General features: G+C 59.5%; 59 protein-coding genes and 1 pseudogene (1 of these 60 cut by a window edge). 28 read left to right on the top strand and 32 right to left on the bottom strand.

From position 1 onward, the window contains the following. The 3 genes in view from HYZ49_11920 to HYZ49_11910 are tightly spaced (at most 24 nt apart) and all read left to right on the top strand, a layout consistent with a single transcriptional unit that may run on beyond the window. Window positions 1-543 carry the 3' portion of a hypothetical protein gene (locus HYZ49_11920; protein ID MBI3242990.1) on the top strand. It extends 378 nt beyond the left edge of the window, so the window shows 543 of its 921 coding nt (coding positions 379-921); the start codon falls outside the window, past its left edge; its stop codon occupies window positions 541-543. Between the two features lie 9 nt (window positions 544-552). After that, the gene (locus HYZ49_11915) at window positions 553-3087 is read left to right on the top strand and encodes a GAF domain-containing protein (GenBank protein MBI3242989.1); all 2535 of its coding nucleotides are present in this window, start codon (window positions 553-555) and stop codon (window positions 3085-3087) included. Between the two features lie 24 nt (window positions 3088-3111). Beyond that, window positions 3112-3726: a hypothetical protein gene (locus HYZ49_11910; GenBank protein ID MBI3242988.1), complete on the top strand. Its 615-nt coding sequence runs from the start codon at window positions 3112-3114 to the stop codon at window positions 3724-3726. A 44-nt stretch (window positions 3727-3770) separates the two neighbouring features. On the opposite strand, the gene HYZ49_11905 is transcribed toward HYZ49_11910, so the two are convergent. Both HYZ49_11905 and HYZ49_11900 read right to left on the bottom strand, forming a co-directional pair. Further along, window positions 3771-4739, bottom strand: a complete 969-nt coding sequence (locus HYZ49_11905) for a D-cysteine desulfhydrase family protein (protein ID MBI3242987.1) — start codon at window positions 4737-4739, stop codon at window positions 3771-3773. Window positions 4740-4830: 91 nt separating this feature from the next. After that, window positions 4831-5895, bottom strand: a complete 1065-nt coding sequence (locus tag HYZ49_11900; protein ID MBI3242986.1) for a peptidoglycan bridge formation glycyltransferase FemA/FemB family protein — start codon at window positions 5893-5895, stop codon at window positions 4831-4833. 213 nt (window positions 5896-6108) lie between these two features. Between HYZ49_11900 and HYZ49_11895 the strand changes: the two genes are divergently transcribed. The 7 genes from HYZ49_11895 (at window position 6109) to HYZ49_11865 (ending at window position 13385) form a co-directional block, all read left to right on the top strand. Further along, window positions 6109-6648: a hypothetical protein gene (locus HYZ49_11895; protein ID MBI3242985.1), complete on the top strand. Its 540-nt coding sequence runs from the start codon at window positions 6109-6111 to the stop codon at window positions 6646-6648. Between the two features lie 42 nt (window positions 6649-6690). After that, window positions 6691-7200: an isoprenylcysteine carboxylmethyltransferase family protein gene (locus HYZ49_11890; GenBank protein MBI3242984.1), complete on the top strand. Its 510-nt coding sequence runs from the start codon at window positions 6691-6693 to the stop codon at window positions 7198-7200. A gap of 5 nt (window positions 7201-7205) precedes the next feature. After that, complete coding sequence (locus tag HYZ49_11885) at window positions 7206-7811, top strand: hypothetical protein (GenBank protein ID MBI3242983.1); 606 nt, start codon at window positions 7206-7208, stop codon at window positions 7809-7811. Between the two features lie 29 nt (window positions 7812-7840). Continuing rightward, window positions 7841-10012 carry a hypothetical protein gene (locus HYZ49_11880; GenBank protein MBI3242982.1) on the top strand — a complete coding sequence of 724 codons (2172 nt, stop codon included), beginning with the start codon at window positions 7841-7843 and terminating at the stop codon, window positions 10010-10012. Between the two features lie 12 nt (window positions 10013-10024). Then, the gene (era, locus tag HYZ49_11875; GenBank protein ID MBI3242981.1) at window positions 10025-11119 is read left to right on the top strand and encodes a GTPase Era; all 1095 of its coding nucleotides are present in this window, start codon (window positions 10025-10027) and stop codon (window positions 11117-11119) included. 108 nt (window positions 11120-11227) lie between these two features. Beyond that, window positions 11228-12631, top strand: coding sequence for an adenylosuccinate lyase (locus HYZ49_11870; protein MBI3242980.1), 1404 nt, complete (start codon window positions 11228-11230; stop codon window positions 12629-12631). Window positions 12632-12731: 100 nt separating this feature from the next. Further along, the gene (locus tag HYZ49_11865; GenBank protein ID MBI3242979.1) at window positions 12732-13385 is read left to right on the top strand and encodes a hypothetical protein; all 654 of its coding nucleotides are present in this window, start codon (window positions 12732-12734) and stop codon (window positions 13383-13385) included. A 53-nt stretch (window positions 13386-13438) separates the two neighbouring features. Here HYZ49_11865 and HYZ49_11860 read toward each other — a convergent pair whose 3' ends face one another. Continuing rightward, window positions 13439-13636 (bottom strand): hypothetical protein, encoded by a 198-nt coding sequence (locus HYZ49_11860; GenBank protein ID MBI3242978.1) that lies wholly within the window; start codon window positions 13634-13636, stop codon window positions 13439-13441. A gap of 76 nt (window positions 13637-13712) precedes the next feature. On the opposite strand from HYZ49_11860, the gene HYZ49_11855 reads away from it, so the two are divergent. Next, window positions 13713-15185, top strand: coding sequence for a formylglycine-generating enzyme family protein (locus HYZ49_11855; GenBank protein MBI3242977.1), 1473 nt, complete (start codon window positions 13713-13715; stop codon window positions 15183-15185). 408 nt (window positions 15186-15593) lie between these two features. Here HYZ49_11855 and HYZ49_11850 read toward each other — a convergent pair whose 3' ends face one another. The 7 genes from HYZ49_11850 to HYZ49_11820 all read right to left on the bottom strand — a co-directional run bounded on the left by HYZ49_11850 (window position 15594) and on the right by HYZ49_11820 (window position 23658). Beyond that, on the bottom strand, window positions 15594-16652 hold the full coding sequence (locus tag HYZ49_11850) for a DUF2817 domain-containing protein (GenBank protein MBI3242976.1): 1059 nt from the start codon (window positions 16650-16652) through the stop codon (window positions 15594-15596). A 76-nt stretch (window positions 16653-16728) separates the two neighbouring features. Next, complete coding sequence (locus HYZ49_11845) at window positions 16729-17709, bottom strand: ROK family protein (GenBank protein ID MBI3242975.1); 981 nt, start codon at window positions 17707-17709, stop codon at window positions 16729-16731. Between the two features lie 336 nt (window positions 17710-18045). After that, window positions 18046-19638 carry a von Willebrand factor type A domain-containing protein gene (locus tag HYZ49_11840; protein MBI3242974.1) on the bottom strand — a complete coding sequence of 531 codons (1593 nt, stop codon included), beginning with the start codon at window positions 19636-19638 and terminating at the stop codon, window positions 18046-18048. 211 nt (window positions 19639-19849) lie between these two features. Beyond that, entirely contained in the window at window positions 19850-20494 is a 645-nt protein-coding gene (locus HYZ49_11835) for a DUF4349 domain-containing protein (GenBank protein ID MBI3242973.1), read from the bottom strand. A 90-nt stretch (window positions 20495-20584) separates the two neighbouring features. Beyond that, window positions 20585-22705, bottom strand: a complete 2121-nt coding sequence (locus HYZ49_11830) for a phosphotransferase (GenBank protein ID MBI3242972.1) — start codon at window positions 22703-22705, stop codon at window positions 20585-20587. Then, on the bottom strand, window positions 22702-22878 hold the full coding sequence (locus tag HYZ49_11825) for a hypothetical protein (GenBank protein ID MBI3242971.1): 177 nt from the start codon (window positions 22876-22878) through the stop codon (window positions 22702-22704). Before HYZ49_11825 ends, HYZ49_11830 begins: the two co-directional genes overlap by 4 nt. Before the next feature lie 96 nt (window positions 22879-22974). Further along, the gene (locus HYZ49_11820; GenBank protein ID MBI3242970.1) at window positions 22975-23658 is read right to left on the bottom strand and encodes a hypothetical protein; all 684 of its coding nucleotides are present in this window, start codon (window positions 23656-23658) and stop codon (window positions 22975-22977) included. A 93-nt stretch (window positions 23659-23751) separates the two neighbouring features. On the opposite strand from HYZ49_11820, the gene HYZ49_11815 reads away from it, so the two are divergent. The 6 genes from HYZ49_11815 to HYZ49_11790 all read left to right on the top strand — a co-directional run bounded on the left by HYZ49_11815 (window position 23752) and on the right by HYZ49_11790 (window position 27824). Then, window positions 23752-24831: a winged helix-turn-helix domain-containing protein gene (locus tag HYZ49_11815; GenBank protein ID MBI3242969.1), complete on the top strand. Its 1080-nt coding sequence runs from the start codon at window positions 23752-23754 to the stop codon at window positions 24829-24831. A gap of 113 nt (window positions 24832-24944) precedes the next feature. Then, window positions 24945-25172, top strand: a complete 228-nt coding sequence (locus HYZ49_11810) for a hypothetical protein (protein ID MBI3242968.1) — start codon at window positions 24945-24947, stop codon at window positions 25170-25172. Window positions 25173-25223: 51 nt separating this feature from the next. After that, window positions 25224-25682, top strand: a complete 459-nt coding sequence (locus HYZ49_11805; GenBank protein ID MBI3242967.1) for a transposase family protein — start codon at window positions 25224-25226, stop codon at window positions 25680-25682. Between the two features lie 26 nt (window positions 25683-25708). Beyond that, window positions 25709-26437: an ISL3 family transposase gene (locus HYZ49_11800; GenBank protein ID MBI3242966.1), complete on the top strand. Its 729-nt coding sequence runs from the start codon at window positions 25709-25711 to the stop codon at window positions 26435-26437. 77 nt (window positions 26438-26514) lie between these two features. After that, window positions 26515-26904, top strand: a complete 390-nt coding sequence (locus HYZ49_11795) for a hypothetical protein (protein MBI3242965.1) — start codon at window positions 26515-26517, stop codon at window positions 26902-26904. Beyond that, a complete protein-coding gene (locus HYZ49_11790; GenBank protein MBI3242964.1) occupies window positions 26901-27824 on the top strand; it encodes a hypothetical protein in 924 nt (307 codons plus the stop codon). The genes HYZ49_11795 and HYZ49_11790 overlap by 4 nt, the downstream gene beginning before the upstream one ends. Before the next feature lie 104 nt (window positions 27825-27928). Here HYZ49_11790 and HYZ49_11785 read toward each other — a convergent pair whose 3' ends face one another. The 15 genes from HYZ49_11785 to HYZ49_11715 form a co-directional block, all read right to left on the bottom strand. Further along, window positions 27929-28501, bottom strand: a complete 573-nt coding sequence (locus tag HYZ49_11785) for a polyketide cyclase (protein MBI3242963.1) — start codon at window positions 28499-28501, stop codon at window positions 27929-27931. Window positions 28502-28696: 195 nt separating this feature from the next. After that, complete coding sequence (locus HYZ49_11780) at window positions 28697-29269, bottom strand: hypothetical protein (protein ID MBI3242962.1); 573 nt, start codon at window positions 29267-29269, stop codon at window positions 28697-28699. Between the two features lie 46 nt (window positions 29270-29315). Beyond that, a complete protein-coding gene (locus tag HYZ49_11775) occupies window positions 29316-29738 on the bottom strand; it encodes an ester cyclase (protein MBI3242961.1) in 423 nt (140 codons plus the stop codon). Window positions 29739-29926: 188 nt separating this feature from the next. Next, window positions 29927-30349: an ester cyclase gene (locus tag HYZ49_11770; GenBank protein MBI3242960.1), complete on the bottom strand. Its 423-nt coding sequence runs from the start codon at window positions 30347-30349 to the stop codon at window positions 29927-29929. Window positions 30350-30421: 72 nt separating this feature from the next. Next, entirely contained in the window at window positions 30422-30715 is a 294-nt protein-coding gene (locus tag HYZ49_11765) for an antibiotic biosynthesis monooxygenase (GenBank protein MBI3242959.1), read from the bottom strand. Between the two features lie 146 nt (window positions 30716-30861). Next, window positions 30862-31434: a sigma-70 family RNA polymerase sigma factor gene (locus HYZ49_11760; protein MBI3242958.1), complete on the bottom strand. Its 573-nt coding sequence runs from the start codon at window positions 31432-31434 to the stop codon at window positions 30862-30864. 6 nt (window positions 31435-31440) lie between these two features. Continuing rightward, on the bottom strand, window positions 31441-32190 hold the full coding sequence (locus HYZ49_11755; protein ID MBI3242957.1) for a hypothetical protein: 750 nt from the start codon (window positions 32188-32190) through the stop codon (window positions 31441-31443). Further along, window positions 32187-32579: a hypothetical protein gene (locus HYZ49_11750; GenBank protein ID MBI3242956.1), complete on the bottom strand. Its 393-nt coding sequence runs from the start codon at window positions 32577-32579 to the stop codon at window positions 32187-32189. Before HYZ49_11750 ends, HYZ49_11755 begins: the two co-directional genes overlap by 4 nt. A 19-nt stretch (window positions 32580-32598) precedes the next feature. Next, window positions 32599-33423: a GNAT family N-acetyltransferase gene (locus HYZ49_11745; GenBank protein MBI3242955.1), complete on the bottom strand. Its 825-nt coding sequence runs from the start codon at window positions 33421-33423 to the stop codon at window positions 32599-32601. Window positions 33424-33438: 15 nt separating this feature from the next. Continuing rightward, on the bottom strand, window positions 33439-34311 hold the full coding sequence (locus HYZ49_11740; GenBank protein MBI3242954.1) for a GNAT family N-acetyltransferase: 873 nt from the start codon (window positions 34309-34311) through the stop codon (window positions 33439-33441). Window positions 34312-34337: 26 nt separating this feature from the next. After that, complete coding sequence (locus HYZ49_11735; GenBank protein ID MBI3242953.1) at window positions 34338-35060, bottom strand: DedA family protein; 723 nt, start codon at window positions 35058-35060, stop codon at window positions 34338-34340. Between the two features lie 72 nt (window positions 35061-35132). After that, complete coding sequence (locus tag HYZ49_11730; GenBank protein MBI3242952.1) at window positions 35133-35744, bottom strand: hypothetical protein; 612 nt, start codon at window positions 35742-35744, stop codon at window positions 35133-35135. A 70-nt stretch (window positions 35745-35814) separates the two neighbouring features. Beyond that, window positions 35815-36306: a hypothetical protein gene (locus HYZ49_11725; protein ID MBI3242951.1), complete on the bottom strand. Its 492-nt coding sequence runs from the start codon at window positions 36304-36306 to the stop codon at window positions 35815-35817. Window positions 36307-36333: 27 nt separating this feature from the next. Next, the gene (locus HYZ49_11720; GenBank protein ID MBI3242950.1) at window positions 36334-36774 is read right to left on the bottom strand and encodes a nuclear transport factor 2 family protein; all 441 of its coding nucleotides are present in this window, start codon (window positions 36772-36774) and stop codon (window positions 36334-36336) included. A 270-nt stretch (window positions 36775-37044) separates the two neighbouring features. After that, window positions 37045-37461, bottom strand: coding sequence for an ester cyclase (locus HYZ49_11715; GenBank protein MBI3242949.1), 417 nt, complete (start codon window positions 37459-37461; stop codon window positions 37045-37047). Between the two features lie 233 nt (window positions 37462-37694). Between HYZ49_11715 and HYZ49_11710 the strand changes: the two genes are divergently transcribed. After that, on the top strand, window positions 37695-39758 hold the full coding sequence (locus HYZ49_11710; GenBank protein ID MBI3242948.1) for a glycosyltransferase family 39 protein: 2064 nt from the start codon (window positions 37695-37697) through the stop codon (window positions 39756-39758). Window positions 39759-39773: 15 nt separating this feature from the next. On the opposite strand, the gene HYZ49_11705 is transcribed toward HYZ49_11710, so the two are convergent. Continuing rightward, entirely contained in the window at window positions 39774-41207 is a 1434-nt protein-coding gene (locus HYZ49_11705) for a HAMP domain-containing protein (GenBank protein ID MBI3242947.1), read from the bottom strand. Further along, a complete protein-coding gene (locus HYZ49_11700) occupies window positions 41207-41896 on the bottom strand; it encodes a response regulator transcription factor (protein ID MBI3242946.1) in 690 nt (229 codons plus the stop codon). The genes HYZ49_11705 and HYZ49_11700 overlap by 1 nt, the downstream gene beginning before the upstream one ends. A gap of 88 nt (window positions 41897-41984) precedes the next feature. Here HYZ49_11700 and HYZ49_11695 point away from each other — a divergent pair, with 88 nt between their 5' ends. The 10 genes and pseudogenes from HYZ49_11695 (at window position 41985) to HYZ49_11650 (ending at window position 50334) form a co-directional block, all read left to right on the top strand. Further along, a complete protein-coding gene (locus tag HYZ49_11695; GenBank protein ID MBI3242945.1) occupies window positions 41985-42143 on the top strand; it encodes a hypothetical protein in 159 nt (52 codons plus the stop codon). Between the two features lie 226 nt (window positions 42144-42369). Beyond that, window positions 42370-43191: a YceI family protein gene (locus HYZ49_11690; GenBank protein MBI3242944.1), complete on the top strand. Its 822-nt coding sequence runs from the start codon at window positions 42370-42372 to the stop codon at window positions 43189-43191. Window positions 43192-43241: 50 nt separating this feature from the next. After that, entirely contained in the window at window positions 43242-43784 is a 543-nt protein-coding gene (locus HYZ49_11685; protein ID MBI3242943.1) for a helix-hairpin-helix domain-containing protein, read from the top strand. Then, complete coding sequence (locus HYZ49_11680) at window positions 43781-44224, top strand: hypothetical protein (protein ID MBI3242942.1); 444 nt, start codon at window positions 43781-43783, stop codon at window positions 44222-44224. Before HYZ49_11685 ends, HYZ49_11680 begins: the two co-directional genes overlap by 4 nt. A 262-nt stretch (window positions 44225-44486) precedes the next feature. Continuing rightward, window positions 44487-45383: an alpha/beta fold hydrolase gene (locus tag HYZ49_11675; protein MBI3242941.1), complete on the top strand. Its 897-nt coding sequence runs from the start codon at window positions 44487-44489 to the stop codon at window positions 45381-45383. A gap of 74 nt (window positions 45384-45457) precedes the next feature. Further along, window positions 45458-46120 (top strand): hypothetical protein, encoded by a 663-nt coding sequence (locus tag HYZ49_11670; protein MBI3242940.1) that lies wholly within the window; start codon window positions 45458-45460, stop codon window positions 46118-46120. 35 nt (window positions 46121-46155) lie between these two features. Then, a pseudogene (locus HYZ49_11665) lies at window positions 46156-46859 on the top strand (dienelactone hydrolase family protein). Window positions 46860-46889: 30 nt separating this feature from the next. Beyond that, entirely contained in the window at window positions 46890-48038 is a 1149-nt protein-coding gene (locus HYZ49_11660; GenBank protein MBI3242939.1) for a DUF3500 domain-containing protein, read from the top strand. Then, window positions 48038-48679 (top strand): ferric reductase-like transmembrane domain-containing protein, encoded by a 642-nt coding sequence (locus HYZ49_11655; protein ID MBI3242938.1) that lies wholly within the window; start codon window positions 48038-48040, stop codon window positions 48677-48679. Before HYZ49_11660 ends, HYZ49_11655 begins: the two co-directional genes overlap by 1 nt. Window positions 48680-48918: 239 nt before the next feature. Beyond that, window positions 48919-50334: an aminotransferase class V-fold PLP-dependent enzyme gene (locus tag HYZ49_11650; GenBank protein ID MBI3242937.1), complete on the top strand. Its 1416-nt coding sequence runs from the start codon at window positions 48919-48921 to the stop codon at window positions 50332-50334. A gap of 65 nt (window positions 50335-50399) precedes the next feature. Here HYZ49_11650 and HYZ49_11645 read toward each other — a convergent pair whose 3' ends face one another. From HYZ49_11645 to msrA, 5 genes are all read right to left on the bottom strand, one after another. Beyond that, window positions 50400-50798 (bottom strand): Zn-ribbon domain-containing OB-fold protein, encoded by a 399-nt coding sequence (locus HYZ49_11645; protein ID MBI3242936.1) that lies wholly within the window; start codon window positions 50796-50798, stop codon window positions 50400-50402. An 80-nt stretch (window positions 50799-50878) separates the two neighbouring features. Continuing rightward, on the bottom strand, window positions 50879-52075 hold the full coding sequence (locus HYZ49_11640; protein ID MBI3242935.1) for a hypothetical protein: 1197 nt from the start codon (window positions 52073-52075) through the stop codon (window positions 50879-50881). Further along, the gene (locus HYZ49_11635; protein ID MBI3242934.1) at window positions 52072-53298 is read right to left on the bottom strand and encodes a thiolase domain-containing protein; all 1227 of its coding nucleotides are present in this window, start codon (window positions 53296-53298) and stop codon (window positions 52072-52074) included. The genes HYZ49_11640 and HYZ49_11635 overlap by 4 nt, the downstream gene beginning before the upstream one ends. 65 nt (window positions 53299-53363) lie before the next feature. Beyond that, complete coding sequence (locus tag HYZ49_11630) at window positions 53364-54449, bottom strand: hydroxymethylglutaryl-CoA synthase (GenBank protein MBI3242933.1); 1086 nt, start codon at window positions 54447-54449, stop codon at window positions 53364-53366. Window positions 54450-54524: 75 nt separating this feature from the next. Beyond that, the gene (gene msrA, locus HYZ49_11625; protein ID MBI3242932.1) at window positions 54525-54986 is read right to left on the bottom strand and encodes a peptide-methionine (S)-S-oxide reductase MsrA; all 462 of its coding nucleotides are present in this window, start codon (window positions 54984-54986) and stop codon (window positions 54525-54527) included. Window positions 54987-55267 lie beyond the last annotated feature (281 nt).

Raw genomic sequence — 55267 nt, 5'->3', positions numbered from 1 at the left:
ATCATCGAGAGGCTGATGAGTGGCGCGAGCGCATTGAAACTGCATCACGCGCGACGGCAGGGCGGGGCGATCATCGGTCGGGCCGACTCGGTGGCCGGGAGCAGTTTCTTTGTGGCAGCCGAAAAAACCGAGATGGCCCAGTGGCGGGCCAAAGCCGTGGAAGCAGGCGCGATTGAGGCCGACCCGGCGGTTTACAACATTTTGCGCGTGGAGGCCGGTTTGCCTGAGATGGGCCACGAAATGGGCGAAGATTTTATCCCGCTCGAATCTGGGCTTTGGAATGACGTTAGTTTTACCAAAGGCTGTTACATTGGGCAGGAAATCATTGCCCGCATGGAGAGCCGGGGAAAACTGGCGAAGCGGCTCATCGGCCTCAAGGCGGCTTCCCCGTTGACTCCGGGTGGACTCGTTACCAGCGCCGTCGAGTCGCCGCGTTTCGGCTGGATAGGGTTGGGGTTTGCGAAGCCCTCAGACGAAATTGGATCGGAAATTGTAATTAACGGGGCGCGGGCGACTATTGCGGCTTTACCGTTTCAAGGATAAGATACAAGAGTGGCGAAAAGAATCCTGGTCGTAGACGACGATGTTCAAACACTACGATTAATTGGCTACATTTTACGCGGGCAGGGCTACGAAGTGCTGGAAGCACTCTCTGGCAACGATGCTTTGCGCGCTATTGCCACCAGCAAGCCCGACCTGTTGGTGCTGGACGTGATGATGGCCGACATGGACGGCTACGAAGTGAGCCGTCGCGTGCGGGCCGATCCCAAGACCGCCCAACTCCCCATCGTTCTACTCACGGCAAAATCACAAGCCGCCGACCGGGCCGAGGGCCTGCTGGCCGGGGCCGACGACTACATCACCAAGCCTATTGATCCGGTTGACCTGGCGGTGCGCATCAAGGCCGTCTTCCACCGGCCACGCACCGACCGGCTGGCGGGCGATCAACAGTCTGCCGATCAATTGTCTGAGATTGCGCACGGCACGGTGATGATGCTGGCCGCGTCGCTGGTGTGGATTCTGGCGGTGGACGACGACAGCCGGATGCTGAAATCGGCGGCTATTGCCGGGATGGCCGGCGAGGACGTGTCGCGTTTGTTTCTACGCACCATCCGGGGCAATGCCAACGACATTGCCTTCCCCCTGGCAAAACAACTCAACCCTCTCAGCGAAGTTGCCCTGACCGATCAATCGCTCATCGAACAAACCGCCAAAGCCATCTCGCGCATGGCCGGCGGCGACCTTCTGGCCAAAGGCCTGGAAGTGGCCGGCGCGCAAGTAGCCAGCCTTTTGCCGCTGACCTTGCGCGGCAAAACCATTGGCGTGATGCTGGTCGCCCGCCGGGGCGAAAACCGGTTGAGCGCCTCCGACTTGCGCCTGCTGACCCTGCTGGGCAGCCAGGCGGCGATGGCTATTGAAAACCAGCATCTCCTTCAGCAACTTGAAAAGCGGGAGCTGGAAGCCCGGCGCGACAAGCTCTTTCATCAGGCCCTGGTCAACACCATGGGCGACGGCTTGATGATGCTGGATAAGGCTTCGCACATCAACTTCGTCAATCGCCGGTTGTGCCGCATGTTGGCCTACGAAGAATCGGAGTTGATGGGCCGCCCCGTGACCGATTTGATCTATGAAACCGATCGCTCGGCCACCGACGCCTGGCTCACCAAAGGAACCAGCACCAGTTCGTTTGAGAAGCAGCTGATTCGCAAGAACGGCTCGCTGATGCCGGTGCTGGCCGTTCACGTGCCGGGCAACAAAACCGACATCGGCGACGTGCTGGTGGTGACCGACCTTTCGGAGCAAAAGGGCCGCGAGACGGAATTGATCCGGCGCACCCGGCAGTTGACCTCCGTCAACAACGCCGCCCGGATCATGGCCGGCTCGCTCGATTTCGATTCGATCCCGCAGACGATTCTCGAAGAGGCGGCGCGGGTGCTGGGGGCCAAGGCCGGCTCCATTTTGCTGGTGGACGAAAAATCGCCGGGGCTGATCTTCAAAGCCGTCGTCGGCCCCGGAGTGGAAAAACTGCTGGGGATGAAAGTGCCGGTCGGTTTTGGGGTGATCGGCTGGGTGGCGCAGAACGCCAAACCGGCGCTGGTGGACGATGTCAAAAAGGATTCGCGTTTCTATCGCGGTGTTGACCAGACGACGGGGCTGACGACGACCAACGTGGTGGCCGTGCCTTTGCTTATCAAGCGTCAGGTCATCGGCGTGCTGGAACTGGTCAACAAAGAAGAAGGCAAGTTCGACGAAGAAGATTTGAACGTGACCGAAACGCTGGCCCAGTGGGCGGCGGCGGCTATTGAGAATGCCCGGCTGGTGCGCGATCTGCTGGCCCGCACCGGCAACCTGGAGCAGGCTTACGCCGAACTCAAGGAAGCCGACCAACTCAAGGACGAGTTGATCCAGAACATTTCGCACGAACTGCGAACACCGCTCACCTTCATTCTGGGCTACGTCGAGCTTTTGCTGTCGCAGGAACTTGGCTCGCTGACCGAGACGCAAATCAAAGGGCTGGAAGTGGTGCGGCGCAAATGCACCGCCCTTACCAAAGTCGTCAACGACATTGTCACCCTGCAACGCCTGAAGATTGCCGATCTTGAGCGCCAGCCCATGCCGTTGAACGGGCTGATTGCCCAGACGGCTCAGGCAGTGCGCACCCTGGCCCAGCAGAGCGACCAAATGCTTGCGGTCGAGATGCCGGAGCACGAGGTCGTCGTCTCCATTGACGAAGAACGGATCGTGCAGGTGATAGACAACCTGCTCAACAACGCCGTCAAGTTCGGGCGGCCGACCGGCAAGATTGTGCTGAAGCTGACCGATCTCGACAGCCAGGCGCGGGTGGAAATACAAGACTCCGGCATCGGCATCCCTGAAGACAAACTCGACCGCATCTTCCAGCGCTTCTATCAGGTGGACAGCGGCACCACCCGCCGTTACGGCGGAGTGGGCCTGGGGCTGGCCTTGTGCCGTGAAATTGTGGAAGCGCACGGCGGCAAAATTTGGGCCGAGAGTGAACTGGGAGTCGGTAGCCGGTTCATCTTTGTGTTGCCCAAAGCCAGAATGGAAACGGCTGTCGCCAAGTAAGCCCGGTTTTTTGGAGGCTGAGGTATGGATTTCAAAGTCATCTCGGATTTTTTAGCGATGCTGGCCCAGGCGCTGCTGGTGGTTGCCTTGCCGATTTTGATTGCGGCGGCGGCCTTCTGGCTCAAGCAGAAGGGCGATGAGATTAAGAGCAAGCTGACGAAGGAGCAATTGGCGGCGCTGGAGAGCATTGGCTCCATTGCGGTTCGGGCCGCCGAGCAGGCCGGGATCACCAAACAGATCGCCGGCGGCGGGGCCAAGAAGGAATATGCCCTGCAGGTGGCGCAGAACTACCTGAACTCAGCCGGGCTTAAAGTGAACGTGTCGGCCATTGCCAACGTCATCGAGGCCGAGGTGCTCAAGCAGTTCAACAGCGCCGCGCCGCCGGACGACACGCCCCAGGCCCGCGCCGCCCTGATTGACAAAGCCGTTGAGAGCGCGGTGCTGGCCGCCGAGCAAAGTGGCCTCAAAGTCGCCGCCGCGAACGTGGGCGCTTCCATCGCCGAACAAAAGAAGCAGTACGCGCTTGGGCTGGCCAAGAAGTATCTGGACGATCACGGCCTGCGGGTGGATTTGAGCGTGGTGGACGGCCTGATCGAAGCTCAGATCATGCGGTTCAAGATTGAGGCCACGAAGAAGTAGGGCGAAGAATTAAACGTAGAGACGACCCGCCGGGTCGTCTTTTTTTATACAAGTTGATCAGCGTAAGCAAACAGCGCCGGCCCCCCGCCGGTGTGCCAGAACAGCACTCGTTCGTCTTTGCCGATCACGCTCTTGCGAATCAAATCCAGCATCCCGCCAAAGGCCTTGCCAGTGTAAACCGGGTCTACCAGAATCCCCTCCAGCTTCGCTAACAACCGAATCGTCTCTCGCTCGCGCTGGCCCATCATGGCATAACCGGCGCCGATGTAATCGGCGTTGGCGCTGATGTCGGCAGGAGTGAAAGAAAACGGCAACTCTAACAGAGACGCTGTCTCAGTCGCCAGCTTCGCCACGTTCGTCTTCAACACGTCCAGCGGCTCGTCCACGCTGAAGCCCAGCACTTCGGTCTGAGGCATCACTGCTTTTGCGCCAACCGTTAGCCCGGCGTGCGTGCCGCCGGAGGAGGAGGCGAAGCAGAAACGGGAGAAGCCGCTCTCGCCCCGAAGTTGATCCGCCAACTCCTGCACCGCCGCCGCGTAGCTGGCCGCGCCGATCTGGTTGGAGCCGCCGATGGGAATGAGATACGGATCGTTGCCAGTGGCCTTTTCTTTTTCGCAGGTGGCTTGCATCACCGCTTCGCGACTCTCGTTGTGTGACCAGACGATCTCCGCGCCGAGCAGTTGATCGAGCAGGATGTTGCCGGTGGCTTGGGCCGGCGGGTCGCCGCGCAAGACCAAAATGCACCGGAAGCCACAACGGGCCGCCGCCGCCGCCGTCTGGCGGCAGTGGTTGGATTGTGGCGCGCCGCCGGTGATGATCGTTCGAGCCTTGAGTTGTTGCGCTTCGGCCAGCAGGTATTCCAGCTTGCGGGTCTTATTGCCGCCCCCGGCCAAGCCGGTCTGGTCGTCGCGCTTGATCCAGATTTCCGCGCCGCCGAGGCGGGCCGAGAGGCGGGGCAGGGGTTCGAGCGGGGTGGGGAGGTGGGCGAAGGAGAGATGATGTGGAAGTTTCATGAGAGGGAGAGGGAGATTAGAGAATTGGAGATTGGAGGTTAGAGGTGGCTGAAGATTCCAACTTCCAACATCTAACTTCCAACATCCAACTTCAATCCCCGATGAACGCTTTCGTTTGCTGTTTGCCTCTGCGCCGCATTGCATTCAACAGGCGGAGCAGGGCGATAGTATACAGCCGATATAACAAAGGCGAGGGAGCGTAGTCGAGCGCGCCGGGGGTGCGAATCACGTCGCCGCTAAATCCTTCCTTGAACTTCCACACGCCGAACATCGAGTCCGACTCGTCGAAGACATCAGGCGCGCCCCAGAAGTCGTAGATCGCGCAACCTTGCGCTTTGGCCCATTGAATGGCCGCCCACTGCAAAAGATGGTTGGGCATCTTCTCGCGGTGCTGGCCGCTGGACATGCCGTACATGTAAAGCGCGCGCCGGGCGAAGTGGAAGGCGATGATGGCGGCGACGGCCTGCCCGTCCACTTCGGCGATGAAGGGCTGGGCATGGCCGGACTGAATGAAGCCGCCCCAGGCGTCGCGATAATAATTTTTGTGGCGAATGACGAAGCCGTCGCGCACCGAGGTTTCAGCGTAGAGGCGATAGAGCAGGTCAAGCGGCGCATCGTCTGGCGGCGGCGTTTTGACGGCGACGCCCTTGCGCTCGGCCAGGCGGATGTTGTAGCGCGTCTTCTGCTTGAACGAGGCGAGGATGTCGTCTTCGGGGCGGGTGAGGTCAAGCCAGACGGTGTTTTTGAATTGCACCTGGCTGGCAGATGGAAAGAAACGTGGCGGGTCTTGAGTCTTGAGTCTTGGGTCTTGAGTATTCAGTTTGATTTCCGGGTCAATCTTGATGAAGATGGCCCGCTCGCGCCGGGCGAGGGATTCCAGGTCGGCGAGGACGGCTGTTGCCAATTCAGTGTTCGACCAGTCGAGGCAGGGGCCTTTGGGAATGTAGAGGATCGAAAAGGGGCCGACGGTTCTCTTGAGGATTTGGGCGGCGGCCACTGGTTGATCGGCATTTTCCCAAAGCAGGCGGCGGGCGCTCCAGCCGTAACGCGATTTGAACTCGCCCCATTGCCACGCCTGGAGCAGGTGGGCATTGGGCAGGCTGGCGAGGGTAGAGTCCCAGGTTTGAGAGTCGGTGATAGGGTGAATGGGTGACAAGGGCAAGCGGCTCAAGCGCCCCAAGTATACGTCCGATCTGTGCTGGTGATAGGATGCGCCATAAAAGAGCTTTTCACCGCCCAGTTTGTGGATAAGATTGAGGCCCGGGTTGCGGCCTCCGGGCCGCGTGATTGAAACCTTCTTCCAAACGTGATATAAAACTAGGGTCGCGACGATCAGCGTTCTAATAGAAGCCCGTGAAGGGAGAGATTGATGAACAAACTCACACGAACAAACCTGGACAACCTATGGTCTGATGATAGGGAATTACAAAACAGAGCCTTTCTCCATATTCTCGAGGTGACGGACAAACCCGTTGACTGGGCCTACGACGTGTGGGACGAGATGATGGAAAACTTAAGCCACAAAGACAATCATCACAGAGCGATTGCGGCCCAGGTTCTTTGCAACCTGGCCAAGAGCGATCCAAAGAATAGGATGCTCAAGGATTTTGATGCTCTGCTGGCAGTTACGAAAGACGAGAGGTTTGTCACCGCCCGGCATTGCCTGCAATCGCTATGGAAAGTTGGCGTCGCAGGAAAGAAACAGCAGCAGAAGTTGGTGGATGGTCTGGCCGGTCGTTTCAAAGAGTGCATCACGGAAAAGAACTGCACCTTGATCCGCTACGATATCATTCAAAGCCTCAGGAATGTTTATAGCGCAGTAAAGGATGAGAAAATAAAGGAGAAAGCGTTGGAATTGATTGAGACTGAAGAGGATCTCAAGTACCGCAAGAAGTATGCAAGTCTCTAGAGAGCCAGATGAAGTTCTTGATCAGAGAGAGACGCGCCTAAGTTGACGACGCTACGCCATTTGCTGGCTATCCTGCTCCTGCCTTTTCTGGTTGTGGTCGTCGTGCCTTATTGGTTGCTCACCACTTTTGCCGCCGGCGGCATTGGTTGGGGCGATGGTTCGCTCATCGTGTGGTTGCCTCGCTCGGCCGGCGTCGTGTTGATCATCGTCGGCTTAGTGCTCTTCGGCTGGTGCGTCAGTCTATTCGCCAGAGTCGGCCAGGGGACGCTTGCGCCCTGGGACCCGACCCGCAACCTGGTGGCGGCAGGCCCGTATCGTTTTGTCCGCAACCCGATGATCAGCGGCGTCGCCCTGATGCTGACCGGCCAGGCACTACTCTGGGGTTCCGGGGCGATAGGGTTCTGGGCCTGCGTTTTTGTCTGTATCAATCACGTCTACTTTGTGCTATCGGAAGAGCCGGGGTTGGAAAGACGGTTTGGCGATCATTATCGCCTTTACAAGGCAAACGTCCCGCGCTGGATTCCCCGGCTGAGGGCGTGGTCGGGCAGGTAAGGCCTGTGCTTCCTCCTCACGAAACCTTTCCCTATCACTGCCTCTCGCTCGGCACGCTCACGTTTGTTGTCAGCGGTGAGGGCGCAGAGCATCTGGCCGGGTTGGCCGCGCGCTCGTTCTCGCCCGTCGTCGCCCGTTACGCTTACCCGCGCTTCGAGACGCGCGCGCCGTTCTTCCCCGTCATGGCCGCCGACGATCTTGGCAAACTCTATCAGGGTCTCGACGCCCTCGACTGGATGGCCGGGAGCGGCCTGCTCTATCCTCGATCCGACGCGATGGGAGTCTGGGTAGATGGATCGGAAGACCAACTGTTTTTGAAGGAACTTGATCTGGCCGTGCCGCCTCTAGCCTTTGCCGCCGCCTCTGCCGGGGAAGCCGACTTCCCCGGTTCACTCCTCTCAGCCGCCATCCAAATCGTTTCTCAGTCCGACCACGCCATCACTCCGGGCGGCGACTTCCCGTCCCGGCTCTCGGCCTGCCTCCCAACTTTTCAACTCCACGCCGATCTGATTGGCCTCATGGCCTTCGATCTCATCCCACACGTTTTGACACACCCACGCCCGATCTCTTTTGAAGACCTGGATGATTTTCTCTCTGGTATGGCGGGCTGAATTCAAAGACGAAAGTGAAGAATCCAGTGATGCGCGAATCCCCAATCAAAACCGTGCTTGTGCGAATCAGGGCTGTTCGCTTTCGCCACTGGGGAACGCTGGTGGAATTAGCCTTGATCGCTTTTGTCGCCTGGCTCATCGCCCGGCCCCTGTTGAACTTTGACCCCGCCCGCCGCCTGCCGGGGAATGAGTACCAGACTCACGTAGGCGTGATCGCGCCGTTTATTCAGGCGTTGAAAAACGGGACAGACTTTCCACTCTGGAATGCAACGGCGGGCACCGGGCGTTCCCTCATCGCCGACCCTTTTCTCTTTGTGTTCAATCCCTTTCTGTCATTGCCCATGTTGATCTGGGGCGTGATTAACGGGAGCAAAGTTGCGGTGGCCCTCAACTTTGGCGTGGCCGGCCTGGGGGCGTGGGTCATGGCGCGGCAACTCGGCTTTCAGGCGGTCACGCGCTTGTGGTGCGGCCTGCTGTACATGCTGTCGGGAGCAATTGTCTCGCATCTCCCGGTCGGCCAACTTCAGTTGTCGTTTGCGTTAGGCTGGTTGCCCTGGTCGGTTGCTTCGATTCTGTGGGTCGGCCAAAGCCGGAGTTACACCGCCCTCGTTTTAGCCGCTTTGGCTCAAGCCATGTTTTTCTTCGCCGGGAATTTGTATTACCAACTGTACGGCCTGGCGTCTATTCTGATCATTGTGGCGATCAACGCAGTTGAGTGGTCGGCAACGCCCAGCCTCAACGTGAGGGCGGGCTTGAGATACCTGGCGGCTGGTCTGTTGGCATTAGGGTTGATTGCCCTCCAGCTTTTCCCCCAGTTGGCCTCACGAGGCGCGATTCGCAACGACGGCGGATTTGGGTCCGATGTTGAAGTTGAAGGCTCGCAGAAACCGGCTGATGCGCTCCTCAACTACATCGTGTCCGATCACGACTTCTACGTCACGTCACTGTTAGGCAAAGCGCCGTACATTCAAGAGAGCTATCGCTACGTTGGCGTCAGCCCGTTCCTTTTCGCGCTGTTTCTGGCGCCGGCCTTTCGACGTGGCCGCCGCAAGCAGATCGTCGCCTTTGGGCTGTGCTTCTTGCTAATGCTGGCCTGGGCCGACCTGAACCATTCGTTTGTCAAAGAGATTTACCGCGCCCTGCCGTTGCTGTTTCAATTCCGCTGGCCGGGCCGGGCGCTCAGCGTCGGCGGCCTCTTCTTGATCTTCCTGGGCGCATTTGGCTTGGATGAGCTTTTAGCTTCACTGCGCTCATCTCAAACACTGCTGTCAATCTTCACCGCGCCGGGCCAGCAACAGTTTGTTATTCGCCTGGGGCCGCTGTTGAGTAGCCTGGTCGTGGTCGGGGCCGGCCTGGCCGTCAACGATGTGTATCAGGCTCACAAAGAGATGGTGTCCCTGAGTGCAGAGTCGTCGCCTGACGGAGAAGATGCCTTGAGGTGGCTGAGAGAAAATGATCCAGGCCCGTACGGAATTAGCACGGCGCTGGCGGTCACGGAGAACGGCTCGATTACCGGTTACGAACTCGGCTTGCGCCTTTTCAGCATTGTTGACGGCTGGCGTTCGGCGCGCGCCACTCAGCAGATCGGCCAGGAAGATGCCATTTCTTTGCCGCCCACCTATTGGGTCATTTTGAACACCGATCTGCCGGGTTTGCCAAACGCCGATCTGTTGCAGACGTTCGACTCAGTGAACGTCTGGCGCAATCGAGACAGTTTCCCTTACGCATTTTATTTGCCGGTTGACCGGGCCAGGGCGCAGACTCCAATAGCATTGGCGGACGTGACCGCCGCCCCCGTCGCCCGGCGCGACGGGCCTAACCGTCTCCTGGTGGAAATGGAGGGCGAGGAAGCCAGCCTGTTGGTCGTGTCAGAAGCGTGGTTTTCGGGGTGGCAAGTGTGGGTGGATGATCGGCGGGCAGACCTGACAACGGTTAGTACGGCTTTGAATGTGTACTTTGGTTTTGAGGATCCACCCCTCTACTTGACTTTCCCGGCCAGCCTGATGGCTGTGCAAGTTTCGCCGGGCCGCCACAAGGTCGTCTTTCAGTTCGAGTCGCCGGCGTTCAAGGTTGGCCTCGCCCTCAGCGCGGCGACGCTCCTCATTTCGGCTCTGCTAATCTGGGCCGATGTTCGCCGCGTCAGGGCATCCAAAGCTAAACCGTCGAATACGCCAACCATTCCTGACACTGGCTTGCCGTAGTACAATCACCTCGTGCCTGCCATCATCATCTATCGCGATAAAACCTACGAAGTTGAACCCGGCCTCACCGTCAAAGAGGCGCTGATCAAAATCGGCCTCGAGCCGCAGTTGTATATTGCCGTCCGTAATGGCAAGCTTGTCACCGATGAGCGACGCCTGCGGGAAAACGACAAACTCAAGCTGGTCGCCATCATCTCTGGCGGGTCAACCTTTCACTCCGGCTTTGTGGCGGTGGTGGGCCGCCCCAACGTGGGCAAGTCCACTTTGCTCAATGCCCTCCTCGGCCAAAAGGTCGCCATCGTCTCCCCGCGCCCGCAAACCACCCGTCGCAAACAACTTGGCATACTAACAACCGCTGAGGCGCAAATCATTTTTGTAGACACCCCCGGCATTCATCGCCCCAAACAAGCGTTGGACAAATACATGCAGTCGGTTGCCACAGGCGCCATCGCCGACGCTGATGTCATCCTGTGGCTGGCCGACGTTTCCGAGCCGCCGACGACTGAAGACAAACGCCTTGCCGAACTCATTGCCAGACACGCGCCCAAGACTCCCGTCGTCCTGGCGCTCAACAAAAGCGACCGCCTCAAACCGGCGCACGTCCTGTCAAACTCCGACGCTTTCCGCGCCCTGGCCCCAAACGCCGAGTGGATGCTGGTCTCGGCGACGCGCGGCGACAACCTGGAGAAGATCGCGCCTATGCTCGTCGCCCGCCTGCCCGAAGGCCCGCAGTATTACGGCGAAGACGAAGTCACCGACGCTCAACTGCGCGACCTGGCCGCCGAGTTGATCCGCGAAGCGGCGCTGGCTGAGTTGCGAGATGAAGTGCCGCACGGAATCGCCGTCGAGATCGAAGAGTTCAAGGAGCCGGAAGGCAAGGCCGCCCACGTGAGCGCGGTGATTTACGTGGAGCGCGAGAGCCACAAGGGCATCCTCATCGGCAAGAAGGGCGCGATGCTCAAAACCATTGGCGAGCAGGCCCGCAAAGAAATCGAGGCCCAGCTTGACGGCAAAGTGTTTCTGGCTCTGCACGTCAAAGTCCGCGAAGGCTGGCGGCAGGACGATCGCGCGGTGAAGCGGTTTGGCTATGATGATCGTGAGGAGTGATGGTTGATGATGACTTAACCACGAAGCCTCAAAGGCACGAAGTTTCACAAAGATTTCTTAGTGGCCCTTTGTGTCTCGCGAAGCGGTCTTCGTGGTGGACGTTTTACCATGACGACACCTTTCTATAACTCGCCCTATTCCTCTCGCTACGGCTCGCCCGAAATGCGCGCCCTGTGGTCGGACGAACGGCGGCGCAAACGCTGGCGGCTGATCTGGGCCGCGCTGGCCGAGGCCCAACAGCAAGCCGGACTGGTGACGGCGGAGCAGGTTGCCGACTTGCGCGCCCACGCCGGCGAGATCAACATTGCTCGCTCGCTCGAAATCGAAAAAGAGATCGGCCACGACGTGATGGCCGAAGTGCGCGCTTATGCCGAGCAGTGCCAAACCGGCGGCGGCATCATTCACTGGGGCGCGACCAGCGCCGACATCACCGACAACGCCGACGTGCTCGGCCAGCGCGAAGCCCTGGCGCTCGTGCAGGATCGCCTCGCTCAACTTTTGCTGGCCTTCGCGGCTCGCATTGAGCAGACTCGCGATCTGGCGTGCATGGCCTACACTCACCTTCAGCCCGCCGAGCCGACGACGTTTGGCTATCGCCTGGCCGTTTACGCGCAAGACCTGCTCACGCACCACCACGCGCTCACCAACCTGCGAAAGAAATTGCTGGGCAAAGGCCTCAAGGGCGCGGTCGGGACTCAGGCCTCGTATGATGAAATTCTGGATGGCACACCCTTCACGCCTGCCGAACTCGAGTCTCAGGTGATGCGGTCGCTTGGGTTAGAAGCATTTTCTATCGCCACCCAAACCTATCCACGCGGACAGGACTACACGATGCTGGCCGCCCTGGCCGGGTTGGCCGCCGCCCTGCACAAGTTCGCCTTTGATCTGCGGGTGATGCAGTCTGCCGGTTTTGGCGAGGCGGCTGAACCGTTTGGCGAAAAGCAGGTCGGGTCGAGCGCCATGCCCTTCAAACGCAATCCGGTCAACGCCGAAAAGATTTGCTCCCTCGCTCGCTACGTCGCCGCCCTGCCGCAAGTCGCCTGGAGCAATGCCGCCGGGTCGCTTCTCGAACGCACCCTCGACGACTCGGCCAACCGCCGCGCGATTTTGCCCGAAGCCTTCATTGCGATTGATGAGATGCTGATCACCGCGACCCGAATTGTGGAAGGGATGACGATTGACGAAGCCGCCTGCGCCCGCAACCTTGAGATGTACGGCCCCTTCGCCGCCACCGAGCGCGTGCTTATGGCGATAGTGAAAGCCGGGGCCGACCGCCAGCGCATGCACGAACGTTTGCGTGAGCACAGCCTGAAGGCGTGGGAAGCGATCAAAGCCGGCAAGCCCAACCCGCTGGCCAACCTTATCGCCACCGATCAGCAACTCCTCTTCTACCTTCAGCCCAACAAACTCAAGGCGTTGATGGACGCCCGCGGCTACGTGGGCACGGCCCCGGAGCGGGCGGCGGCGCTGGCGAAGACCCTCCGCGAACAGTACAGCGTCAATTCGAAATAGACACTTGTCGCCAAGTCATAGGCGAATGTACTGAATTGCCTTAAAACGCTTGCGTTAAGGCGGCAAAGTTTGCTATGGTGGTCAACGGAGGAAACCCATCATGACAAAACTTGCCCGCCTGATCATCATCACTCTCATCGTCTCGGCCTGTGCAACGGCCACCCCACAGCCAACGGCCACCCCACCCCCAACTCAAACTCCGGCCCCAACCCTCTCGCCCACAGATACCCCGACTCCCGTTCCGAGCGACACCCCGACGCCCGAACCCACCCACACCCCAGTTTCAACCGACACGCCCAAACCCACCGACACCCTGGCCCCGACAGCCACTCACACCAACACCTTCGTGCCGGTGACGCTGGCCCCGACGGCCACTTTCACCTCAGCCGCGCCAGACTTTCTCACCACCGTCAGCACAGTCAAACTCCAGGTAGAGGGTTTTGGCGGGATGATTGACGGCGCGTTGCGGAACGGCTTCATCAATTGCCAGGACGTGGTCAACCAATATTTGACGATTGCCGGCGCGCCCCAGTTTGAACCCGGCAACTTCGGCGGGCCGTATCAAACCTATCGCGCCGCCGTTGACCTGTTCACCAACAAGTCGCACGACATCTATCAGAACTGTGCTGATTTCCTGGCGAATCCGGGGGGCGGCTCGATTCCGTTTCAGCAGTGGGGCGCGGCCCGGCAGAGTGTGAATGAAGCAGTGGATTTGCTCAGGCAGGCGATTGTGGCCGCCGGCGGAACGCCGTAGAAGAACTTACCAAAGTTGTCTTGCCCGGCCTCTTTCTTCAGTCTATACTCACCTCAGCCCAGCAACTTCGGCAGAAGTTCCAGCAGGCGGGGCAGGGCGCTCGAGTTCATGAGCAGGGCGGTCACAAGGATCAGGGTAGCCGCCAGCCAGCGGGCGCGCACGTTGAGTTGAAGGGTCAGGCAACCGCGCTTGAGTTGCAATCGCAGGGACAGCGCGGGCAGGGTTCGTTTGGTTTGAAGTTTCTTTTTCATCGGTGCAATCTCCTTTGAGGTGATGTCCGATGAGCGCTCATCTGCGAACACAGTAGCACTTTTGAGAAGGTTGGTCATGGACAACTCTATCCTTGACAACACATCGCCGGAAGAGCATGAACGGCTTGTTGAACTTCAGGCAGAGCTTGAAGGCCTGGAGTTTGCTCCGCTTCTCAAGAAATTGATGAAGCAATTTGACCTGTCCTCCGTCAAACAAACCGCTGTTTCAGCAGAGATAGACGACTCAATCTTGAATAAGATTCTAAAAGGCGAGCACCACGAGTTCAAAGCAAAGAACGTTGATGCCTTACTGGACGATTTAGAAACGCTGGACAAGCTGACCAACCTGGCAGAAAAAGAGATTTGGCGGCGGGAGCTGCGGATCGCGGCTTTTCTCCACTATGATTTTTACAAGTCCGTTGAACCGCGCTTGAAAGAATTCGGAACCACGGCCCAGCAGGAGATCGCCTGGAAGATTTACCGGCGCCAGGCATACCCTGCGGCGGCCAAAACCTATGACGAAACAAAAGAGCAGTTGGGCCAGCCATTCCCGCTCGTCTTGCCGTTAGCCGATTTGTTGGCCGCCAAACTCAAGGGAAAAGACTGGATCAAAGTGCCCGAAGGGTTTGAATTACTTGACGTTGAGGAAGACAGCTACCTCATTTGGAATAATTTTCAGGGTGAAGGCTTCAACTTGCCACCGGATTACAAAGTCGAATGGGCAGGTTTTCGCAAATTCAGAGTGCGGCGCAAGCCGCCCGAACCCTCGCAACCCGACCGCCGCCCAGCCAAGCCCACCGCCCGCTTCATCGAGCCGGAGATGGTGCGTGTGCCAGCGGGCGAGTTCTGGATGGGAAGCGATGAGGGCGATAAAGAAGCTTATAGCGACGACGAAAAACCCCGCCACCGTGTTTACCTGCCCGAGTTTTGGATTGGGCGCTACTTGGTGACCAACGAAGAATACCGGCTGTTTTTGCTGGATGACCGGAGCCGCAAAGCGTCTTCGGCTTGGCAAGGGCGTGATTTTCCGATGGGGAAGGCGAATCATCCTGTGCAATATGTCTCGTGGAAAGATGCTCTGGCTTATTGCCAGTGGCTCTCCCGCCTCAGCGGCGGATCCTATACTTTGCCCAGCGAGGCGGAATGGGAGAAGGCGGCGCGGGGCAAGGACGGGCTGAAGTATCCATGGGGGGACGACTGGCAGGCGGATTTGTGCAACACCAGCGAAAGCAAAATCAATGACACCACGCCGGTTGGCAAGTATTCATCGCTTGGCGGCGACTCGCCTTATGGTTGCGCCGACATGGCTGGCAATGTTGCGGAATGGACACGTAGTTTGTTGGAAGGGGATAAGTCGGAGTTCAAGTATCCATACGACCCTCAAGACAAACAGCGTGAAAACTTGAATGCGGCTGATAAAGTTCGCCGCGTGGTGCGTGGTGGTTCCTTCATTGTCGATCGTTGGTTCGCCCGCTGTGCGTCCCGCACCTGGAATTACTGGAGCGGCCTCCACGGTTTTCGGGTAGTGGCTGTCCCGTTCCGACTCTGAACTCTGGATACTCTGATCTCTGTAACTCTGGACTCTGAGGGGATGGGGTCTGGGGAAGGGGAAACCCCTTCCCCAGCGGTTTGAAATTTTAGGCGTTTCGAGCTGGGGGTGAAGTTTATGGCGGGGGTGTCTCTCTAATCCGCCCACAACCTTTGATCCAAAGATGGGCCTGGTTCTGCTGGGTGCTTCCCGGCAGAACCAAAGCTAATTTTAAACAGGCGGGCAGGGGGCGGATTAGAAGGCCCAACCCGCTCTGGGGCGAAGTTTATGGCGGGGGTGTCTCTCTAATCCGCCCACAACCTTTGATTCAAAGAGGGGCCTGGCTCTGCCGGGATGCTTCCCGGCAGAACCAAAGTTAATTTTAGATAGACGGGCAGGGGGCAGATTAGAAGGCCCAACCCACTGTCATCATCTCCCACTCAGAAAGTTGATCACCGCCAAAATCCCTTCCCGCAACTTCCCCGCCTGCGCCTCATCCAACGCCTCTCGCACTGGCAGTTCAACCGTCAGTGAGCGCATCAGGTGATCCACCGCCCAGGTGGAAGCGTCGCCCGTCACCTTGTAGCCGCCCAGCCAGCGGTTGCTGTAATTGTAGCCGGCCGCTTCGGCCAGAACCTGCCCTACTTCACGCGAAGCCGCGTCGCCAAGCTCGACGCTGTTGGTTAAATGCGTGCCGGGCATCACCAGCCCGTTCGGCGGAAAGGCAGAGTGAAAGTAAATGAGGGTCACGTTGCCGTACTCGGCTTGTAGCGCCAGCAACCAGTCGCGCAACGCCCGCGTCTCCGGCTCCGAGAAAGGTTCGGGGCCGCCGCCGACTGGCAGAAAAAAGTCCGTCGCAATTTCAACGCCCGGCTTCCAGTCGTAAGTCTCCCAGTTTCGGTTCAGGTCAATGCCGTTGGCGTTGAGGCGCTTGCCCCGCGAAGCTCCGTCCGGGTTGAGCGAGTCGATCACAAACAACCCCAGCCCCGGCGGCAAACCCATCGCCCCACTTTCCACATCGGCTAACAACTGCTCGACGACCGGCGCAGAGTTCATCTCGTCGCCGTGAATGCCGTTGACCAGCACCAGCGCCTGCTCCGGCGCTTCCGAGGCCGGGAAGGCAACTCCGGCAATATCACGCCCCTCCACAGATTGGCCGATGACGAAATGATGGGCGGCGAAGTCGAACGAGAGGGGAGTGGCGGTAGCGGTGAGCGTGGCTGTGGGAGAAGGTTGGGCCGTCTCTGTTGGAAGAATGGATTGGGCTGGTGTGGCGGCCACAACCGGGGAAGCGGTTGCCGTAAATGGCGCCGTCACGGTGGCGTCCGACTCTGGAATCTGCACCACCACCGTCGAGACCGGCAAGGCGTTGAGGGCGAACACGGTTGGCAGGCTTAGCACGGCCAGCATCAGCCAGCCGAGAACAACAAGAACGGCGGCAATGATCAGTGCCGCCGCCAGTTCGATGCCGGTGATGGAGTGTTTCATCTAGCGCAGTTTGCCCGCAGTGGTACTGCGGGCGGCACGCTTCGCGAACTGCCGCCCGCACCCCTTTAATTTCCATCTACAGCTTTTGCCGGGCCAGCACTGCCGCGCCCACCACGCCCGAAGCGTCCTTGAGAGCCGCCGGGACGATCTTCACCAGCTTCGCGTTTTGCTTGTTGATAAAGTTGGCGTAAGCCACTTTGCGAATCGGAGCGATGAACTTTTCGCCCAGCCGCTCGGTCACGCCGCCGCCGATGACGATCATCTCCGGGTCAAGCACGTTCACCAGGTTGGCGGCCAGCAAGCCCAGCGTGTGTTGCGCTTTCGCCAGGGCGTCGGCCATCACCTTGTCGTTCTGCTTCAAGGCTTCGACGATCACACTGCTCGTCATCCGTCCTTGCCCCACGCTTTCGATGAGTTCAGGCACAACGCTCTTGCGGCCAGCGGCGACCATTTCTTTCACCATCCGCTCCATGCCGGTTCGGCTGGCCAGCGGCTCCACCGTGCCGGGCTGGCCGGTCTTGCCGATGATGCCGTTGTCGGCGGCCACAATGGTGTGGCCCACTTCGCCCGCGCCGCCGCGAAAACCGCCGCGCAGTTCGCCGTTCAAAATGATGCCGCCGCCGATCCCGGTTCCCACAAACACGGCGGCCATATCGTTCACTTCGCGCCCCGCGCCGTGCGTGAACTCGCCAATCGCGCCCACGCGCACGTCGTTGTCAATGTAAGCCGGAACGCCAAGCGCCTCTTCCAGTTTGTCGGCCAGCGGCATGTTCGTCCAATCCTTGCCCAGGTTCACGGCCAGGCGCACCACGCCGCGCTCGGTGTCCACCGGCCCCGGCACGCCCACGCCAATGCCGCCGATGTCCTTCATCTTCACATCCGCTTCTTTGGCCGCGTCTTTGATGGTTTTGACCAGGCGATCAAACACGCCTTCGCCGCCAAGCTCCGGGTGAGTCTTGCGCTTGGCCATACCGAGCACGGTTCCATCTTTGGCCACCACGCCCGCCCGCATACTCGTCCCGCCCAGGTCTACGCCAATGAAAAGTTTTTTCGCCATAACACTTCTCCTTGATAGCAATTCACCACCAAGGCACAAAGACCCAAAGGTTCACAAAGACTTTTCTTTCTTTGTGTAACTTCGTGTCTTCGAGTCTTCGTGGTGGATCTGTTTCACTCGCCGACAATTTCGTTGAGCGCCAATTTGTAGCTATTGTAGTCCGATTTGCTGAAGCAGACGAAGGTGACTTTTTCGAGAGCCGGGTTCTGTTCGAGGAAGGCTTTGACTTCGGCGATGGCGATGCGGCAGGCCTTCTTGCTCTATAAATGCAAACGGGGCGAGCAATTCTTCGCCCGCCCCGTGACTGCTTGACCAACCGACTACTTGACTACCGGATTACCACCCACTCAACTGGCTGGCCCGCTCCACCAGTTGGGCCAGTTCGGCCACGTCGGCGTCGCCGGGGAGTTGGGCGGCGAGCCGTTGGGAGCGAATGCGCAGGTCGTCGAAGGTAGTCTCGGCGGCGTAAGGACTGCGGCGCAGAAGTTCGGCGTATTGCGAGACAACTACATCAAGCTGGTAGCGGAGCGAGGCTTCGTCGAACGACTTCGCCATGTCCCAACTGTTGAAGTTGCCGTTGATCTCTTTGACCTCGTGCGTCGTCGGGTCTTCCCAGCGCAGGCTGACGGTGGCGATGCGGCCTTCGGCGCCGAGGTTGTGGAATTGCACGGCGTAGAGAGCGGTGACGGTGTGCCCGGCGCCGATCTCGCCCGCGTCCACGGCGTTGTTGCGGAAGTCCTGGTCGGCCACGGCCCGGTTCTCGTAACCGATCAGCCGGTAGCGGGCCACCACTTCGTTGTTGAAGTCCACCTGCACTTTGGCGTTGAGGGCGATGACTTGCAGGGTCGAGGTCATGTCTTCGACGAACAGCTTGTTGGCTTCGTCCAGATCGTCCACGTAAGCATAGTTGCCGTCGCCGTTGTCGGCCAACTGCTCCATGAGCACGTCGTTGAAGTTGCCCATGCCAAAACCGACGGTGGTCAGGGTGATGCCGGCGTCGGCGTAGCCGCGAACGCTTTGCAGAATTTGATCGGGGCCGGTCGCGCCGACGTTGGCCACCCCGTCACTGCACAGGATGACGCGGTTGATGCCGTCGGGGCGGTAGGCGAGATTGGCGATGTCGTAGCCCAGGCGGAGGCCGGCTTCCACGTTGGTCGCGCCTTCAGGTTGCAGGCCGTAGATGGCGCTGAGGATCGTCGCCCGGTCTTCGCCGCTGGTCGGGTTCAACATCACTCGCGCATCCGAGCCGTAGACCACGATGGCAACCGTGTCCGAGGGGCGCAGGCGATCCACGAGCATTTGCAGAGATTGCTTGACCAGTTCGAGGCGGCCACCCTGAGCCATCGAGCCGGAGATGTCAATCACGAAGGTGAGCGAGGCCGGTTTGCGCTCGGCTTCAGAAACTTCATAGCCTTGCACGCCCACGCGGATGATTTGCGTGCCGTCCTTCTGGAAGGGCGAGGGCGCGCCGTCGGCGTAGAGGGCGAAGGCCACATCGGGCGGGGCGGCGTAATCCTGCTGGAAGTAGTTGACGAACTCTTCCACGCGAATGGCGTCGGCGGGCGGGATGTTGCCGTTGTTGACGTAGCTGCGGGCGACGGTGTACGAGGCCGTGTCCACGTCCAGGGCAAAGGTGGAAAGGTGGTCGGCGTAGGTGTCAATGAAGGGGTTGACGCCGTAGTTCTGGAAGGTGTTGTCGAATGGAGGTGTGGCGGTAGGCGCAAGATAGGCCGGGGCTTGAGTGGCCGCAGGCGGTAGATAGATTGGCCCAGAGGTGGCCGCCGGCGCTTCGACCGCTTGCGTCGTGATGACGTAGGGCGCTTGCGTGGCCTGCGGGGCCGAGATTTGGACAGGCGTGGCTGCGCCGCCGCAGGCGGCCAACAGCAAAGTGAAAACGATTGAGACGATGATGAGATGTTTGGCGTTCATGGTTGTTCTCCTTTTGGTCGGGGCGAAACATTCGCCCGCAGATTGTTGTTTTTCCATTTGAGTTCATTGGCGAATGCTTCGCCCTTACTCTGCAAACAGGGTAACGCCAAACGGGTTGACAGGCTTGATAAAGGGTTGACAGGGGGATGACAAAAAAAGACGCCGGGTGTCAGAGCGAAGGACACCCGGCGTCGAGATGGTTAGCGTGCTTTTAGGGCCGACGGAAACGGGCGACAAGCCAGCGGAGGGTTGCGAAGAAGCCGACAATCATCAGGAATGGCGGCGTGAGAAACACGGCGATCCAGAAAAGGGCAGTAGTGAGGCCGAAGATGAACGACACAGCGTTGTTTATCCACTGTGAGGCGGCCTCACCAGCGCGCCCCAGGACAGGTGTGGGCCGCAACTGCACGGTGATGTTCGAGTACGTGTTCCAGCCGTTCGAGCCGTCGCCGGTTCCCACCAACTCGCCGGAGGTGCTCTCGTGCGTAGCCTTGCCCAGCCGGAGCAGGTCTTCGCGGGCTAAGTCGAAGTAAGCGACCGGCACGGCCAGGGTGAGCGTGGCGTATTTTTCGTTGCCCTGATACCACGACTGTGAACTGACCAGGTAGCCGCCGTGCTCATAGGCCACTTGCTCGGCCCGGTCTGCCGCCGAGTCGGTGTTGTACACTTCCAATTCAAGATAGGCATTGTAGACGACGAGGGTGTTGGCCGGCGCGTTGCCCGACGAGGTGACGACACCGCTTTCCGAGCCGCGTGGGTACGAGCCGATGAGCTGGGGCGTGGCACTGCCGCCACAGGCCGCCAGGGCCAACGCGAGGATCAGGATGAGTGAATGGAGTGAGAGTGAGCGGAACATGGCCGCCTCCTTTGAGAGTGTGAGCGTTGCTCATACTCTAGCCCGGATGAGGCGGCAGGCTTGATATTCGGTTGACAAAAGATTGACAAATTACAAAATCTGGGCGAGGTGGGCGGCAGTGAGATACAACACCTGTTTTTGATGTGAGTTGAGGTTGACGAACTTGAGCGCGCCGAGGCAGGCCAGGTAGAGCGCCAGTTGATATTCTCGCGGCTGAGAGGGGTTGAAGAGGCAACGGGCGGCAATTGAATGAAGAGAAGAGAGAAGAGGGTGGAGAGAGCCGGTTCGTAATTGAGCGGCATAATCTGACACAGAAGCAAATTGGGGCGCGAGGACGTGGGCGATGATTTCGGCTTCGAGGTGGGCGAAGTCGTACAAGGGGTGGCCGTCTCTGGTTTGGGCAAAGTCAATCAGCCACACAAAGCCGCCGGGGCCGACGAGGATGTTTTCGAGATTGAGGTCGCCGTGAATGGTGGACTGGGTGGCGATGAGGCGCTCGTTGAGAAGAGCATCCAGCTTGAGGAACGGATCGGGAAGGCCGAATAGTTCGAATCCCGCCGTAAGTTCGCCAAGCAATGTTTTGCGGGTGGCGACGATGCGCCCCCGGGCGTTGACTGGCAGAGTGAGACTGTTCCAACGCACGCGCAACGGCGGATAACCGGGCTGGGTTAAGCCTGAAAGAGAAAGTGATTTGCCGTCGGCGCGGCGCTCGACAATGTTGAGATTTTTGAGGGCGACGACATGGCCGGGCTGCATGGCAGTGGTTGAAGCCGGCGCATATAAACCATCGAAGGTGTTGTTGATCGGCTCATCGCCACACGGTTCGACGACAAAGTGCGCGGGCAACATGCGATCGTACTCCTCGGCCAGACGGAACGTGTAAGGCTTGCGCTGAAGCCACCAGTTGGGGCCGAAAGTCTGAAAGAGTTTCTCTAACAAAGAAGGATCGAGATTAGAGATTAGAGATTCGCGGAGGCTGATAGGCAAGCGAGTCGGCTCGGCGATGAAGGTGTAACGGAGAACGGCCCTCACCCCCGGCCCCTCTCCCGTCCCGCGAACAGCACGCGGGACAGGAGAGGGGGGAGAAACGGGCGCTTCTTGAATCCGCGCTGTCATGGGCGGCAGGGTGTCTTTGACGAAGGCTTCGTAGTTTTCGAACTCGCGCTGAATGGAGTCGCGTTCGCCGAGTTTGGCGATGGTGTAAGCGTCGGCCCGGCCATCGGCGCGGACGGGCAAGGCCAGGAAGGTGCGCGCGCCGGAGTAGCCGGAGCGGAACTCGGCCTCCAGCGTGACACGGGCGTAACGGCGGAAGAGCGTCTTGAGCAGTCGCGTCTCTTCGGCTGAAAGTTGCAGGCCGGGTGGATGTTCGATGATCAGCCCGGCGTTGGGGTTGGCGGTTTGCAATGAGGGCCGGGCGCGGCGCGGGCGCAAAACGTAAGCGGCCAGCGGCAGGCTGAGGGTGCTGCCGAACGCCAGACCCACGAACCCGGCGGCCAGGGCCTCGCGCTGGGTGAGGCCGAAGAACGAGGCCACTTGAACGTTGAGGCCTTTGGAGTAGATCACGGTTTCACGAAGGGGCGACGGGTTACCCGGCTGAGGCGTCCACACCAGCCGGAGGAGGATCGAGAGCCGTTGTTGATTTGGCGCGAGTGGGGTGATCGTCCAGCGCCACGTCACCGGCTGATCGAGCGGCAAACCGTAAGTTTGCTCGTTGCCCGGCTCGATGTCAAAGCCCACGCCGTCGAGCCGGGCCGAGGCCGAGAGGCTGAAGCCGCCGGGCCGCTCGACCGGCACGGTGTCGGTAATGGTTTGGTGTTCGGGAAATTCTGTGGTGACGGTGTAGCCGTCTTTCGACGGGATGAGGGCGAGGCGAATGAGGTCCGATTCGCCCAGCCGCATTTCCGGCGGCCACTCCAATTCGATCACGCGCGCTTCGACGACGGGCGTGGCTGTGGGGCTGATGGCGGGAACTGTTGTGACGACGGGCGGTGAGGTGACGATGACGCCGGTTGAGGTTGGGGCGCCGGTTGCCTCGACCGTTTGCGTTTGGACTTCGGCGGTAGCCGCGGCTGGCACTTCGGTGGGCGAAATTGTCGCGGCAGGCGCCTCGGTGGCGGCAGGCGCTTGGGTAGTGGCCGCGCCGCCGCAGGCCGCCAGAATGAGGACGACAAGGATCGCCGCAACGATCAGCCAAAACTTCTGCGCCTTCATTCCAGCCTCGACAACTCAACAAAAGACTGCGGTGGGGCGAACAGGGTGGGGGCCACCGGCGCTTGCTCGCTGATATGCTCCAGAGGCCGCACGGCGTAAACCAGCGCCACACACGACAGGCAAACAATGAGCAGGCCGACGATTGCCAGCGCCAAACGCGCGCGAGGGGACATGTATTTAGTATAATCCCAATTGGCGAGAGGCGGTTGCATAAAAAAAATAGAGACGTTCCACCGGAACGTCTCTACAGGTTGCCTCGATTGCCAAAATCAGTTCAACACATCCAGCCCCGGGTCAAGCGCCGGAATCAATTCGCCGAGCGGCGTGGCAATGACGAACAACCGCCCCCAGGTGGCAACGCCGCCCTGCTCGATGCACGTCTGAAAGGTCAGGTGATGCTCGCCGCGATACACCCGGTCGTAAAGCTGGGCCGAAGAAACCACCTCGCCCGTGTCCAGGTCCAGGAATTGACTGCGGGTGCTGGCCGGCTGGAGCGCCTGATAGCGCAGAATGTTCGCCACCAGATACCCTTGCTTCGCGCCGTCGCCGTAAACGATCCACACTTCCTGGCCGAAGTTCAAATTGAAAAACTGCGCGCCCGAAACATGGTTGTGCGCCAGCAGGCCGATGACGTTGGTGAAAGTGGCATAGCGAAACTGAGTGGCCGTGTCCGGGGCCGCCGAAATATACATCGGCCTGGTTTCGGGTTGTTGCTCCACCCGCAAGGCCAGCGCCCCCGGCGCGTACACACCCCGCACCACGCCCGCCGCTCCGTCCTTCACGCCCAGCGCAAATTCGTCCAACGGACTGGCAACGCTTTCGACACCTTCCTCCGCAAACACCACCGGGCCGCCAGTGACGGGAATAGCCTCAACCTGTGGTGCAGGCGAGAGTGCCAGCAGAAGCAGGCCGGCCAGCAAGAGCGTGAATGTTCGGCGCCAAATTGATTTCATAAGTTCACTCCCATAAGCCAAATACGTCTCGTATAATAGGCCTGTAATGTTGGTCGGAGACTTACCGATCACTTACGAATAAACGCGATCTGTTTGTCCATCATCAATGTCATGACCACCTGGGACACTTATCCCAACGACTATCGCGCCACCGAAGTCGCCTTCATCACCACCGCCGCCCGCGCCGGCGAGTGCGTCTCGGTTGTTGGCTTGAGCGGCGCCGGCAAGAGCAACCTGCTGGGCTTCATTGCCAACCGGGTTTCGCTTCCGGGCCGCCGATTCGTTCTGATTGATTGCAATCGCCTCTCACAACCTACGCCTTCGACAATGTTTCGACTCGTCAGGCGCGCGCTTGGCGACTCCGGTGAAGCCGCCGACGAGTTGGAGGCCCTGGACTCGGCCCTTGACCGTTTTATCTCGGCTTCGGGCGGGCCGACTCTGTTGCTCGACCGCTTCGACGTGTTCACTCACGATCCCGACCCGGCCCTCTTCAACAACCTGCGCGCCCTGCGCGACCGCCACAAGTTCGAGCTGACCTTCCTCGCCAGCACCCGTCGCCCCCTGCCGCCCGACAACGAATTTGCCGAACTCTTTCACGCCAACACCCTCTGGCTCGGCCCGCTCAACCAAAACGACTCGCGTTGGAACGTGGCCCGCTACGCCGAACGCAAAAGCCTGCATTGGGACGAAACGGTGGTCGAGGCTTTGTTCAACGTCTCGCGCGGCTACGCCTCATTTCTGCGCGCCGCCTGCGAGTCTTACGCCGCTGGCGCGAACGTCGGGAACATTGCCAGCCACCCGGCGGTGCGGGCGCGGGTGGAAGAATTTTGGAGCGACAAGCCCACCGACGATGAGCTTCGCCTCTCCGGCCTCAGCGGCCATCCTTTTCTCACGGCGGCTCGCCCGTCCGGTTTTGCCTTCGATACGACTCAACTGACGGCCAAAGAGCATCTCCTGCTCAACTACTTCCTCGCTCACCCGGAGACAGTCTGCGAAAAAGACGATCTGATCCACGCCGCCTGGCCCGAAGACAAAGTGTTCGAGCGCGGCGTGCGCGACGACAGCCTGTCCCAACTCATCCGCCGCCTGCGCGAAAAGATCGAGCCAGACCCGGCCACCCCGCGCCACATCTTCACCGTGCCCGGACGCGGCTACCGGTTCAAGTCCTCATGAGGGAATGCATGAAACGTGCCGTGTTTGTTCCCGCCCGAAGAGCTTAGAGAGATAGGATGCTGAATCCGCCAAATAGCAGATCGGAACAATTGAAGCTGTGGTTGCAATGGAGTATGGCAACATTTCTTGCGGATGTTGTTGGTAATACGATTGCTTTGATTCCTGCCATTTTGATCGGCATTGGGGTCAATATTGGCTTAGAGACACTTTCCAATACTTTGGGGCTGGAGTCAGAAACCGACATTACTGTTTTTGCAATGAATCTGCTTTCAAGCATAGTAGTGTCTTTCGTCGTAGGGGTAGTACAAAGTACAGCGCAATTTGGGCTCTCCCGTTTTTAACGGGAAAAACTGAATAAATGCGATAACATCGGAGTTGAAAGGCTGTGTCCGATGAACAACAACGATATTCTAAACAAACTGCTTGGCATTCAAAATCTCCAGGTGCGGCGAGCTGACTGGGTCGGCGAAGACCAAATCAATCTGATTGTTGAGTCGACGTTGCCCGTCGCCGGTTGCCCAAACTGTGGACACCTCAGCACTCAGGTGCACGATCTGAGCGAAGTGCAAATGGTTCGAGATTTGCCGCTAGCCGACAGGCGTTGTTATTTGAGTTATCGTGCTCGACGTTTCCAATGTGAGCCTTGCCAAAAGACCTTTGTCGAACGGGTGGATTGGAAAAGGACGGGCTTCAGTTATACCGAGCGTTATGAGCGGCAGGTCTACCAACGCGTCCGCCGCGAGACCGTCAGTCAAGTCGCCCACGAAGAAGGTCTGAGTGAAGAAGCCACCCAGACCATCTTTGAATACTGGGCAAAAAAAAGATCGAGGGTCGCGGCTACCCGACGGTAAGCGCGATCTGCTTTGACGAGATTTCTTTGCACAAAGGGCATGGCCAATTTGTTTTGGTCATCTCGGCCCCGGAGTTGGGGCTGGTTCTGGACATTTTGGCAGATCGCAGCCAGGAAACCCTGCTGAATTGGCTGGAAAAACGCGGGTCGGAATGGTGTGCCGCGGTCAAAGTCGCTTGCTCGGACATGTGGGATGCCTATCAAGAAGCGGCAGCGCAGAAACTGCCGAATGCGCGGCGGGTGGTGGATCGTTTTCATGTCATGAAGAACCTGAACGAAGCGTTGACCAAAGCCAGACGGGTTATTCAAAAAGGTGCGGCTGAAGAAACGAAAGAGCTTCTCAAAGGTTGCCGGTGGTTGTTGGTCAAGAACCAAGAGAACCTAACCGAAGCACAACGGCAAAAATTGTCTGGCATGTTGGCCGCGTCGTCTGAATTGAAAAGTTGCTACGAACTCAAAGAATCCTTTCGCGATTTGTTCAATGAAAGCCTAACTCACCAAGCCGCTGAAGAGCGTCTACTAAGTTGGATTGCCAAAGTAGAAGCGACCCCCTTCAAAGCTTTGCAGTCGTTTGTCAACACCCTTCGCAATTGGTGGGAGCAAATCTTGAACTACTTTGAGGGGCGCTACAACAATGGTTTTGCCGAAGGCGTCAATTTGAAAATCAAAATGCTCAATCGCCGCGGCTTTGGTTACCGCAATTTCGGCTCCTTTCGCTTGCACGTTTTAGTCGCCTTCGACCCTATGTCCCGGTAAAAACGGGAGAGCCGCAATTTGTTATCATAAAATCGCGGGTCAGCAATGCATATAGTTGGATAGTGGCGACTACGGCGTTGGGTGTCATCTCCGGTTCGATAAGCGCAACCTTCCGGGCAACGACTCCTGCACTGTGGGTGAGTGCCTTGTTTGCAGGCTTCTTCGCCAGCCTACAAGCTTTATCAATCAGCAGAAAACTTCGATGGATTCTTTCTTGGATAGCGGCTAGTGTTATTAGCCTACTATTAAACTTGACGATGTTTGAATACGTGCTTTCGTTTTCTGCTGTTATTGCCGAACGAGCGGTCGTGTTAAAGAATCAGTTGCCCGAATTTGTTTATTACAATGTGAAGAATATTGTTATCGGCGCTTTAGGGATACCAGCCTCTGCATTTATCATGGCTTTTATTACAGGAGTTGCGGTAGCTCTATTTCTCTTTGACTATCAACCGCGAGGTAATTCATGAAGCAACTCCGACTAATGATTGCTATCAGTGCGTGGTTGGTCGCTGCATTAGCCTGCGCCTTGCCCGGCGAGAACTCGCCCGACGCGGCGGCCACGCTCGACGAAGCGGTGCGGCTCACGGTGGAAGCCGCCACCTTCGCCCCGCCGCTCACCTCCGCGCCAATTCCAATTGCAACTTCTACCGAAGCGCCGCCCATCGGCCTGACCCTGCCGCCGCCAACCGCCGAGCCGCCTGCCGCCGAACCCAGCCCCCTTCCGAACGACCTTGCTCGACCGAATGGCCTGGTCTTTCACGCTCCCCATTTTTCTGCGCCGCCAACCGTTGACGGCGATGTGAGCGAGTGGGGCGGCCTGGCCGACGTGATCGATCAGGTCGTCTACCAGCCGGGCAACTGGTCGGGCGCGGGCGACAACAGCGCCACGTTTGCTTTGGCCTGGGACGAGGCGAATTTTTATTTGGCTGTGCTGGTAAAAGATGAAGTGCGCGCCCAGACTCAAACGAATGTGGCGATCTTCAAAGGGGATAGTTTAGAGTTGTTGTTGGACGTAGATTTGGGGGGAGACTTTGCCGATGCAAAATTGAGCGGCGACGATTATCAACTGGGACTCTCGCCGGGCGACTTGGAGACGGGGAACCCGCCGCCTGGAACCTACCTTTGGTTTCCAAAAGACCGGGCCGGAGTTCCGGCCGGGGTGGCCGTGTCGGCCAAACCGACTGGTGACGGTTACACCGTCGAGGCCGCCATCCCCTGGGCCGTGTTTGGAGTCACGCCAGCCGTGAACAGCCGCTTCGGCTTCGCCCTCTCCCTCTCCGACAACGACAACACCGCCGCCGCCGAACAGCAGAGCATGGTCTCAACGGTGAACACGCGCAAGCTGACTGATCCGACGACTTGGGGAACGTTGGTGCTGGGCGAATGATTGTCATGCCGAGTGAAACGAGGCCTCTCTGCCTGTGTTGAGAGCAAAGCCAGAGACCCCTCGTAACTACACTCGGGGTGACATTATTTGAGAGCTGAAGTCCTTCACTCTGTGAGCAGTACTTGCTTTGCCTGCCCACCCTTGCTGAGAAAAGCAAATGTGGGGCCGGGCGGGGCAGGGATGCGGGCGCGCTCTTCGGGCGTGCGAGCATGACGGCGGGCCAACTCCAGGCTCAAACTCTCTTCGCCTTTTTCCATCGCCCACCTGTGGTTGGCCGAGAACAGCGGCTTCATAATGAATGAGAAGTAGCGGAAGAGAGGCTTGTCGGCTCGAATCTTCCAGTCGTAGCTGATGTTCACCCACTCGCCGCCCGGTTCAATCGTCCAAACGCCGCGTCCGTTAAAGTCGCCCCAGGCCTGCAGGCTGAAGCTTCGCGGGTAGTCCACTTCAACAATGCGGAACTGCCAGCGCAGGTCGTAGGGCAACCAGCCTTTTGTATACAGGCTGATGACCTTGCCCAGGCCGTTCTCACTGCCCGGCTCCAACTGCTTCACATCCAAATACACCGACGGCCACCAGCGGGTCAGTTCGGGGCCGTTGGCCAGAATATCGAAAATTTCTTCGGCGGTGCTTTGCATGCGCCAGCGAGTGATGAAGTGGTAGTCATTTGTTGCCATGTCGTTAATTGCCACGAAGTCACAAAGACTCGAAGACACTAAGAAAACTTTGTGTCTTGGCGCCTTTGTGGCTTCGTGTTGAATCCTTCCGCCAGATTTTGTAAGACCTGCCAGGTCTTTCGCGAAACCTGAAAACCGCAGAGGGTTGCTGAGACCTGACAGGTCTTTGGGTCAATTGCGGTGAAAGTCATTTGCCTACAACGAACTGAGTGTGAAGTACGCCGCGCAAACCCAGCGGTTGCCGGGGCGGCGCAATAATGCCTTGCCCAAATAAAAACCGTCGTCAATCTGCGCCAGCTCATCGAGCACATCGCGGATGATGAACTTCGGGTTCACGTCCAGATCGTAGTCAATCTTCAGCACATTCATGTCGGGGTCAAGTTTCCCGGCGCTCACGTAAGTGCGGAAGGTGCAGGCCCGCGACTGGCCCGGCCCGTCGGCGACGTAGCCGTCATACGAGGGCCAGATCAGGCGGCTGAGCCATTGGCCGTCGTTCGTAAAAATGTTGTCGCCACTGCTGGTGAGCGGGTCGAAGGTCTTGCCCTTCCACGGCAGCCACCAGGCGGTGAAGGCCCGGCCCAAACTGTCGAGCACCGGGTTGAGGCTGGGCGTGATCAGCGCGCCCCGGTAACGGCCACTCAGGCGCGGGTTGGGGACGACGCCACTGCGAAAGAGGTCGTTCAATGTGGCAATGGCGCTCGCCCGGTCGCGAACGACTTGGCGTTGCACATAATCCACGTCTTGCCAGATGTGGGTAGCTGTCGTCATCTTGTGTCTCCTGTGCTTTCGTCAGATAGCTTATGGAAGTGGAAATTTACTGGCCGGGTGTTGGAATCACGCCGAGTTGTTGCAAGAGGCCAAGCATGTCGTAGTTGTGCCAGCCGGCGACGATCTTGCCGTTGGCAATGCGCATGATGGTTGTGCCCGACATGACGGCGTGCTTGCCGGTGGGCGGAATGCCGCGCGATGGGCCGGTTTGCGTGCCGCGCAATGTCCAGCGATAGGCTACTTTGTCGCCTTCGCCCACCATATCTTCAAGCGTGATGGTGCAATCGGGCATGGCGGCCAACTGCGCCCGGTGACGCTGTTTCAGGTCTTCAGGCGTGACTGTCATTGCCTTGCCAGAGTCGTTCAATTCAACCTGGGCGGCAAAGATTTCGTCGGCCACGTCCACGTTGCCAGGATAGAACTCGTCGAAGAGGCGGCGGACGAGGGCCTTGTTTTGTTCGGCTGACATGAGAGCCTCCTTTGTGCTTACGCTCTTGTCGGTTCAGAAGTGCAAATGCTCCCCAACCGCGTCCTCGCGGTTGGGAACACCCGCGAGGACGCAGGCTAAGAGCAATTTTCAGTTCTTGTCGGTTCAGAAGTGCAAGCAACCGTAGGGCGAGTTGCCAACTCGCCCTACACTGCCTGTTTGCCAGATCACTAGCCGCCCGGCGCTGGGGCCAGGCCAAGTTGTTGCAACATGCCAAGCTGGTCAATGTTGGCCCAGTGCTCGACGATCTTGCCGTCTTTCACGCGAACGATGTGCATTTCACCCCAGGCTGCGCTCTTGCCGGTGGCCGGCATGCCCAGAAAATCGCCTTTCATCGTGCCATGAGCGGTTGCCCGTTGCACGACCATATCGCCTTCGGCCACCACGTCCTCAATGTGGTAATGAAGGTCGGGGAAGGCGGCGCGTAACATGGTGAAGAACTGTACCGCCGTCTCACGGGTGGGCGGCATGCCAGGCGGGGCGGCGTGCTCGACCGCGTTCGGTGCGATCAGACTCTCAAACTGGGACATATCGCCGGCGTTGATGGCCTCGACAGTGCGGCTGGCGACGGCTTTGTTTTGTTCGGTAGACATGGGATGGTTTCCTTTCCTGGAAAATTGTTTGCTCCAGCGCGGCAATTGCGCCGGAGCAATTGACACGAGTATCTATGCCTGGACGCTGACCTCATAGGCTTCCCGGACAGGCGGCGCGGCGAGAAGCCCGCCAAATTTGGCAAGTTGTTCCCGGAAATAGCCGGACTCCTCATTCGCCATCAAATCGGCTTCTGTCTCCCAGAGGCCGACGGACACGCCCTTGCCCGTGTTACGGTCGGTCAACAGCATAATGCTTTTGAAGCCTTTCTGTTGCTTGGCCGCTGGCACCACCGACTCCCGAAAGAGGCGGGTGGCTTCGTCCAGCTTATTGGGCTGAATTTGGACAGTGACTACTCTTGCGTACATAGGCTGATCTCCTTTTATGAATGGGTGTAGCTTGGAACGGATGGGCAAGATGAGAACGAATTGTTTGCCGATAGATCACCTCCTCCCGTTCAGATTGACTTTGAGTATAGGCCTCATCACTGCTCAATTTCCAGATCAATCGGTGCTCAATTTACTTCTATCAGAAAGCCCGGCTCCAGCAAACTACGAAGCTTTTGCAAAGCCAGCCGGGCCCGGGTGTGGATGGTGCCCTCTGGCAGGCAGAGCCGGGCGGCGATCTCGCGCCGGGTGAGGCCGCCGAAAAAGGACAGCTCGACCACCTGCCGTTGATCCTCCGGCAAGCAGGCCAGCGCCCCCTGAATCCAGAGCCGCCGTTCTTGTTGTGAGACGATGGTCAACACGTCGAAATTGGGGTCGGGCAGGTCGGCCCAGGCCTCGTGCGTGAAAGCGTCGTCGGCAGGCCGGGTGCTGCGCCGCCGCAGGTGGTCAATGCTCCGACTGCGAACGATGGTAATCAGCCAGGCCGGGAAGGCCCCGCGCGCCGGGTTGAACGTCTCGGCGCGTTGCCAAACCTGAAAGAACGCCTCTTGCAGAATGTCTTCCGCCGCCTCGCGCTGGCCCACCAGCCGCGCCGCCAGGCCCAGCATCCAGGGCGCGTAACGGTCGTAAAGCGCCTCCAGCGCCGCCGGTTCGCCCCGCTGGACGCGGGCGATCAGTTCAACATCGGTTAACTCGGACATGATGATTTAGCCGCTGGCGATTTTGTAGACGGCGGTGGCGATCAGCCCCAGGCTGTAAGCAACGCTGTAATAGACGACCAGCGGCTGAGGGCCGCGCCGCCACAACAGCCACAGGGCGAGCGCCGCTAACAGGGCGACGATGTACAAATCCAGCCCGATCACCTCAAAGGCCAGGTTGGCAAAAATTCCAGCGCCGATGAAGAGGCCGTTGAAAGCCAGTAGAGATTTGTCGAGATTGGAGAGTGGAATTTGACGCGGAAAGAGCGCCTGCAAAAGCATGAGGGCGGCGTTGACAAACACAAAGCCGGTGAAGAACACCCAGTGCGAAAACTCGTCGTCGTTGAAGATGACAATGTTGCAGAGCGCATTCGACTCGTCATTCGGGCAGAAGCGGGCGTGCAGATAATTGGTCACTTCGTGATCACCGTAGCTGGCCCCCAGCAGATAAATGCCGACGATGAAAACAAGGCTGAGGAACAGGTGGCGGCTTCCCCGTTGAGCGCCGCCCTCGATTTGCTTCTTCAACAAGTAAAACGCGGTCAGGCTGATCAGCGGCAGGGTGAGCATGTTGTGAAAGTCCACCCAGCGCAGAAACTCGTTGGGCGCAACGTAGCCCAGCGTGAGCGTGCCGAGACGGTTGATCGAGCCGAGAATGATGACGATGGTCTGCACGGCCAGCAGGGCGTGAATCTTGTTCAGCCCCTCGCTGGCCGTGGCCGCCGCGCTGGTTGGGATGATGTTAGCTTTGGCGCTCATTGGCCCTGCCGCCAGACGATGAATGACGAGACGAGGTAGAAGATGCCGAGGCCGATATAGAGCCAGACCGTCCAGGCCACCGGCCCGGCCAGGACGTTGGTGATGGCCACAAACTCGGCGGCGAGGGCGTAAGCCACATACATGCCAATCATTGGCTGCGCGCCGCCCCGGCGGTTTTGCCGCAGGGCTATGATCGAGGCCACGCCGGTTGCGATTCCGATTGCGCCGTTGAGTTGCGCGTGAAAGGCGGGGATGGCGGCCAGTGGCGGCGGCCAGACGACGAGGGTGGCGAACGGCGGGTAGAAGACCAGCGCCAGGCCGCCCGGAATGGTGACGACTGCCCAGACGATCAACAAAATTTTGGTGAGGGTGGAGAGAGGTTTGTCCATTTTCTTTATACTCCTGAAGTTATGAGTTCCGCCACAGGTAACGACTTACCCGGCGGCCCGTGTCTTGAAAGCCCAGTTTGAGATACGGTGAGCGCCCCATCTCGCTGGCGAAGAGGACGGCGTAGCGGTAGCCTAACTCACGCGCAATTCGCAGGCGTTCCAACTGCATGGCACTGCCAATGCCTTTGCCCCGGAAGGCGGGCAAGGTGCCCAGGCCGATGAGTCCGGCCACGCCCGCGCCGCAAAAGAGGAAGCCACAGCAGGCCGGTTCGCCGTCAAGCGTGCCCAAAAGCATGTGCCACGGAGTCTTTCCAAACCCTACCGTGTGAGTGGCATCCACCCAGGCCTGCCCGGCGAACTCTGGAATGTCGAACGACTCGATGAAGACGCGCTTCCACTGCATCAGTTGCTCTTCGTTTGCCACCGGTTCAACCCGCAGTTCCGAGGGGCGCGGGTTGTCCCAGTTCAACTGCTCAATGTCGGCCACCATCGCCGGGGCGTCTTTTTCAAAGACGCTGAAGCCGCGCGCTACCAGCCGTTCGCCGAGGTCAGCGGGCTGAGTGCCGCTTCCCGTCCACCAGAAGAAGAACGGCGCGTTGCGAGTTTTGAACCAGGCAACAGTGTCGTCAATGACTGCGTCTGCTTCGTCGGGCGCGAGGTGCGCGGCCCAGGCCGCTTTGAAGATCGGACTCATGGGCGGGCAATGGAAGCGGCTGAGTTTAGTAGTCTCCTCTATTTCGCCGCCCAGTGCCTGCGTCGAGGCGCGAAACATGGAAAAGAGGTTTTCTTCCACCGCATCGGCGAGTCGCTCGGGGGTGGCCTGGGTCAGTGGTGTATCGGGCATGGTAAAATCCTTTCTTTAGGTGTTGCGCCACAAGAAGCGATTGATACGGACATCGCACAACCGAAAGCCGATGCGTTCGTAGGCATGAACGCCCATATCGGATGAGAACAGGACGGCGTAACGATAACCCAAATCGCGGGCCTCGAGCAGGGGCTTGAGGGTGATCGCGCCGCCGATACCTTTGCCGCGCGCTGCCGGTACGGTCGCCACGGCGTATACGCTGGCAACACCGCCGCCGTTGAAGAGCATGTTCGTCGCTACCGGCTCGCCGTTTAACCGGCCCACATACATCTTCCACGGCATGTTGGCGATACCGGCGCGCAAAGCGGCCTCTACCCAGCCATGCGCCATCCGATCGGGTAACTCGTAGCCTTCGATCAATACCCGCTTGAACTCGTGTAGGGCGGTCTCATCACCCACTTCGTCAATTGTGAAGCCTGACGGCGCCTGGGTTAGCACAGCTTCGTTCATTTGGCGTAAATCGGCAACCATACCAGGTGCGCCGGACTCCGTGGACTTGAGGCCGGGGGCGAGTTGTTGTTGCTGTTCTTCCATTGAGATCAGTCCATGAGCCATCAGTTGCTCGCCAATATTTTTTGGCTCAGTACCCGGTCCCGTCCACCAAAAGAAGAATGGAGCGTTGCGGGCATTAAACCAGGCGATGGTTTCGTCAATGGCGGCATCCAGGCCGCCGGGTGTCAGCCGTGTTTGCCAGGCGCCTTTGAACATTGGGTTGGAAGGAGAGGCGAGATGGCGGCTGATAGTTTCGGTTTCGACGATTTCACTGCCGGGCAGAGTCGCCATCGCGCGAAACAGGGCGAAGAGGTTTTCTTCCACTGCATCAGCGAGTTGCTCAGGGGTAGCGTTGATGAGGGGTGTGTCTTTCATGATGACCTCCTATGCGTCGTGTTTTGTCAGGCGTGGGCGTGTTGCGAAGCGGCTTGCGCCTCGCGCACCTGTTGAATGGCGGTGATGGCCAGACACGCCGGGCAGGCCGCCTCTGTCCAGGAATGGACTCGATCCAGCACCGACTCTTTGCGCCGCCGGCGCATCAAGAGCCAGACGACCAGACCCACGACGGCCAAACCGACGAGGACGGGCAGGATCGGCAGGTGCAGGTTTTCGAGCAGGGCTGTGGCCGACGGCCCGACGATGTAGCCCAAAGCGATGTGCCAGCCGTAGAACACCGTGCTGCCGCCAATCATCGCCGGAGCAAAGGCCGAATAGGCCAGCCCGGCCAGGCCGGAGGCCGGAATGATTCCGGCGCGAGCACCCGGCACGTTCAACCCTAAAAAGACGGCGAGCGGGCCGCGCTTTTGCAAGGCCGCCATCGCCCGATCTAGCCGTTCCTGAGTGAGGCCGATGAAGCGGCCAATGCGATAGATGAACTGGCGGCCTGCGCCGCGAGCCATGAAAAATTGCGCCGAGCCGCCGACGAGCATGGCGAACTCGATTGCCAGAAATAATTCCAGAAGCCCGTAACTGCCAGTGGCGGCCTGCACCCCGGCGGTGATCATGATCAAGTCGGACGGGACAGGCACAGGCACGCCCGCCTCTTTGAGCAACATCACCACCAGAATAGCGAGCAGGCCGTAGGTTGCCAGGAAACTGCCGAGCGCGGTTGTAATATTTTCCATGTGATGGGTTCTCCCAAGAATTCATCTATAAACCTCACAGGTCTCAAAGACCTGTGAGGTTTCACCAGGTTTCTAAGCGGCGACGGCCATCGCCTCGGTCGGCTTCCCAGCCAGAGCTTCGCGTAGAATCGTGTACGACTTGAGTAACGCTTCTTCCTCCTGCGCCAGCAGGGGGCTGTTCTCCGGCTTGCCGGCGTTGACCCAGTAATCGGAATACAACATGCCCTGAACACGATGGTAAGCCGCCTCGCGCACGCTTTCCAACTCGACGCCGTAAGTGGCCGCGTACAGCGCCGCCACCGCCTCCACCAACTCCTGATTCTGCGGGTCCCCGAACAACCGGCGGTGAATCTCCCACCACTTCACGTCGAGCCGCGCCACTTGTTCAACGTCAAACTCCAAATGATGAACTTTCTTGATGAAGGTGTAGAAGCGGCGCATGTAGGCTTCGGCCAGCGGCACGTTGTTGGTTGGAAACGGAGCGAAGGCGATCTCGGCCCGGGCCACAAGGTAGGCGGCGTAAACCGCCTGCGGCCACGAGAGGCTGAAGGATTCTTTGACCATGCCCACCGAGACGCGCAACAACCGCAACCAGCGCTTTTGGTAGTAGGCCACGTAATTCTCTTTTTCGTAAAACGCAACCCGGGCCGGATTGAATGATCGCATCAAGTTCTTTGTATTCATCTTGAAACGCCTCTTTACCGGCCCGGCGATGATTGATGCCAGGCCGTTCAAACTCGAACCGGCGGCAAGCTTATCGCTCGACCGTTGCGCGCTGGCGCAAGATCGTCAGGAAGAATGCCGCCACAATCGCGCCCGCGAGCATCAACGTGACGTGGAAGCCATACTCGATTGCCAGCAGGCCGTTCAACTCCAGGCCCACGTGAAGGTGCAGGCTGTCGTGCGGCCACCAGTTGAAGAGCAACCAGGCAATTGAGATGTGCGTGGCGCGGGTGAGGTTGACCGACGCCGGCGAGATGGCCCGAACCAGCGGGTAGCCGAAGATCAGAAATGACACGCCCATGCCAAAGGTGAGCGCTTCGGCGAGGTTGAGGAGGATGAACAGCGGCAGTTGGGCGCTGGAGGGTTGAGGGATGCCAGGTGCCGGAGCCCAGAACGTGCCCAGCGGCGCGTTGGGGCTGGCGATGAAGGCAACCGCCGCCAGTACCAGCGTCAGGATCGCCGGGGCGATCCAACTTTTCAGGCGAGTGTCGGAAGGATTGAGGGATTTGCTGTTGGCAGACATGATGTGAGTTCTCCTTAGTATTGGGAATTAGAATGATTGCTCTGAGTCGTTCTGCAACAGGTTGTCCAACACCTGATCCCAGTCCGGCCCGGTGGTTTCGAGTATTTCGGTGTACACCTGCGCCTGGGTGATGAGATCGTCGGCGATGGTGAAGATCATGACACCCTGAGCTTCAAACGGAACGCCGCTGACGTGCTCTTCGCCGTGCCAGCGCCACTCCGTCCAGACCGTGTCGTTAATGACGGCGTAGTGGAGTAACTCGGCCCGCAGGTCGGGCACGGCCTCGAACACGGCGGCCCAACTCAGCCGGGCCGCCAGCCGCCCGCTAAAGTTTCGCTCCGGGTGATTGGGGTGGAGGCTTTGATAGCATGGATGAAGGCAAGCCTCCAGGCCGTCCGGGTCGTGCATGTTCCAGGCTTGTTGGAGGCGGGTGACGGCGGCAACCGGGCAGGGGGATTTTGAGAACATGGCGGGCGACTCCTTATGACTCGGTCTGTTAGAGGCTGTCTTAAAACTGCTCTCCAACCGCGCTCTCGCGGTTGCCCGAAGGGGCCTGCGAGGACGCGGGCTTTGAGCGACTTTTAAGACACTCTCTTAGATGTTTAGCGTCCGCGCCGGAGCAGGGTGGTGATCAGGCTGGATACGAATAGAGCCATGTTCTGCAGGTACGCCAGCCAGAGTCTGGCTCCGCGCAAAGCTGGTTGATTCTTTAGAAGCATGTCTCACTCCTCGGGCCGGTTACAACTCGGTCAACAGCCCAACCGACCGCAGTAATCCGGCCACGTCCCAAATGCGGATGCCGCGCCTGATCTGGCCGCCTTCAATCGTCAGCACCGAAGTGCCACGAACACACACCCGGCGCCCGGTGGGCGGAATGTTCATCACCCGGCCCTGTTGCGTGCCGTGCCACGTCCAAACCATGACGGCGCGGTTGCCATTGACAATCAAGTCATCCAGCGTTATTTGCAGGTCGGGGAAGGCGCGCAGGTAGTAGAGCATGATGCGGCGGACGGCGTCGGGGCCGTGCTGAGGGGCGGCCTGAGCCACGTCCACTTCCTCGTAGTCGGGGGCGTAAAAGGCGGCTACCCCGTCGGCGTCGTGGGCGTTCCAGGCTGTCATCAGGTTGTTTATTAGTTGTTCGGTAGTTTGGGTCATGATTGGCCTTTGATGTTAGCAGTGTACGGCTGGGGGTTGTTCACTTTACAGTCCAAAAACTGCTCACTTTTTCTTAGAGACCGTCTTAAAACTACTCTCCAACCGCGTCCTCGCGGTTGCCCGAAGGGCCTGCGAGGACACGGGCTTTGAGCGACTTCTACGGGTCTTTCGGATAGGCAAAGAATTTACATGGCCGTTACAGACTGATTACGGTTTCTGCGTAAACTAGGCTTATGACTGCTGACATTCAAACTTCTCAACCCCAAATGCGCCGCTGGCACTGGCTGACTCTGGCCGGTGTGCTGGGTCTCACTCTCTTTTTGCACTTCTTCCAGCTTGAGCAGGAGGGTTACGGCAACCTGTATTACGCCGCCGCCGTCAAGTCCATGCTGGCCAGCCCACACAATTTTTTCTTCGTCTCGTTCGATCCCGGCGGCTTTGTGTCGGTGGACAAGCCGCCGCTGGGCCTGTGGACGCAAGCCTTTAGCGCCATGCTGTTCGGCTTCAACGGCTGGAGCCTGATGTTGCCGCAGGCGTTGGCGGGCGTGCTTTCGGTGGCTTTGCTCTTTCATCTCGCGCGCCGAAACTTTGGGCCAACGGCGGGCGTGGTCGCCGCGCTTGTTCTGGCCGTCACGCCCATCAGCATTGCCGCCAACCGCAACAACACCATGGATAGCCAGCTTGTCTTCACCTCACTGCTTGCGGCCTGGGCCGTTTGCCTGGCCGCCGAGCGAGGGAAGTTGCGCTGGTTGTTACTGTGCGCCTTTTGGGTTGGCGTGGGCTTCAATATCAAAATGTTGCAAGCGGTGATGGTCTTGCCCGCCTTCTACTTGCTGTATTTGATTGCTTCGCCGATCGCGATCTGGAAACGGCTGATTCACCTGACTCTGGCGACGATCCTATTGGCCGTCATCTCGCTCAGTTGGGCCGTGATCGTGGACATGACCCCACCCGAAGATCGCCCGTTCGTCGGGAGTAGCCAGGACAACACCGTGATGGAACTCATCGTCGGCCACAACGGCGCGGAGCGGTTGGGGGTGTTGGGGCAGTTGATCGGCCTGGACTCGGCTGGCGGCCCAAACCGGAATCAACCGCCGAACGTTCAGGGTCAACCGCCGTCGCCTAATCAACAGTTCGGGCCGCCTCCAAATGGTCAGCCGCCGCAGGGCGCGCCGAATCAGCCTCCACCCAACGGTCAATTCGGGCCGGAGCAACAGCCGCCGCAGGGACCGGGCGGGCGCGGCCTGGACAGCGAAACCGGCCAGGCCGGCGTGTTACGCCTGTTCAATGAGCAGTTGGGCGGGCAGGCCAGTTGGCTTCTGCCGCTCTCGGCGCTATGTTTGCTGGCCGCCGCCTTGCAGGTGAAGTTGAGTTGGCCGCTGGCGCGGGAGCATCAAGGTTTGCTGTTGTGGAGCGCGTGGCTTGCGCCGCAAGTCATGTTCTTCAGCTTTGCCGGACTGTTTCATCGCTACTATCTTGAGATGCTCTCGCCCGCGATTGCGGCATTGGTCGGCGCGGGGCTGGCGGCAATGGGGAAAGATTTTGCCAACGGCAACTGGCGCGGCTGGCTTCTGCCGGTGGCGTTGCTGACTGGCGCCGGCACGGAAGCCTATATCCTCACTGCCTTCCCTGATTGGAATTTCTGGCTGACGCCGCTGATCGTTGGCTTGTGCCTGCTCGCAGCAATGGTTCTGGCCGTCTTGCGACTTTCTTCCAATTACCAATCACTCATAACCCGGCTCGTGACCGCAGTTGGCCTGTTGGCGTTGCTCATCGCGCCTGTCATCTGGTCGGCCACGCTGCTGTGGGGCGGCGACGCAGGCCTGCCCTACGCCGGGCCAGACTTGTTGCAGGGCCGGCGCCGCACAGGCAACGTGCCGGAAGAAAGCCGGCTTGTGGAGTATCTTTCGGCCAACCGGAGTGACAGGACATTCCTGATTGCCACGCTTAATGCCAACACTGCCGCGCCCATCATTCTGACGACGGGCGAGCCGGTGATGGCGTTGGGCGGCTTCTCCGGCGGAGACAATATTCTTTCTGCCGATGCACTCGCCGCCAAAGTGGAGTCGGGTGAAGTGCGCTTCTTTCTTCTGCCCGCGCAACAGCCAACGCCCGGCAAACAGCTTAATGCGCCGCCGCCCGTCGGCAACCGGGGCGGGGCGGCGATGCAGTGGGTGGCGCAAAACTGCGCCACCGTGCCGTCGTCGCTGTGGCAATCAACTTCCTCGGGGGATAACCCGCCCCTGAACGCCGGGCCGGGTGGAGGGCCATTGCAGTTGTTCGATTGTGAGGAATAAACAGCGCCGCAGATTTCAGGCTTGTGTTGTGACGGCTTCATTAGCCGGGATGAAGATGGCCATCGTCGTGCCCTGGCCGACGACCGACCGGGCCTCAATCGTTCCGGCGTGCGCTTCGACGATGGCTTTGGCAATCGCCAGCCCCAGCCCCGACTCGCCGTTTTCTTCGGCCCGCGACTTGTCGGCGCGGTAGAAGCGGTTGAAGACGAAAGGCAAGTCTTCGGGGGCAATGCCCGGCCCGGTGTCTTGCACGGTGAGGGCCACGCCGCCCCCGCGAAGGGCGGCGCCCAACACGATCCGGCCTTCACCGGGCGTGTAGCGCAAGGCGTTGCTGATCAAGTTCCCCAGCACTTGCACCATCCGGGCCTCATCGGCCTGGATCGTCGGCAGGCCGCCGCTCATTTGCAATTCCAGCCTGATGCCCTTTTGCCTGGCCTGATGCTCAAAGGCGGCCTGAGCCTGCTGGAGAACTTCGGGCACGGCCAGCGTTTGCTTGTTGAGCTTGAGTTCGCCGGCGTCGGCCTGGCTGAGGGTGCGCAGATCACCTACCAAAAGTTGAAGGTGTTCAATCTCGGCGTAGATGACGGATAGCCGCTCCGGGGTGGGAGCCAGCGCCCCGTCGCGCATCGACTCGACGTAGCCGGCAATGACGGTGAGCGGGGTGCGAAGTTCGTGGGCCACGTCCGCCGTCATCTGGCGGCGCGATCTGTTGGCGCGGGCCACCTCGCGGCTCATCTTGTTGAAGGCGGCGGCAAGCTCTCCCAGTTCATCCGAAGATTTCACCGGCACTTCCTGTTCCAATTCGCCGCCGGCCATGCGATGCGCGGCCTGGGTGAGGGCGCGCAGGGGCCGGGTGAGCGTCCGGGCCAACAGCAGGCCAACAATGAGGGCCACCAGCACCGCACCTCCCGAAGCCAACAGCAAGGCCATGTTGGTGCGTTGCAGGTAGGCGGCCTCTTCCGGATTCAAACCGGGCGGAAAGGAAGCGGTGAGGATCGTGCCGACTACGTTGCCGTCCACCTCCACCGGTTCGCCTTTGGCCAGTGATCCATCGGAAACTTGTTTCCCGGTCGGGAATTCGGGGTAAAGAGGGACGATGACCGTGCGTTGCGCGTCTACCAGCCCGAAAAGTTCGCGGCGGTCGCGCCAGGAACCGGGGTGAGGGCCGGGTTCCGGGCCTGAGTCATATCCTGGCTGAGGCGTGGACAGGGGGGCCGCCTCGCCGCGCGCCGCCTCGAGGTAATTCCGGACGCCGTCCCACGAGCCATTAGCCTGATAGTAAGTGACGAGGCGATCTTCAAGTTCGCCACGTTGTTGCTCGACAATGAGGCGATTGAGTTGCTCGGTGTTCGACAGCCGGATGAAAACGGCCACCAGTAGGGCAACGGTGACGGCGACGGAGAGAAAGGCCAGGGTAAGTTTCCAGGCCAGAGAGCGTGTCTTAGGCATCAGGCCTCGGGTTTGTGGAGACGGTAGCCCACCCCAAAGACGGTTTCAATGTAGCGCAGTTGATCCGGATCAGATTCGATCTTGGCCCTCAGGTTGCGGATGTGGACGTTGAGGGTGCGTTCCATTCCGGTGTAACCGTCCTCGGTCAATTGATCGGCCAACTGCTGGCGGGTGAGCACTTGCCCCGGCGAGCGCATGAAGAGGCCGAGCAGGTTGAACTCGGTGGGCGTGAGGCTGACCGGCTCGCCGCGCGCAGTGACGGTGTGGGTGGCTTCGTCGAGCGTCAGGTCGCCAACGCGCAAATGTTTGCTGTGCGGCGCGTCCGGCTCGGCCCGCCGTAGCACGGCTTGAATGCGGGCCACCAGTTCGCGCATCCGAAAGGGCTTGATGACGTAATCGTCCGCGCCAAGCTCCAGCCCCAGCACGGCGTCCGACTCTTCTTCGCGGGCGGTGATGACGATGACCGGCACGCTCTGCTCGCGCCGGTACTGTTTGAGAAACTCATAGCCGTCCATCTCCGGCATCATGATGTCGAGCAGGATGGCGTCGGGGGTTTCGTGGCGGGCCGTGTACAGCGCTTCGCGCCCGTTGGTGGCGGTGACCACCCGAAAACCCTGGCCGGTCAGGTACTCGTCCAGAAGTTGCCGCACGTTGGCCTTGTCGTCCACCACCAGAATCGTCTTGGTCATATCCATAATTGTAGTCCGTTCCACAGGCTGAACAATACCAGCCAGTTATTTAGATTCAATATAGGCCGGACACAGATTTGGTTATTGAATGGCTAACCGGCACGACTCCGGGCGGCGTTTCGGGCAATGTTGCTCAGCCGCCCTCGTCATCGAGGCCGGTCTTGGCGCATCGGCCAGCGCCGATAGCCAGGGCGGGTTCGCCGGCGGGCGAGGCGGCCAGTCCACACTTTACCAGTGCGGTTCATAACAGGGTTTGGCCTCTCAGCAGACGCTCAACGCTTCTAAACCGTTTCTGAATATCTTCCAATTAGACTAAAAAAGTCGGAGTTTCCATGAAAACTAAAAAATGGCTCTACCAGATTGAACGGGATTCTTTGCCACGAATCGCTTCGCGCGAATTTTACGAATTCGCGCGAAGCGATTCGTGGCAGGGTTTTCCCGCCAAAGCCAGAAGAGCCGGAGTTAATTGAATCATGCAAAACAAAACAACTCTGTTTTTGGGAGTCGCCCTGCTGGCCGTCGTGGTGGTGGGCGGCGGCTGGTGGGCGTACGATTTTGTTCAGGGCGACACAGCCGCGCCCAGCGGCCCGATCACGGCCATCCCGATTGCCGTCAACACGGTCCCGGCTCCAACGGAAGCGCCGATCCAGGTTAATCAGCCCGCACCCAGCGAAGCGCAGGCGACGGCCATTCCAACCAGCGCCCCGGTTGAGCCAATAGCAACCACGGCTGTGGCGGCGATTTCAGAATCGGGCCTGGTCATCTTCCAGATTTCACAGGCCGAGTCCGAGGCAAGTTTTTCAATCTTCGAGGAGTTGAACGGCCAGCCGAAAACGGTGGTTGGGGCCACCGATCAGGTGGCCGGGCAGGTGGCGTTGGACATGAACGACCTGACCAAGACTCAGGTGGGCGTCATTCAAGTCAATGCTCGCGCCCTGGTCACCGACAACGATCGCCGCAACCGGGCGATCCGCAATTTCATTCTTCAAACGGATCAATATGAGTTCATCACCTTCACGCCCACAGCCATTACCGGCCTGAACGGCCCGGCCCAACCCGGCCAGCCATTCACCTTTCAAATCGCCGGCGACCTGACCATCCGCAATGTGACTCAACCGGCGGTGTTCGAGGTGACGGTGCAGGGCGAGTCGGCCACGCGGTTGACAGGCACGGCGACGACGGTTGTCAGACGGAGCGATTACAAGCTGACGATCCCCAGCGTGCCGAACGTGGCGAACGTAGGCGAAGAAGTCACCATTGAAATTGATATTGTGGCCGAGGCGGCTTCCAGCTAATCGGCCTTCACTGTTGTTATTCAAATTTTCATAGACAAGGAATGTAAAAAATGTTTCGATTTTCGATTGTCCGCCACAAAGTTTTGGCGGCTGGTTTGTTACTGGTGTTGTTGACGGCGGCTTGCGGCTCTGGAGTTGCGACTTCGCAGACCGGCGCTTCTCAGGCTGGCCTGGTGGTAACGCCGGTTTTATCCGGCAACACAGCCGGGCAGACCACTCTGGTTAAGGTTAACTTGAATACGGCTTCCGGCGACGATTTTTTGGCCGCCGTGCCGGGCCTGGGTAACCGCATGGTTCGCGAGTTCATGGAATACCGGCCTTACGTGAGCATCCAGCAGTTTCGCCGGGAGATCGGCAAATATGTGGATGCGGCGCAAGTGGCCGAGTACGAAAAGTACGTCTTTGTGCCGGTGAGCGTGAATGAAGCAGACGCCGAAACCTTGAAGCAATTGCCCGGCGTAGGTGACGCCCTGGCTGTTGATCTGATCGCCAGTCGTCCTTACGCTTCCAACGACGGCTTTTTGGCCAAACTAACCGGGCAAGTATCTGACACGGAACTGGTCATCGCCAAAACCTATCTGGCAACGCCATGACCGCAAGAGTTGTCGAACAACGCCTGCGCCTGTTCCTGCTGGGCCTGGCCGGGTTTATGTGCCTGGGCACCGTCATCGAACTGTGGCTCACGGAACATATCAAAGAACCGATCCAACTTGTGCCGTTCATTCTGTCCGGGTTGGGGTTGATGGTTGTAGTTGCCGTCTTTCTCCGCCCGGGCCGTAGCACGATCTGGGCTTTACGAATTGTGATGGGGCTGGTAACTTTAGGCAGTCTCTTTGGGATGTACGAACACCTTGAAGGAAACTTCAACTTCGCGCTGGAAATCAAGCCGAACGCGGCGGTGAGCGCGACTCTCTGGGAAGCTTTGCGCGGCGCGGCGCCACTGCTGGCCCCCGGCATTCTGGCGCTCATGGCTTTAATTGCGATGGCGGCCACATACTATCATCCGGTTTTGGGAAATCGCCAGGACATCTAAAAGCGAGTGAACGATGCGCTACTCATCCTCCCGAACGCCATCTAACCTTCGACCCTTGCTTGTCATCGGGGCGCTGGCCGTGTGGTGGTTGGTCGCCTGCACCAGCGCCACCGCCTCCCAGCCCACCTCGGTGGCGCAAGTGGCAAACACAGCGGTTTCATCATTCACGCCCCTGCCGAGCCACACCTCAACGCCCACTTTCACCCCAACGGCGACGGCCACAGCCACCATCACACCCACGCCAACCCCCACCCTCCACCCGATGATGATCGAAGCGGCGCGGCTGGTGGACTATCCGGGCAGCGACATTGTCATTGAGAAGGAACTTAAGCGGGGCGTGAATTATCGGCGCTATTACGCCTCGTATCTTTCCGATGGATTGAAAATCTACGCCCTCCTGACCGTGCCCGATGGCGAGCGCCCGCCGACCGGCTGGCCCGTCATCGTCTTCAATCACGGCTTCATCCCGCCGGACGTGTACCGCACCACTGAACGTTACATTGCTTACGTGGATCGGCTGGCCCTGAGCGGCTACATTGTGTTCCGATCCGATTATCGCGGGCATGATCAATCGGAAGGGGAAGCCGTCGGCGCGTATGGCGGCCCCGGCTACGTCACCGATGTTCTCAACGCCGTGGCATCCCTCAAGCGTTTCCCGGAGGCCGACCCGGATCGAATCGGGATGTGGGGCCACTCGATGGGCGGTTACATCACCTTGCGCTCCATGGTCATCTCGCCGGACATCAAGGCCGGGGTGATCTGGGCCGGCGTGGTTGCGCCCTACCCGGATTTGTTTGCGCGCGGCACGCCTCGCCCCACGCCTGTGGTAACCGTGACCGGCACACCCTTCACTCGCGGGCGCTGGCGCACAGCCTGGCTCGAACAATATGGCTCGCCGGAAGAGAATCCTGAGTTCTGGAATGGCATCTCGGCTAACTTTTTCCTGACCGATCTCTCCGGCCCGATTCAACTGCATCACGGCACTGCCGACGAATCGGTGCCGTTGGCCGCCTCGCAAACTTTATACGATCAGATGGTGGCCGCCGGGATGCCGGTAGAGTTTTACACCTACCAGGACGACGACCACAACTTGTCCGGCTTCTTTACGACAGCCATGAATCGAACCATCGAATTCTTCGATCTAAATCTCAAGAAATGATTGGAACCTGAATCATGAACAACTCAAATACCACATCTGTTTCTCGGCGCGAGTTTATTCGGGCCATGCTCGCCATGCCGATCTCCTATTTGCTCGCCGCCTGTGGCCTCCGGCCAACTACTACTCAGCCGCCAGCCGCCACTCAAGCGCCCGCCGCGCCGCCGACAGAGGCATTGGCCGGGCCTGCTTCCACAGGGGTTTCCCCGACAGAGGCGGCGGCCACGTCGGTGGCCCAGGTTCTGCCTCCCACGCCTGCTTGCGGCGACGACGACGACGTGACGCCGGCTCAAACAGAGGGGCCGTACTACACGCCAGACACGCCGGAGCGCGCGTCCTTCCTTGAAACTGGCGTCACTGGCACGGAGCTTGTCGTCACCGGCTACGTTCTCGACACCGCTTGCCAGCCCGTCCCTCAGGCGCTGTTGGACTTTTGGCACTGTGATGACGCCGGTGTGTACGACAACGTGGGCTACAAACTGCGCGGCCACCAGTTCACCAATGACGCCGGGCAGTTCACGTTGGAGACGATCGTGCCGGGCGTCTACCCGGGCCGCACGCGCCACATTCATGTCAAAGTGCAAGCGCCGAACCAACCGGTGCTCACCACGCAACTCTACTTCCCTGATGAGCCGGGCAACAGCACCGACGGCATCTTTCGCTCCGAACTGTTGATGGCCGTTCAAGATGCTGCCGGTGGAAAAGCGGCAACCTTCAACTTCATTCTTGAAATCGGTTGACGCTGGCAAACAGTTCGGCGAAGGAGATCAATGATATGAACGACTTCCAACGCTACCTGGCCGAAGAATTTGTCGAGGACTATCAGGAAGGCCGGATGACGCGGCGCGAGGCGCTGAAACTGATCGCCTCTGTGCTGGGCAACCTGGTTCTGGCCCAGACCTTTCTGGCCTCGTGCGCGCCGCCTCCGGCGCAGACGTGACTCGCCGGGTGGCGAAAGCGGGCTACGTGGGTCTGGCCGTTGATCTGCTCTCGCGACAGGGCGGCACGGATGTTGTTGGCTCGTCGCAGGTGCCGGGCGTGCTGGGCAACACCCCACCCGACCAGTTCGTTCAGGATTTTTTGAGCGGCTGGCATTATTTGCAAACCCAGTCGTTCGCGCAGGCCGAGCGGGTGGGCATGGTTGGCTTTTGTTTTGGCGGCGGCGTCACCTGGCGGGTGGCCACCCAGATGCCTGAACTCAAAGCGGCGGTTCCCTTCTACGGCCCGCATCCCTCGACCGCGGAGGCGGCCAACATCAACGCCGCCGTGCTGGCAATTTACGGCGAATTGGACGGGCGGATCAATCAGGGCATCCCGGCAATTGAAGCGGCAATGCAACAGAACAACAAAGTGTACGAGAAGGTGATCTATGCGAACGCCGATCATGCGTTTCACAATGACACCGGCTCACGCTACCAATCCGAAGCGGCTCAGGATGCCTGGGCGCGAACCCTGGCCTGGTTTGGGAAATATCTGTAACGCTCAATTTGAGCAAACAAGGAGGCTAACATGACAAGGAGACTTACCCGACGTGAGGCGTTGAAGTTGATGGCCTTGGGCGGACTCGGCGGGTTGGTTGCCGCCTGCGCACCTTCGACGGTTACCCCTGCCCCGATTCAAGTGGCCACGCGTGTCCCTTTCACCCCGACCTCGGCGGCGGGCTTGATCAACGGCAATGCCACAGTGGCGGCTACCCCGGCCTCAACCGTGGCTTCAGCCAGCGCCTCGCCCGCCGCAGTCGCCACGCCCGGCGTTTCGACTTCAGCGTTGACGGGCGAGATGGCGCTGGCCGCCGCACAGTTTCTCGAAACGCTCGACGGGGGCCAGGACACTCGCGCCGCCTATTCCTTTGCCGACTCCGAACGCACCCGCTGGCACTGGACGACGCCCTCCAACTTTCCGCGCAACGGCTTGCCTTTGAGAGACATGGCTACCGACCAGCGCGACCGGGCGCTGGCCCTGTTGCAAGCCAGCGTGTCGGCGGGCGGCTTGCAAAAATCGCTCGACATCATCTCGCTCCAGAACGATCTGGGCAACGATCCGGCGTTGTACTTTGTCAGCGTCTTCGGCGCGCCTGATGGGACGGAACCCTGGGGCTGGCGCTTCGAAGGCCATCATCTGTCGCTTCACTTCACAGTCGCCGGTGAGCAAGTGGCGCTCATGCCGTTCTTTTTGGGCGCGTGGCCCACAGTGAACGACGCCGGACTGAAGGCGATGGAGCGCGAAGAGTGGGCGGCGCGGGAGTTGATCACGTCGCTTCAAGGGACTCAACAAGCGACGGCAATTTTTCAGGCGAACTCACTCACCCGACACGTCACCCAAAACCAACCGTACGTCTCGCCGCTCGACCCGGTGGGCGTCCTTGTTGGCGACCTTTCGCCGGACGGGCAAGCTCTGGTTCTTGAGATCATGCAGAACTACCTGAACACATTGCCCGAACCACTGGCGACTGCCCAGTGGGAGAAGATCAACAGCGCCGGTTTCGAGAGCATTCAATTTGGCTGGGCCGGTTCGCTGGAGCCGCGCCGGCCTTACTATTACCGGCTGCAAGGCCCGACGTTCCTGTTGGAACACGATAACTCGCGCAGTGGCGGCACGCATATTCATAGCGTCTGGCGCGATTTTACTGAAGACTTCGGCCAGCATTTGCTGGGGTGATGCAAGCGAAAGAATCTTCGACCAATCCAAACTCATGGTTGCGCCAACACTGGCATCGCGTTCTCGCGCACACTGCCGGGCTGTTCACGCTGGCCTGGCTCGTGCTGGAGTATGCGCTTCAGGGCGACAGCTTCACCTTCAACCGCACCTTGATGTTGCGAACCGGGTCGGCGTCGCTGGCGTTGCTGGTGGCCTCGTTTGCCTGCACGCCGCTCAGCCGCTTGCTTGGCTGGCCCCGGCTGGTGCAAGTGCGGCGAGCTTTGGGGTTGTACGGATTCTTTTATGCGCTGGGGCACGTGTGGAATTACGCCGTGTTTGAGGCCGGGCTAACACTGGAGTTGATCCTGCGCGATTTGGAGGAGCGGCGGGCGATGTTGATCGGCTTGATCGCTCTGGCCCTGCTGATCCCGTTGGCGCTCACCTCCACACGCGGCTGGCAACAACGGCTGGGCAAACACTGGAGCACGCTGCACCGGCTGGTTTATGTGGCCGTGCCGCTCAGCGTGTGGCATTATCTGTGGCTGGATCGCGACATCATTACCTTGCCCCTGATCTACGCTATTGTCGTCGGCGGCCTGCTGGCTTTGCGGCTGGGGATCGTTCGCCGCGCCCTTCGCCGGCTCTTCATGGGCAAGGCGTGACTCTCATTCCTGACAATGAGGAGGCAGGCATCTCCAGATGGCGATGAATGATTGCAAGATCCGCATCTGGGGATGCTTTCTCCTCAAGCGAAAGCGGGCCTTCTTCCAGATTGACGATGGCGACGGTGTAAGGCGCTTGCTCTTCGTAGCCCTGCGGCGCGTCGTAGACGTAGGGAAAAAGTCAACAGTTGCAGTATATTAGGCAAGTTGAAGGCTTATCCTAAACCGGAGAATGGCAGATGACCCCTGAAGAATTTCGCCGCCTCGGGCACCAACTCATTGACTGGATTGCCGATTACCGCGCCTGCGCCGCGGAACTGCCGGTGATGTCGCTGGTTGAACCCGGCTCGGTGCGCGCCCAACTCCCCCCCGCGCCGCCGGCTCAATCCGAAGCGTTCGATCTCATCTTCCACGATCTCGATCAAATCATTTTGCCCGGCCTCTCGCACTGGCAGCATCCGAACTTCTACGGCTATTTCCCCGCCAACGGCGAACTGGCCTCGGTGCTGGGCGACTACCTCAGCACCGGCCTCGGGGTGCTGGGCCTCTCGTGGCAATCCAGCCCGGCGCTCACCGAACTGGAGGAAGTAGTCACCGAGTGGGTGCGGCAGATGGTCGGTCTCTCCGAGTCGTGGAGCGGGGTTATTCAGGATACGGCTTCCACCAGCACCCTGGTTGCGCTGTTGTGCGCCCGGGAGCGCGCCTCGAATTATTCGCTGGCGCGCGGCGGCCTGCAAGGCGAATCGCGGCCACTCGTCGTCTATGTTTCAGGCCACAGCCACAGTTCGGTGGATAAAGCCGCACTGCTGGCTGGATTTGGGCGCGCCAACATCCGCACCATCGCCACCGACGAACACTACGCGATGCGGCCTGAGGCGCTGGCCGAAGCGATCCGATCCGATCTCGAACGCGGCTTCACGCCGTGCGCTGTCGCCGCTACGACCGGCACGACTACGACTACCGCGCTCGACCCGGTCGAGGCGATTGCACGAGTAGCCAATCGGCACGGCTTGTGGTTGCACGTGGACGCGGCGATGGCCGGTTCGGCCATGATCCTGCCGGAGTGCCGCTGGATGTGGCAAGGCGTTGAGGGCGCGGATTCGCTGGTGCTCAACGCGCACAAGTGGCTCGGCGCGGCGTTCGACTGTTCACTCTATTACGTGCGCGACCCGGAGCATTTGGTGCGGGTGATGAGCACCAACCCAAGTTATTTGCAAAGCGCGGTGGATAATCGGGTGAAGAACTTGCGCGATTGGGGCATCCCGCTGGGGCGGCGTTTTCGCGCCTTGAAATTGTGGTGCCTGATTCGCGAGCAGGGTGTGGAGGGGTTGCAGGCCCGCCTGCGCCGCGACCTTGCCAACGCGCAGTGGCTTGCCTCACAAGTGCAATCCACGCCGGGCTGGCGTGTGTTGGCCCCTGTTCCACTGCAAACGATCTGCGCGCGCCACGAGCCGCCCGGCCTGGAGGGTGAGGCCCTCGATCATCACACGCGCAACTGGGCCGAGCGGGTGAACCGCTCCGGCGGCGCTTACCTCACGCCCGCGCTCCTCGACGGGCGCTGGATGGTGCGCGTCTCTATCGGCGCGCTCGCCACTGAACGCGCGCACGTCGAATCGCTGTGGGCGTTGATGCGGCGCGAGGCTGAACACATTTGAGGCGGATCAGAAAGCCCGCCGGGTCGCTTCGCGGAAACCCGGCGGGCTTTTTTGAGGAAAGGTTTTTAGGCCGCCATTTCCGGCCTGAACTTGTAGCCGTAAACCAGCACGCCGCGTTCGCCGTCCTCCTTCAGTTTGCGCGTCACCATCTCGACCTTCTGGCCGATGTTCACCTTGCCGTTGTCCACATCGGTGAGCTGGGCGGTGACGAGCGGGCCTTCTTCAAGCTTGACAAGGGCCACGGTGTAAGGCGCTTGTTCTTCGTAGCCCTGCGGCGCATCGTAGACGGTGGTAAACGAGTAGATTTCACCCTTGCCCGAAAACTGGTAAAGGGTCCTGGCTTCTTCGGCGCAGTGCGGGCAAACGTCGCGGGGCGGAAAGATTTTGTTGCCGCAGTGGTCGCACACTTCGCCCACCAGCCCATACCGTTGTTTTTGTAATCGCCAATTGCGTGAGATTTCCATAGAAATTAGTCTCCTTGATTTGTTAGTGTAAAAATATACCTTCGGCGCTGTCAGGAACTATCAGGATAGTGTCAAAGACTTTAGGGTTGCGCCTGGCCCAGCTTTGCGGCCAGGGCCGCCGCTAACTGTTGGGCAAGCTGTTGATTGGCTTCCTGGGCATCCTTGATTTGCGCCGCCAGAATCGGCGCAGTTTGTAACCGCACCGAGCCGATGTAAGTCCCGGCCCGGAAATTGATTTCGGTGACGGCGACGATCTGTGATTGATTCCCCTCGGATTTGTAGACGCTCGACCAGGCCCGGGCCGAATCGCCGATTTGCGGCTGAGTCGGCCAGGGGCCGTCGCCCAGCCCCGCCATGTTTTCCAAAATCTGCTGGGCCTTGTCGGCTTCTTTGTAGGCTGTCACCTGCTGGAAAAAGCCCGCCGATAAATCCGGCTTGACCTCATCCGGGTTGAGCAGTTTGATCATGAAAGTCTGGTAGCCCATGATCCGGCCAAACCGGGCGAGGCCGTCCGGGTCGGTGAAAGAGGCGTTGGGAGTCCAGGCTGGCGGGTCGCGGTCGTCGAAAACCCAACGCTCGCCCAGCCGGGCATCGAGTTCCGAAAGTTCAGCCTGAGTCAACAATAGTTTTCGCAGATCGGGCTGTGAGGCATAGCTCAACGTTTTGAGGGCTTCGGGCCGCGCCGCCTTCTGCATCCTGGCGAATATTTTGGCCGCATAGTCCAGCGCCGCCGAACTGTCCTTCACCGAGTCGGTCAGGCCCGTCAGCCCGATGGAGCCGACACCGTTGAGGTAGCGAAAATCAATCCGGTAGCTGGCCTGGTTGGGCGCTTCAGGAATGGATTTGAGATGCCAGATCATTGTTTCGTCGCCGACCGTTTTGCCTGTCGCCACCGGCTCCCATTCTTCTCCGAGCGCTTCAGCCGTGAGTGCGGCGTGGGCGTTTTGGGTTGTGTCGTAAAGAAGAATTTGCGACGAGACGTAGAAAACATCAGTCGCCAACAGCGACTCAAAATCGGCGTAATGGGTGCTTCGCAAACCGGTTTGAGAGGGAATAGAATCCGGCGACGAAGCCAGAAAGTCCAACTCGAACGCAGTTTGGATACGCGAACTTTTCAGACTCCAGCCCTCAGGCAGATCGGCGGGAGACAGGTTGTAATCCCACGGGTCACCCGTCAACTCGGTGGGTTGCGGTTGGGCCAGGAGCAGGGCGGCCACGACCGCGCCCACGATGCCAAACGCGGCGATGAGGATCCAAACGATGGGGCGTTTCATCATGACTCACGCTCTACCTTTTGCAGAATGTGCGTGACGGCGGTGGCCCCGGCGCTGCCCAAACACTGGGCCAGCCCCCAGGTTGCGTTGTCAATTTGATTTGCGCCCGCCTCATGGCGAAGTTGCATCGCCACTTCCACAATTTGATAGAGGCCGGTTGCGCCGCCGGGGTTGCCCCGGGCTTTGAGTCCGCCAAAGGTCGAAATCGGAGAGCGGCCTTTGAGAGAGATGCCGCCGTTGGCGGCCAGCTTCCAACCTAGCCCGCGCCCGGCCACGCCGATCGCTTCCAGCGAGAGGGCGGTGAAGACGGTGAAGGCGTCGTGCAGTTCAAACACATTCACCTCGTCAACATTAATTCCAGCCTGAGCCAGCGCCTTGCCCGCCGAAAGTTGCGCGGCGCGGAAGAGCAACGGGTCGAGCCGGTCGTGAATGGCCAGGGCGTCGGTGGCAACGGCGGAACCGGCGATGCGCACCAACGGGTGTAGGGGCGATACACGTATCGCCCTTCTTAAGGGCGATTCATGAATCGCCCCTGCGAAATCGGCGGAGGCCAACAAGACGGCGGCGGCTCCGTCGGCGTCGGGCGCGGTGTCGAACATGTTCACCGGGTCGGCCACCATCGGCGCTTTGGCAAACGCCTCAGCCGTGAGAGTGTTGCGATACATGGCATACGGATTCGATTTGGCGTTGGCGTGAGCGTTGATCGAGAACCCGGCGAAGTGCGGCACGGTGATGTTTTGCTCGTGCATGTAACGGCGCATGAGCAGGGCGGCGGAGGCGTTGGGCGTGACGCCCTGCGCCGCTTCCCAGTCGCCGTCTGTTGCCGATGAGGCCGCCGCGTTGACTCCACTCCCCACTTTGTCGGTGATCTTTTCCACGCCGACAGCCAGGGCCGAGTCCATCAGGCCGCTGGCAACGGCAAGGTAGGCCTGACGAAAGGCCAGGCCGCCACTTGCCCCGGCGGCTTCCACGGTGGCGGCTTCGATCCCGCGCAGTCCGCAAAAATCCGCAATCAACGCGCCGAGGTGTTCCTGCCCCGACAGTTGACCGGCAAGCATGTTGCCTACAAACAACGCGTCGGGCCGTAGGGGCAAATCATGATTTGCCATTACACCGCCATCTTTCAAGGCGGCTTCCACGGCGACCAGCGCCAGATGCCGCAGTGAGGTTTCCCAGTGTTCGCCGACTTCGGTCTGGCCGAGGCCGAGGATAAAGACATCTCTCATGGTTTGGATGTTAGAAATTGGAGATTAGAGGATTGAAGATTGGATAATCTCCAATCCTCTAATCTCTATTTCATCGTAAGTTTCCCGCGATAGCGCGCATACGTTGCATAATCAATCTGCGCGCGGCGGGCGATGTATTGTTGGGTGGTGGGGGCCAGCGACGGCTTGCCAGCAATGCGGTCGGTGACGCGAATGTGGAAGGCGTCGGAGCCGGCGCCGGAGCCGAAGGAGACGACGAGGATGTTGTCGCCCGGTTGGGCTTCGTCCAGCACGGCGGTGAGGCCGATGAGGGCCGCCCCGGCGTAGGTGTTGCCAATCACGCCGACCAGCAGGCCGGTCTTCACTTGTTCGTCGGCGAAGCCCATCATCTTGGCCGCTCGTTGCGGGAACTTGACGTTGGGCTGGTGGGGCACGACGTACTTGTAGTCTTTGGGTGTTGTGCCCATCATCTCCATCAACGTTTGACCGGCAGTTGTGACGTGCTTGAAGTAGGCCGGTTCGCCGGTGAAGCGTTGGCCGTGTTCGGGATACTTCTCGTATTGCCGCCGCCAGAAGTCGGGCGTGTCGGTGACAAAGGAGTACGAGCCTTCGATGACGGCCAGGGCCTCGTCAGCCGGGCCGATGAGGTAGGCCGCGCCGCCCGCGCCAGCCGTGTATTCGAGTGCATCGCCAGGCCGCCCCTGTGCCGTGTCCATGCCAATCGAGAGCGCGTACTTGGCCATGCCAGAGCCGACGAAGCCCATCGCGGCCTGCATGGCTTCGGTTCCGGCTTTGCAGGCAAACTGCCAGTCGGCGGCTTGCGTGTTTGGAACAGCGCCGATAGCTTCGGCAACCACCGTTGAGGTTGGCTTGACGGCGTAAGGGTGCGACTCGGAGCCGACCCAGACGGCGCGAATGTCTTGCGGATCAATGCCAGCGCGGGCCAGCGCGTTGCGGGCGGCTTCGATGCTCATCGTCACCACGTCCTCGTCGAGGCCGGGGACGGCTTTCTCTTTGATAGGCAGGCCGCTGGTGCCTTCCGTCCACACTCGCGAGACTTCGCTGGCGGGCAAGCGGTAGCGGGGAACGTAAGCGCCGTAGCCGACGATGCCGACGGGCCGATCGGGGCGGAGGGGTTGGTGATTGTGGTGGTGTTCGTTGGGTTGAGTCATACTGATAAGCAACGAGTGAACAGTAATTAGTGAACAGTGAACGGTGGTTACTGTTCACTGATTACTGTTTACTGTTCACTTTACTTCACAGGTTGCCAGTCCATGCTTGTATAAATACTGTTGATGATGCTCGTCGGCCAGATGAAATTGGGTGGCCGGTTCGATCTCGGTGGCGATGGCCTTTTGGAAATTGGCCTGCACTATTCCCTTGCTTTTTTCAATCGCCGCTTTCTGTTCGGCATCGTGAAAGAAGATGGCCGAGCGTTCGAGGCCGCCGGGGTTCGAGATAGTTGGGTTGTGGCTGTGCCAGAACACGTCGAGCAGTTGCTCGTATGAAATCTGGGCCGGGTCGTAGGTCACTTCCACCACTTCGGCGAAGCCGCCGTGATGCAGGTCGTGGTCGGTCGGATTGTTAATGCGCCCGCCCATGTAACCGACGCGAGTCGAAAATACGCCCTTGAGCGTGCGATACGACTCTTCTGCGCCCCAGAAGCACCCGGCGGCGAAAGTGGCAAGTTTGTTGATAGCAGAGTTCATCTTGGTTAAAGTCTATGTATTCAAACTGTGTCCAACTTGGTTGAAGACGGCCACAGGTAGCTCTAAGTTGGATCATTGAAGACTCTACCTAACCAGCGAATATCGTCTTTGGAATTTCTCTATGTGACCATTTTCAGCAATAGACATTATTGGAAATAATTTTTAAGTTGATAGGAGAAGGATCGCAGATAGCGAAAGTCAGTACGAAGGTTGTGCAAAGCGCAAGCGACTTGCATCACCAAATCGGAGAATCCTTTCGCGGTATTGCGAAACACGTCCTT

Source organism: Chloroflexota bacterium, from assembly GCA_016197225.1.
Lineage (GTDB): Bacteria > Chloroflexota > Anaerolineae > Anaerolineales > VGOW01 > VGOW01.
Note: the sequence above shows the minus strand (reverse complement) of the source record. Positions and strands in the feature narration are given on the sequence as shown.

Bases quoted from the DNA above. Each gene is read 5' to 3' on its own strand.
- HYZ49_11910 (MBI3242988.1), top strand. From the start codon at position 3,112: ATGGATTTCAAAGTCATCTCGGATTTTTTAGCGATGCTGGCCCAGGCG.
- HYZ49_11905 (MBI3242987.1), bottom strand. From the start codon at position 4,739: ATGAAACTTCCACATCATCTCTCCTTCGCCCACCTCCCCACCCCGCTC.
- HYZ49_11895 (MBI3242985.1), top strand. From the start codon at position 6,109: ATGAACAAACTCACACGAACAAACCTGGACAACCTATGGTCTGATGAT.
- HYZ49_11880 (MBI3242982.1), top strand. From the start codon at position 7,841: ATGCGCGAATCCCCAATCAAAACCGTGCTTGTGCGAATCAGGGCTGTT.
- HYZ49_11870 (MBI3242980.1), top strand. From the start codon at position 11,228: ATGACGACACCTTTCTATAACTCGCCCTATTCCTCTCGCTACGGCTCG.
- HYZ49_11865 (MBI3242979.1), top strand. From the start codon at position 12,732: ATGACAAAACTTGCCCGCCTGATCATCATCACTCTCATCGTCTCGGCC.
- HYZ49_11860 (MBI3242978.1), bottom strand. From the start codon at position 13,636: ATGAAAAAGAAACTTCAAACCAAACGAACCCTGCCCGCGCTGTCCCTG.
- HYZ49_11855 (MBI3242977.1), top strand. From the start codon at position 13,713: ATGGACAACTCTATCCTTGACAACACATCGCCGGAAGAGCATGAACGG.
- HYZ49_11850 (MBI3242976.1), bottom strand. From the start codon at position 16,652: ATGAAACACTCCATCACCGGCATCGAACTGGCGGCGGCACTGATCATT.
- HYZ49_11845 (MBI3242975.1), bottom strand. From the start codon at position 17,709: ATGGCGAAAAAACTTTTCATTGGCGTAGACCTGGGCGGGACGAGTATG.
- HYZ49_11840 (MBI3242974.1), bottom strand. From the start codon at position 19,638: ATGAACGCCAAACATCTCATCATCGTCTCAATCGTTTTCACTTTGCTG.
- HYZ49_11835 (MBI3242973.1), bottom strand. From the start codon at position 20,494: ATGTTCCGCTCACTCTCACTCCATTCACTCATCCTGATCCTCGCGTTG.
- HYZ49_11830 (MBI3242972.1), bottom strand. From the start codon at position 22,705: ATGAAGGCGCAGAAGTTTTGGCTGATCGTTGCGGCGATCCTTGTCGTC.
- HYZ49_11825 (MBI3242971.1), bottom strand. From the start codon at position 22,878: ATGTCCCCTCGCGCGCGTTTGGCGCTGGCAATCGTCGGCCTGCTCATT.
- HYZ49_11820 (MBI3242970.1), bottom strand. From the start codon at position 23,658: ATGAAATCAATTTGGCGCCGAACATTCACGCTCTTGCTGGCCGGCCTG.
- HYZ49_11810 (MBI3242968.1), top strand. From the start codon at position 24,945: ATGGCAACATTTCTTGCGGATGTTGTTGGTAATACGATTGCTTTGATT.
- HYZ49_11805 (MBI3242967.1), top strand. From the start codon at position 25,224: ATGAACAACAACGATATTCTAAACAAACTGCTTGGCATTCAAAATCTC.
- HYZ49_11790 (MBI3242964.1), top strand. From the start codon at position 26,901: ATGAAGCAACTCCGACTAATGATTGCTATCAGTGCGTGGTTGGTCGCT.
- HYZ49_11785 (MBI3242963.1), bottom strand. From the start codon at position 28,501: ATGGCAACAAATGACTACCACTTCATCACTCGCTGGCGCATGCAAAGC.
- HYZ49_11780 (MBI3242962.1), bottom strand. From the start codon at position 29,269: ATGACGACAGCTACCCACATCTGGCAAGACGTGGATTATGTGCAACGC.
- HYZ49_11775 (MBI3242961.1), bottom strand. From the start codon at position 29,738: ATGTCAGCCGAACAAAACAAGGCCCTCGTCCGCCGCCTCTTCGACGAG.
- HYZ49_11770 (MBI3242960.1), bottom strand. From the start codon at position 30,349: ATGTCTACCGAACAAAACAAAGCCGTCGCCAGCCGCACTGTCGAGGCC.
- HYZ49_11765 (MBI3242959.1), bottom strand. From the start codon at position 30,715: ATGTACGCAAGAGTAGTCACTGTCCAAATTCAGCCCAATAAGCTGGAC.
- HYZ49_11760 (MBI3242958.1), bottom strand. From the start codon at position 31,434: ATGTCCGAGTTAACCGATGTTGAACTGATCGCCCGCGTCCAGCGGGGC.
- HYZ49_11755 (MBI3242957.1), bottom strand. From the start codon at position 32,190: ATGAGCGCCAAAGCTAACATCATCCCAACCAGCGCGGCGGCCACGGCC.
- HYZ49_11750 (MBI3242956.1), bottom strand. From the start codon at position 32,579: ATGGACAAACCTCTCTCCACCCTCACCAAAATTTTGTTGATCGTCTGG.
- HYZ49_11745 (MBI3242955.1), bottom strand. From the start codon at position 33,423: ATGCCCGATACACCACTGACCCAGGCCACCCCCGAGCGACTCGCCGAT.
- HYZ49_11740 (MBI3242954.1), bottom strand. From the start codon at position 34,311: ATGAAAGACACACCCCTCATCAACGCTACCCCTGAGCAACTCGCTGAT.
- HYZ49_11735 (MBI3242953.1), bottom strand. From the start codon at position 35,060: ATGGAAAATATTACAACCGCGCTCGGCAGTTTCCTGGCAACCTACGGC.
- HYZ49_11730 (MBI3242952.1), bottom strand. From the start codon at position 35,744: ATGAATACAAAGAACTTGATGCGATCATTCAATCCGGCCCGGGTTGCG.
- HYZ49_11725 (MBI3242951.1), bottom strand. From the start codon at position 36,306: ATGTCTGCCAACAGCAAATCCCTCAATCCTTCCGACACTCGCCTGAAA.
- HYZ49_11720 (MBI3242950.1), bottom strand. From the start codon at position 36,774: ATGTTCTCAAAATCCCCCTGCCCGGTTGCCGCCGTCACCCGCCTCCAA.
- HYZ49_11715 (MBI3242949.1), bottom strand. From the start codon at position 37,461: ATGACCCAAACTACCGAACAACTAATAAACAACCTGATGACAGCCTGG.
- HYZ49_11710 (MBI3242948.1), top strand. From the start codon at position 37,695: ATGACTGCTGACATTCAAACTTCTCAACCCCAAATGCGCCGCTGGCAC.
- HYZ49_11705 (MBI3242947.1), bottom strand. From the start codon at position 41,207: ATGCCTAAGACACGCTCTCTGGCCTGGAAACTTACCCTGGCCTTTCTC.
- HYZ49_11700 (MBI3242946.1), bottom strand. From the start codon at position 41,896: ATGACCAAGACGATTCTGGTGGTGGACGACAAGGCCAACGTGCGGCAA.
- HYZ49_11695 (MBI3242945.1), top strand. From the start codon at position 41,985: ATGGCTAACCGGCACGACTCCGGGCGGCGTTTCGGGCAATGTTGCTCA.
- HYZ49_11690 (MBI3242944.1), top strand. From the start codon at position 42,370: ATGCAAAACAAAACAACTCTGTTTTTGGGAGTCGCCCTGCTGGCCGTC.
- HYZ49_11685 (MBI3242943.1), top strand. From the start codon at position 43,242: ATGTTTCGATTTTCGATTGTCCGCCACAAAGTTTTGGCGGCTGGTTTG.
- HYZ49_11680 (MBI3242942.1), top strand. From the start codon at position 43,781: ATGACCGCAAGAGTTGTCGAACAACGCCTGCGCCTGTTCCTGCTGGGC.
- HYZ49_11675 (MBI3242941.1), top strand. From the start codon at position 44,487: ATGATGATCGAAGCGGCGCGGCTGGTGGACTATCCGGGCAGCGACATT.
- HYZ49_11670 (MBI3242940.1), top strand. From the start codon at position 45,458: ATGCCGATCTCCTATTTGCTCGCCGCCTGTGGCCTCCGGCCAACTACT.
- HYZ49_11660 (MBI3242939.1), top strand. From the start codon at position 46,890: ATGACAAGGAGACTTACCCGACGTGAGGCGTTGAAGTTGATGGCCTTG.
- HYZ49_11655 (MBI3242938.1), top strand. From the start codon at position 48,038: ATGCAAGCGAAAGAATCTTCGACCAATCCAAACTCATGGTTGCGCCAA.
- HYZ49_11650 (MBI3242937.1), top strand. From the start codon at position 48,919: ATGACCCCTGAAGAATTTCGCCGCCTCGGGCACCAACTCATTGACTGG.
- HYZ49_11645 (MBI3242936.1), bottom strand. From the start codon at position 50,798: ATGGAAATCTCACGCAATTGGCGATTACAAAAACAACGGTATGGGCTG.
- HYZ49_11640 (MBI3242935.1), bottom strand. From the start codon at position 52,075: ATGATGAAACGCCCCATCGTTTGGATCCTCATCGCCGCGTTTGGCATC.
- HYZ49_11635 (MBI3242934.1), bottom strand. From the start codon at position 53,298: ATGAGAGATGTCTTTATCCTCGGCCTCGGCCAGACCGAAGTCGGCGAA.
- HYZ49_11630 (MBI3242933.1), bottom strand. From the start codon at position 54,449: ATGACTCAACCCAACGAACACCACCACAATCACCAACCCCTCCGCCCC.
- msrA (MBI3242932.1), bottom strand. From the start codon at position 54,986: ATGAACTCTGCTATCAACAAACTTGCCACTTTCGCCGCCGGGTGCTTC.